At 46.1% G+C, this 57,671-nt stretch carries 53 protein-coding genes, 2 pseudogenes and 1 riboswitch (2 of these 56 running past the window's edge); of the genes and pseudogenes, 3 read left to right on the top strand and 52 right to left on the bottom strand.

All coding sequences use genetic code 11. The features are described from left to right. The 3 genes from CGC65_RS13390 to CGC65_RS13380 form a co-directional block, all read right to left on the bottom strand. Positions 1-642 carry the 5' portion of a M20 metallopeptidase family protein gene (locus CGC65_RS13390; RefSeq protein ID WP_002567389.1) on the bottom strand. It extends 555 nt beyond the left edge of the window, so only the first 642 of its 1,197 coding nucleotides appear in the window; it begins with the start codon at positions 640-642; its stop codon lies beyond the left edge, outside the window. 38 nt (positions 643-680) lie between these two features. Beyond that, a complete protein-coding gene (locus tag CGC65_RS13385; protein ID WP_002567388.1) occupies positions 681-1,838 on the bottom strand; it encodes a MalY/PatB family protein in 1,158 nt (385 codons plus the stop codon). A 107-nt stretch (positions 1,839-1,945) separates the two neighbouring features. After that, positions 1,946-3,121 carry a DUF819 family protein gene (locus CGC65_RS13380; RefSeq protein WP_002567387.1) on the bottom strand — a complete coding sequence of 392 codons (1,176 nt, stop codon included), beginning with the start codon at positions 3,119-3,121 and terminating at the stop codon, positions 1,946-1,948. A gap of 584 nt (positions 3,122-3,705) precedes the next feature. On the opposite strand from CGC65_RS13380, the gene CGC65_RS13375 reads away from it, so the two are divergent. Beyond that, positions 3,706-4,158, top strand: a complete 453-nt coding sequence (locus CGC65_RS13375; RefSeq protein ID WP_002567386.1) for a MarR family winged helix-turn-helix transcriptional regulator — start codon at positions 3,706-3,708, stop codon at positions 4,156-4,158. Positions 4,159-4,253: 95 nt separating this feature from the next. On the opposite strand, the gene CGC65_RS13370 is transcribed toward CGC65_RS13375, so the two are convergent. The 15 genes from CGC65_RS13370 to CGC65_RS13300 form a co-directional block, all read right to left on the bottom strand. Continuing rightward, complete coding sequence (locus tag CGC65_RS13370) at positions 4,254-5,531, bottom strand: adenylosuccinate synthase (protein ID WP_002567385.1); 1,278 nt, start codon at positions 5,529-5,531, stop codon at positions 4,254-4,256. Positions 5,532-5,719: 188 nt separating this feature from the next. After that, positions 5,720-6,640: a LysR family transcriptional regulator gene (locus tag CGC65_RS13365; RefSeq protein WP_002567384.1), complete on the bottom strand. Its 921-nt coding sequence runs from the start codon at positions 6,638-6,640 to the stop codon at positions 5,720-5,722. 321 nt (positions 6,641-6,961) lie between these two features. Next, complete coding sequence (locus CGC65_RS13360) at positions 6,962-7,342, bottom strand: DUF11 domain-containing protein (RefSeq protein ID WP_002567383.1); 381 nt, start codon at positions 7,340-7,342, stop codon at positions 6,962-6,964. Between the two features lie 69 nt (positions 7,343-7,411). After that, positions 7,412-8,848 carry an adenylosuccinate lyase gene (gene purB / locus CGC65_RS13355; protein WP_002567382.1) on the bottom strand — a complete coding sequence of 479 codons (1,437 nt, stop codon included), beginning with the start codon at positions 8,846-8,848 and terminating at the stop codon, positions 7,412-7,414. Positions 8,849-8,922: 74 nt separating this feature from the next. Then, positions 8,923-10,371: an amidophosphoribosyltransferase gene (gene purF / locus CGC65_RS13350; RefSeq protein WP_002567381.1), complete on the bottom strand. Its 1,449-nt coding sequence runs from the start codon at positions 10,369-10,371 to the stop codon at positions 8,923-8,925. 164 nt (positions 10,372-10,535) lie between these two features. Next, positions 10,536-11,243 (bottom strand): phosphoribosylaminoimidazolesuccinocarboxamide synthase, encoded by a 708-nt coding sequence (purC, locus tag CGC65_RS13345; protein WP_002567380.1) that lies wholly within the window; start codon positions 11,241-11,243, stop codon positions 10,536-10,538. 160 nt (positions 11,244-11,403) lie between these two features. Then, positions 11,404-11,751, bottom strand: coding sequence for a hypothetical protein (locus CGC65_RS13340; RefSeq protein WP_048928786.1), 348 nt, complete (start codon positions 11,749-11,751; stop codon positions 11,404-11,406). A 170-nt stretch (positions 11,752-11,921) separates the two neighbouring features. Continuing rightward, positions 11,922-12,254: a hypothetical protein gene (locus tag CGC65_RS13335; RefSeq protein WP_002567378.1), complete on the bottom strand. Its 333-nt coding sequence runs from the start codon at positions 12,252-12,254 to the stop codon at positions 11,922-11,924. A gap of 90 nt (positions 12,255-12,344) precedes the next feature. Then, the gene (dapB, locus tag CGC65_RS13330; protein ID WP_002567377.1) at positions 12,345-13,103 is read right to left on the bottom strand and encodes a 4-hydroxy-tetrahydrodipicolinate reductase; all 759 of its coding nucleotides are present in this window, start codon (positions 13,101-13,103) and stop codon (positions 12,345-12,347) included. A 29-nt stretch (positions 13,104-13,132) separates the two neighbouring features. After that, complete coding sequence (gene dapA / locus CGC65_RS13325) at positions 13,133-14,017, bottom strand: 4-hydroxy-tetrahydrodipicolinate synthase (RefSeq protein ID WP_002567376.1); 885 nt, start codon at positions 14,015-14,017, stop codon at positions 13,133-13,135. Between the two features lie 149 nt (positions 14,018-14,166). After that, a riboswitch (Lysine riboswitch) is annotated at positions 14,167-14,344 on the bottom strand. 47 nt (positions 14,345-14,391) lie between these two features. After that, complete coding sequence (locus tag CGC65_RS13320; RefSeq protein WP_002567375.1) at positions 14,392-14,889, bottom strand: cob(I)yrinic acid a,c-diamide adenosyltransferase; 498 nt, start codon at positions 14,887-14,889, stop codon at positions 14,392-14,394. Between the two features lie 150 nt (positions 14,890-15,039). Next, positions 15,040-15,669 carry a single-stranded DNA-binding protein gene (locus tag CGC65_RS13315; protein WP_002567374.1) on the bottom strand — a complete coding sequence of 210 codons (630 nt, stop codon included), beginning with the start codon at positions 15,667-15,669 and terminating at the stop codon, positions 15,040-15,042. Positions 15,670-15,865: 196 nt separating this feature from the next. Next, positions 15,866-17,698, bottom strand: coding sequence for a translational GTPase TypA (typA, locus tag CGC65_RS13310; protein ID WP_002567373.1), 1,833 nt, complete (start codon positions 17,696-17,698; stop codon positions 15,866-15,868). Positions 17,699-17,826: 128 nt separating this feature from the next. Beyond that, the gene (locus CGC65_RS13305; protein WP_002567372.1) at positions 17,827-18,960 is read right to left on the bottom strand and encodes an aldo/keto reductase; all 1,134 of its coding nucleotides are present in this window, start codon (positions 18,958-18,960) and stop codon (positions 17,827-17,829) included. Between the two features lie 40 nt (positions 18,961-19,000). Continuing rightward, positions 19,001-19,651 carry a YigZ family protein gene (locus CGC65_RS13300; RefSeq protein WP_002567371.1) on the bottom strand — a complete coding sequence of 217 codons (651 nt, stop codon included), beginning with the start codon at positions 19,649-19,651 and terminating at the stop codon, positions 19,001-19,003. Positions 19,652-19,862: 211 nt separating this feature from the next. Between CGC65_RS13300 and CGC65_RS13295 the strand changes: the two genes are divergently transcribed. After that, entirely contained in the window at positions 19,863-22,556 is a 2,694-nt protein-coding gene (locus tag CGC65_RS13295; protein ID WP_002567370.1) for a transglycosylase domain-containing protein, read from the top strand. Positions 22,557-22,804: 248 nt separating this feature from the next. Here CGC65_RS13295 and spoVAE read toward each other — a convergent pair whose 3' ends face one another. The 26 genes and pseudogenes from spoVAE to CGC65_RS13165 all read right to left on the bottom strand — a co-directional run bounded on the left by spoVAE (position 22,805) and on the right by CGC65_RS13165 (position 48,918). Beyond that, a complete protein-coding gene (gene spoVAE, locus CGC65_RS13285) occupies positions 22,805-23,158 on the bottom strand; it encodes a stage V sporulation protein AE (protein ID WP_002567369.1) in 354 nt (117 codons plus the stop codon). Positions 23,159-23,170: 12 nt separating this feature from the next. Then, positions 23,171-24,193, bottom strand: coding sequence for a stage V sporulation protein AD (gene spoVAD / locus CGC65_RS13280; protein ID WP_002567368.1), 1,023 nt, complete (start codon positions 24,191-24,193; stop codon positions 23,171-23,173). 112 nt (positions 24,194-24,305) lie between these two features. Further along, the gene (locus CGC65_RS13275; protein ID WP_002567367.1) at positions 24,306-24,740 is read right to left on the bottom strand and encodes an ABC transporter substrate-binding protein; all 435 of its coding nucleotides are present in this window, start codon (positions 24,738-24,740) and stop codon (positions 24,306-24,308) included. A 1,415-nt stretch (positions 24,741-26,155) separates the two neighbouring features. Then, positions 26,156-28,063: a UvrD-helicase domain-containing protein gene (locus CGC65_RS13265; RefSeq protein WP_002567365.1), complete on the bottom strand. Its 1,908-nt coding sequence runs from the start codon at positions 28,061-28,063 to the stop codon at positions 26,156-26,158. A 4-nt stretch (positions 28,064-28,067) separates the two neighbouring features. After that, on the bottom strand, positions 28,068-30,125 hold the full coding sequence (locus CGC65_RS13260; RefSeq protein WP_007037381.1) for an ATP-dependent nuclease: 2,058 nt from the start codon (positions 30,123-30,125) through the stop codon (positions 28,068-28,070). Positions 30,126-30,342: 217 nt separating this feature from the next. Continuing rightward, complete coding sequence (locus CGC65_RS13255; RefSeq protein WP_235622245.1) at positions 30,343-30,615, bottom strand: hypothetical protein; 273 nt, start codon at positions 30,613-30,615, stop codon at positions 30,343-30,345. A gap of 109 nt (positions 30,616-30,724) precedes the next feature. Continuing rightward, the gene (locus tag CGC65_RS13250; RefSeq protein WP_002567361.1) at positions 30,725-31,180 is read right to left on the bottom strand and encodes a SpoVA/SpoVAEb family sporulation membrane protein; all 456 of its coding nucleotides are present in this window, start codon (positions 31,178-31,180) and stop codon (positions 30,725-30,727) included. 69 nt (positions 31,181-31,249) lie between these two features. Beyond that, a complete protein-coding gene (locus tag CGC65_RS13245; RefSeq protein ID WP_002567360.1) occupies positions 31,250-31,693 on the bottom strand; it encodes a stage V sporulation protein AB in 444 nt (147 codons plus the stop codon). Continuing rightward, on the bottom strand, positions 31,680-32,306 hold the full coding sequence (locus CGC65_RS13240; RefSeq protein WP_002567359.1) for a stage V sporulation protein AA: 627 nt from the start codon (positions 32,304-32,306) through the stop codon (positions 31,680-31,682). Before CGC65_RS13240 ends, CGC65_RS13245 begins: the two co-directional genes overlap by 14 nt. Next, on the bottom strand, positions 32,303-32,548 hold the full coding sequence (locus CGC65_RS13235; RefSeq protein ID WP_002567358.1) for a hypothetical protein: 246 nt from the start codon (positions 32,546-32,548) through the stop codon (positions 32,303-32,305). Before CGC65_RS13235 ends, CGC65_RS13240 begins: the two co-directional genes overlap by 4 nt. An 88-nt stretch (positions 32,549-32,636) precedes the next feature. Continuing rightward, positions 32,637-33,350: an RNA polymerase sporulation sigma factor SigF gene (gene sigF / locus CGC65_RS13230; RefSeq protein WP_002567357.1), complete on the bottom strand. Its 714-nt coding sequence runs from the start codon at positions 33,348-33,350 to the stop codon at positions 32,637-32,639. Between the two features lie 5 nt (positions 33,351-33,355). Further along, a complete protein-coding gene (gene spoIIAB / locus CGC65_RS13225) occupies positions 33,356-33,790 on the bottom strand; it encodes an anti-sigma F factor (RefSeq protein ID WP_002567356.1) in 435 nt (144 codons plus the stop codon). A gap of 20 nt (positions 33,791-33,810) precedes the next feature. Beyond that, on the bottom strand, positions 33,811-34,152 hold the full coding sequence (locus CGC65_RS13220) for an STAS domain-containing protein (RefSeq protein WP_002567355.1): 342 nt from the start codon (positions 34,150-34,152) through the stop codon (positions 33,811-33,813). Positions 34,153-34,254: 102 nt separating this feature from the next. Further along, positions 34,255-35,565, bottom strand: coding sequence for a tetratricopeptide repeat protein (locus CGC65_RS13215; RefSeq protein WP_002567354.1), 1,311 nt, complete (start codon positions 35,563-35,565; stop codon positions 34,255-34,257). Then, positions 35,562-35,708 carry a hypothetical protein gene (locus CGC65_RS31310; RefSeq protein ID WP_002567353.1) on the bottom strand — a complete coding sequence of 49 codons (147 nt, stop codon included), beginning with the start codon at positions 35,706-35,708 and terminating at the stop codon, positions 35,562-35,564. The genes CGC65_RS13215 and CGC65_RS31310 overlap by 4 nt, the downstream gene beginning before the upstream one ends. Before the next feature lie 29 nt (positions 35,709-35,737). Further along, positions 35,738-37,102: a bifunctional folylpolyglutamate synthase/dihydrofolate synthase gene (locus CGC65_RS13210; protein WP_002567352.1), complete on the bottom strand. Its 1,365-nt coding sequence runs from the start codon at positions 37,100-37,102 to the stop codon at positions 35,738-35,740. Between the two features lie 65 nt (positions 37,103-37,167). Further along, a complete protein-coding gene (locus CGC65_RS30985) occupies positions 37,168-37,326 on the bottom strand; it encodes a hypothetical protein (protein ID WP_007037384.1) in 159 nt (52 codons plus the stop codon). Positions 37,327-37,369: 43 nt separating this feature from the next. Then, positions 37,370-38,287: a DMT family transporter gene (locus CGC65_RS13205; protein ID WP_002567351.1), complete on the bottom strand. Its 918-nt coding sequence runs from the start codon at positions 38,285-38,287 to the stop codon at positions 37,370-37,372. A gap of 75 nt (positions 38,288-38,362) precedes the next feature. Continuing rightward, entirely contained in the window at positions 38,363-39,574 is a 1,212-nt protein-coding gene (locus CGC65_RS13200; RefSeq protein WP_002567350.1) for a BTAD domain-containing putative transcriptional regulator, read from the bottom strand. Positions 39,575-39,698: 124 nt separating this feature from the next. Continuing rightward, positions 39,699-42,338: a valine--tRNA ligase gene (locus CGC65_RS13195; RefSeq protein ID WP_002567349.1), complete on the bottom strand. Its 2,640-nt coding sequence runs from the start codon at positions 42,336-42,338 to the stop codon at positions 39,699-39,701. An 852-nt stretch (positions 42,339-43,190) separates the two neighbouring features. Beyond that, positions 43,191-43,715 (bottom strand): VanZ family protein, encoded by a 525-nt coding sequence (locus CGC65_RS32535; RefSeq protein WP_002567348.1) that lies wholly within the window; start codon positions 43,713-43,715, stop codon positions 43,191-43,193. Between the two features lie 394 nt (positions 43,716-44,109). Further along, positions 44,110-44,523: pseudogene (locus CGC65_RS13185) on the bottom strand (IS66 family transposase); the annotation flags it as partial. Positions 44,524-44,569: 46 nt separating this feature from the next. Further along, entirely contained in the window at positions 44,570-46,114 is a 1,545-nt protein-coding gene (locus CGC65_RS13180) for an MATE family efflux transporter (protein WP_002567346.1), read from the bottom strand. A gap of 31 nt (positions 46,115-46,145) precedes the next feature. Then, complete coding sequence (locus tag CGC65_RS13175; RefSeq protein ID WP_002567345.1) at positions 46,146-46,799, bottom strand: HAD family hydrolase; 654 nt, start codon at positions 46,797-46,799, stop codon at positions 46,146-46,148. Beyond that, positions 46,796-47,251 (bottom strand): class II aldolase/adducin family protein, encoded by a 456-nt coding sequence (locus tag CGC65_RS13170; RefSeq protein ID WP_268742033.1) that lies wholly within the window; start codon positions 47,249-47,251, stop codon positions 46,796-46,798. Before CGC65_RS13170 ends, CGC65_RS13175 begins: the two co-directional genes overlap by 4 nt. A gap of 65 nt (positions 47,252-47,316) precedes the next feature. Beyond that, complete coding sequence (locus CGC65_RS13165) at positions 47,317-48,918, bottom strand: beta/alpha barrel domain-containing protein (protein WP_002567344.1); 1,602 nt, start codon at positions 48,916-48,918, stop codon at positions 47,317-47,319. Between the two features lie 301 nt (positions 48,919-49,219). On the opposite strand from CGC65_RS13165, the gene CGC65_RS13160 reads away from it, so the two are divergent. Next, the gene (locus CGC65_RS13160; RefSeq protein WP_193466550.1) at positions 49,220-50,425 is read left to right on the top strand and encodes an IS110 family RNA-guided transposase; all 1,206 of its coding nucleotides are present in this window, start codon (positions 49,220-49,222) and stop codon (positions 50,423-50,425) included. Between the two features lie 119 nt (positions 50,426-50,544). Here the strand turns inward: CGC65_RS13160 and CGC65_RS13155 are convergent, their stop codons facing one another. The 8 genes and pseudogenes from CGC65_RS13155 to CGC65_RS13120 all read right to left on the bottom strand — a co-directional run. Then, on the bottom strand, positions 50,545-51,372 hold the full coding sequence (locus CGC65_RS13155) for an acylneuraminate cytidylyltransferase family protein (protein ID WP_002567343.1): 828 nt from the start codon (positions 51,370-51,372) through the stop codon (positions 50,545-50,547). 14 nt (positions 51,373-51,386) lie between these two features. Further along, positions 51,387-51,749, bottom strand: a complete 363-nt coding sequence (locus tag CGC65_RS32095; RefSeq protein ID WP_002567342.1) for a DapH/DapD/GlmU-related protein — start codon at positions 51,747-51,749, stop codon at positions 51,387-51,389. 302 nt (positions 51,750-52,051) lie between these two features. After that, a pseudogene (locus CGC65_RS13145) lies at positions 52,052-52,453 on the bottom strand (glycosyltransferase family 2 protein); the annotation flags it as partial. Between the two features lie 32 nt (positions 52,454-52,485). After that, positions 52,486-53,580, bottom strand: coding sequence for a glycosyltransferase family 2 protein (locus CGC65_RS13140; RefSeq protein ID WP_002567340.1), 1,095 nt, complete (start codon positions 53,578-53,580; stop codon positions 52,486-52,488). Positions 53,581-53,582: 2 nt separating this feature from the next. Then, a complete protein-coding gene (locus tag CGC65_RS13135) occupies positions 53,583-54,860 on the bottom strand; it encodes a hypothetical protein (RefSeq protein ID WP_002567339.1) in 1,278 nt (425 codons plus the stop codon). Between the two features lie 236 nt (positions 54,861-55,096). After that, positions 55,097-56,146, bottom strand: a complete 1,050-nt coding sequence (locus CGC65_RS13130) for a glycosyltransferase (RefSeq protein ID WP_002567338.1) — start codon at positions 56,144-56,146, stop codon at positions 55,097-55,099. 3 nt (positions 56,147-56,149) lie between these two features. Beyond that, on the bottom strand, positions 56,150-57,373 hold the full coding sequence (locus tag CGC65_RS13125) for a hypothetical protein (protein ID WP_002567337.1): 1,224 nt from the start codon (positions 57,371-57,373) through the stop codon (positions 56,150-56,152). Next, positions 57,373-57,671 carry the final stretch of a glycosyltransferase gene (locus tag CGC65_RS13120; RefSeq protein ID WP_002567336.1) on the bottom strand. The gene runs 712 nt beyond the window's last position, so 299 of the gene's 1,011 nt are visible here — the last part of the coding sequence; its start codon lies off the right edge, out of view; the stop codon is at positions 57,373-57,375. Before CGC65_RS13120 ends, CGC65_RS13125 begins: the two co-directional genes overlap by 1 nt.

Here is a 57,671-nt window from a genome sequence, read left to right as displayed (position 1 = left end):
CATGGCAATGGATATCAGGTCCTTCCCCTTATGGGGCGAAGCCGCATGGCACCCGGTTCCCTTAAGCTTTACCTCGAAAAAATCACCGCTGGCAAAAAAGCTTCCGTACCTGCATCCCATCACACCTGCCGGATATTGAGGCTGGCAGTGGGCTCCGAATATGGCGTCCACGCCGTCCAACACCCCTGAATCCACGATGAGCTTTGCCCCGCCAGGCGCAGGACCTTCCTCGGCAGGCTGGAAAATCAGTTTGACGCATCCGCCGGGAATCTGGTCCCTGTGCTCTGAAAGATAGGATGCCAGCCCCAGCAAAAGGGCTGTATGTACGTCGTGGCCGCAGGCATGGCATACCCCATCCCTGGCAGAGCGGTAAGGCACATCCTTCTCATCCTGCATCCCCAGGGCATCCATATCCGCCCTGACCGCTATGGTATTTCCCGGCCTGCCTGTTTCCAGGATTCCCAGGACAGCGCTTTCTGCAAATCCGGTGTGCACCTGAAATCCCAGCTTCTCCAGCACTCCCGCCACCATGGCCGATGTCTTTGGCAGATGAAATCCGGTTTCAGGACAGGAATGTATATTCCTTCTCCACTCCACCATCCTGTCCCTGTATTCCTGCACCTCATTCAGTAACCCCTGCATCCTGTCACACTTCCTTTCTCAGATCCGCTCACACATCATCAGCCAAATATGGTTTTCAGCCGTTCAAGGCCTTCCTTAAGCATGGCTCTCTGTGTACCGATATTGATACGAAGGAATCCATTTCCTTCTATTCCATAGTGGGAACCGTCATTGGGCGCCACACCTGCCCCTACCACCTTTTCCATGAGTTCCTTCTGGCTTAATCCCAGTGCCGTAAAACCCAGCCACATAAGATAGGTTCCATCCTGGACATATGTCTTTGCCGCAGGCAGGTTCTCCGCCACATACTCTGCCACAAACTGCGCATTTTCATATAAGTACTGATTCAGCTCATCCACATAGGCTGCCCCATGGCGGTAGGCCACCTCAAAGGCCTTAAGTCCGAACAGATCCACTCCCACATGAAACGCGGTGACCACCTTGTTCACCCTGCTATACAGTTCCGGATTCTTGATAATCAGGACAGAGGACTTAAGACCGGCAATATTAAAGGTTTTGCTGGGAGCCATGGCAGTGACGCTGCGCCCCGCCGCATCCTGGTTCACTGTCTGGTAAGGAATATGCTTGTGTCCCGGAAAAACCAGATCCGAGTGGATCTCGTCCGAAAATACCAGAACATGGTAGCGGCTGCACAAATCATTGAGTCTGGTCAGCTCCTCCATGGTCCACACACGGCCCACCGGGTTATGGGGGCTGCAAAGGATGAAGAGCTTAACCCCCTCCTTGAATTTCTCCTCCATGTCCTCAAAATCCATTTCATACCGTCCATGTTCAAGCTTCAGGGATGAGGTCACCAGGGTCCTCTCCTGCTGCTCAATCACCTTAAAAAACGGGTCGTAAACAGGCGTGTTTACCATCACCTTGTCCCCTTTTTCCGTCAGTGCATAGATGATGAAGGAACATGCGCAGACAACGCCTGGAATAGTAATCAGCTCCTCCCTCTTTATGTCAAAGTGATTGCGCGTTCTGTTCCATTCAATAAAGCTCTCGTAGTACCCCTCCGACGGGAACGTATACCCATAGGTCGGATGCTTTGCCCTCTCCGTCATGGCCCGGGTGATCTCCGGCAGTGTCTCAAAGTCCATGTCCGCGATTCCAAAGGGAATCAGATCCTTCCGGCCAAAATCTTTTTCCAGCCGGTCCCACTTAATTACCTCCGTATTATGTCTGTCAAATGTCCTGTCGAAATCATACATGTTTCCTTACCAACCTTTCTTAGTTACTTATCATTTATTGGGACGCATACCCGCAGGATGCGTCCCGCCTGATGGTATCTATCATACCCTCAGGCCCCCTCTCTTGTCTACCCCATCATAAGCAGCAGGTTACACATGCCCAGGCCCACAAAGGTTCCAATCATGGAGCCGATAGCTGCCATGATAACGGAGATAGACTGATAGGATTTACCATAAGCAGCCGCAACCACCGGTGCCGACGACACGCCGCCGATATTGGCGATGCTTGCAATTCCCAGTGTACACAAATCTACCTTCATAAGCTTTGCCACCAGGAACATGATGATTACATGTATCAGAAGCACAGTCACGCCGGACAGGAAGAATACGCCTGCATTGGCAAAGCTCCTTAAGTCCACATTGGAGGATGATACGGAAAGGGCAAAGATAGCCAGCGTTCCTCCTATCAGCTCCAGACCGTTTATATAGCCGAATTCCGTGGTGGTGCCGATGATGACGCCGATGGCTGTCACCATAAGATACAGCCATACCTGGGCGGGCACTGCGGGTATCAGCGCTCCTAAAAAGTCGCCCATATGGAAGCCGAACGCCACAATCACAAGGCCCACACCCATAATCATGAACAGATCCAGAGAAGTAGGAATCTGCTTTTCCCTCTTTGTCTCATCAAGCCTTGAGGCAATCACATCTATTTCCTCGGGTTTTCCGCCTGTCCACTTATTAAACCTGGCGGCAAAGGGAACCATGACAATCAATATGGTCATCCAGGGACGGAATATCAGGTTAATCAGCAGCAGTACATTGGCCAGGTTCTCATCGCTCAGCCCCACTGCCCCGGCAACCGCGTACAGGTTTTCAATGCCTCCCGTAAAGCTGGCGGTCCATGTGCCGAAGGACTGGGGAATCTGCTGCAGTCCCAGAGGACCGGCAAAGCACTTATATACCACCACCATGCCAATGCAGATACTCAGGGTGGTGCACAGGAATACGGCCAGCAGCTTGGGACCTATCTTTACCATCTTCTTGAAATCACACTGCACCGCGATACAGAATACCATGAAGGGAACCATGTATTCCAGGATATTGCTCCTCATGGAGCTGACGGCCTTATTGCTGAAAGACCATACACCAAAGGTATTGCAGCACACAACGATCAGGAATACAATAATGACCGGCGGCAGGAACTTATAAATCTTTAAGGGGTACTTCTTTACAATCCAGAACACAAATGCATTAATGGCCAATAATGCTGCTACAAAACTTAATCCTGATGTTACTAACATATACTTCCCTCCTGTGATTCATAATGATGTACGGTCAAACAGCTTTCCCCTTGATTATATTTTAATATTAAAACTGTTTAACCTTTAAACTATTTACAATAAGAAGTATACTATATTTTTCGCCATATTTCAACATATTTTTATGCAAATTTATATCAACTCGCGGATATTTGTTTCCTTGATTCCGTCATATTATATATATTTGTTATGCAGGCTGTCGCATCAGACCCGTGCCGGACCTGAACCAGACAGATGCGTTCATTGATGCGGGAAATGATCCATTCATATAATGAGATAATATAATGAGAATTAAGTTATGCCAAAAAGGAAAAGCCGGCAGTTTTGTGCCGGCCTGGAGATATGTTAATTATGATTATAAAGATGCTATTTGTTCAAATACTCTATTTACATCCGGTTCTCCATACCCCCAGGTTTGGGATAAGCGTTAAAACAGAACCGTAACCCATGTAGGAGGGGTGCCATTCCAGGTGCCATGAATATGTGTCGAAATTAGGTTGAAATCTTTCCTGTTTTTCCTTATACTAATAGGAGTACAGTTTTATCATTAAATAACCGGGGGAATTATGGAAAAAAAGAATCAAATCCAGGAAACCATATCATTAATCATGAAATATAACCGTCAGATGTATGAGTACGGCAAGGACTTCCGCAGCTACGGTACCGATAAGATGCTTCGCGTGGACCAAATGTCCATCATAAACCTGATTGGTGACAATCCCAAGTGCAATCTGAAGCTCATCGCCCAGTCCACTGACTCCAACATCTCCACCGTATCCCTTCAGGTGGCGCGCCTTGTAAAGCTGGGCCTGCTGGAAAAGCACCGTTCCAGCATGAACCAGAGAGAAATCGTCCTGAGCCTCAGCGGCGAGGGCATGAAGGCCTATGAATTCCACAAGAAACTGGACCAGAACTGGTCTGACACCGTGGAGTCCCTGCTCTCAGGGTATACAAAAGAAGAACTGGCCGTCATCAACGCCTTTCTCCACCAGCTTCTGACCGAGAATCCTCCCATGTAGGGGGATGTTGACAGAATCATGAGGCCATTGACAGAATTTCAAAACAGGACCCATCAGCTGCTGCCTAAGGGTCCTGTTTTCTATATTTCCTTATTCTATTTACGCATAATGATGTCGTCTCTTCCCGGTCCGTTGGACACCATTGAGATGGGAGCCTCGATTTCCTTCTCCACAAACTCAATGTATTTACGGCAGTTCTCCGGAAGATCCCCGTACTTCCTGATGCCGCGGATATCACACTTCCAGCCCGGCAGTCTGGTAAGAACCGGTTTGGCCTTCTCAAGCTTAGCCGTGGTAGGGAATTCCCTGGTAACCTGTCCGTCAATCTCATATCCTACGCATACCGGTATCTCATCCAAATACCCCAGCACATCCAGTACAGTAAAAGCCACTTCCGTGGTGCCCTGAATCCGGCAGCCGTACCTGGTAGCCACTGCGTCAAACCAGCCCACGCGTCTGGGCCTTCCTGTGGTGGCGCCGTACTCTCCGCCGTCGCCTCCCCGGTTTCTAAGCTCATCTGCCTCGTCTCCAAATATCTCACTGACAAAGGCTCCTGCGCCAACCGCACTGGAATATGCCTTAACCACAGTGGTAATATCCTTAATCTCATAAGGAGGAATGCCTGCGCCGATGGCTCCATAGGCAGCCAGTGTGGAGGAGGATGTTACCATGGGGTAGATGCCGTGGTCCGGGTCCTTAAGGGAGCCCAGCTGGCCCTCTAACAGAATTTTCTTTCCCTCCTTAATGGCCTCATGGAGATAAGCGGAGGTATCACATACATACGGCTCAACCATATCCCGGTAACTCAGGAGCTCCTTTATGATTTCTTCAGGATCCAGAAGAGGTTTATGGTACAGATGCTCCAGAATTACATTTTTCAGTTCGCATACCCTGTATGCCTTTTCCCTCAGCAGCTCCTGGTCAAAGAGCTCGCTGACCTGGAAACCAATTTTGGCATATTTATCCGAATAAAAGGGAGCGATACCTGATTTGGTGGAACCAAAGGACTTTCCGGCCAGACGCGCTTCCTCGTAGGTGTCAAACAGCACATGGTACGGCATGAGAATCTGGGCCCTGTCCGAAACCAGAATCCTGGGCTTTGGCACGCCCCGCTCCACCAGCGACTCAATTTCCTGAACCAGATAAGGAATATTGAGAGCCACACCATTGCCGATGATGCTGGTGGTATGCTGGTAAAACACGCCGGATGGAAGAAGGTGAAGGGCAAACTTGCCGTAATCATTGATAATGGTATGGCCTGCATTACTTCCGCCCTGGAAACGGATGATAATGTCAGACTCCTTGGCAAGCATATCCGTAATCTTACCCTTTCCTTCGTCACCCCAGTTAGCACCTACAATTGCTCTAACCATACTAAAATCCTCCTTCGGGTATCTCCCGTTCAATGCTCATTTGCAGTTCATGAAAGGATGGACACGCATTCCTGTGTATCTTATCCTTACCTAATTTACTACAACCTATACCATAAGTAAAGACGTTATTTATTATGTTTTCCATAAGTATTGCTTATGTCCTTTTTCTGAAGAAGGCTCATTTTCTATTATCTGCCGCCGGCCGGCTGCTCAGCCGCCGCCTGATCGCAGGCCATCATATCTAACAGCCTGCGCCCCGGCACGGAAATCAGGCTGGACTCTCCCGTTACCACGCACATGTGCCGGAGAGGCATCTCTTGTTTGAATTTGAGCCGGAATACCTCGCCTCTCATTATGGCATCCTCCGCAAATCCCTCCATGACGCACCCGATCCCCATGTTGCGCCTGGCAAACTGCACAATCATATCGCTGATGGCCAGCTCAAATTCCGGCTTAAGCAGTGTTCCCTGCTGTGCCAGAAAGGCGTCCATAAAGGTTCTGGTGCTTGTGTTCTTTTCCAGCGCTATACACGGAAAGGCTTCCAGCTCCTTGTACTCCAGCTTGCGCCCTTCCAATTCCCGGAAGCTGCTGCCCGCTATGAAAACATTGCGTATGGCCTTGACCTGAAACTGTCTGACAGTCCCTCTGCTGGTAAAGGGGGAGGTCACGACTCCAAAATCAATTCTGCCCTCTTCCAGGCTTTTGATGGTTTCCGGGGTGGGCGCATTGGTAACATTCACCTTAATCTTGGGATATTCCCGGTGGAACTGTTCCAGATAAGGAAGAAGATAAAACTGCAGCGTCATATCGCTGGCTCCAATCCGCACTTCCCCCACATCCATATTCAGCATCCGCTCCAGCATCTTCCCGCCTTCCAGCAGCTCCTCCACTCCAGGCTTTACATAGTGGTATAGAAGCTCCCCTTCCCGGGTCAGCTGCACACCTTTGGAAGTGCGGAAGAACAGCTTTGTCCCGGCTTCCTTTTCCAACTGCCGCACAGCCTGGCTTACAGCCGGCTGGGAGATACACAGCTCCTGGGCGGCAGCTGTAAGACTGCCGTGGGCGCACACATGGTAAAATACTTTATAGTATTCAAAGTTCACATTCATCCATAAGTACTCCTTATCGAAAGATAATATATTCAGAATTAATTATTATGGATATCATAGCACAAAACAGAAGAAATGTGAATCTGAAACAGCGCCGGCAACCCCTAAAACAAATTTGCTCCCCACAGATGCAGTATCTATGGAGAGCAGTCAAACATACTATATGAACTTACGTATACCCAATCACTGAATACATCACGGCCGGACCATTTTACGAAACATCTGCTCCCGTACCCGAAAAGGCAGACCAGGAACATAACAGGCCGGTGATATGCGCAGAGAAAATCATCCAAATCAATATAATAAAGTATCTGATAACTATCAGGTGGTACCTCCCACAACCTTAACTTGAAACTGGATACTGGCTGTTCCAAGGGATGCTATATTGGGAATAGTGTATGTCAGCGTATTACTGGTAACCGTTGGTGTGGCGGCAGCGCCATTCACAGTAAATGAACCTGCCACAAAGGTGGCGCCCGCCGGAATTGTATCCGTGAACGGCAAGTTTGTCAAAGCGTTCAGTCCCACATTTGTCACTGTAACCGTATAAGTTAAGGTATCGCCAATACTGGCGGTAAGCTTGTCTACCGCTTTAAGCAGCGTTGGCGCGAGAAGCAAAACCGTTGAAACAGTATTGCTGTTGATAGGATTACCGCCATATGTTACGCTGGCAGTATTATCAAGCTTATTTATTAGAGCCACGTTTCCTCACCCCGCTTATTATGATTTTAATACATCATATGTAAGCGGGAACAGAGTGTTCCTAATATATCAGACATTAATCTGCGCTGTCAACCCAAGCTCTCCCTCATTCTCCTCAAGAAGCGGCTTAATAACCTCTTCCAGAAATTCCTCCACCTGCTTTGGTGAACGGCCCACATAACGGGACGGATCCATGGTCTTTTTCAGTTCATCCAGGGAAAGATTGAAGGCAGGGTCAGCTGCTATCAGCTCCAGGAGGTTGTTATCCAGGCCCTTTTCCTTCACATTTCTTCCCGCCTCCATGGACAGCTCGCGAATCCGCTCATGGAGTTCCTGACGGTCGCCTCCTGCCTTTACCGCGTCCATCATAATATTCTCTGTGGCCATAAAGGGAAGCTCCGCCATCAGGTGCTTTTCAATGACCTTGGGATATACCACCAGGCCGTCCACCACGTTCAGGTACAGGTCCAGGATACCGTCCACTGCCAGAAAACCTTCCGGTACGGAAAGTCTCTTGTTGGCTGAGTCGTCCAGGGTTCTCTCAAACCACTGGGTGGACGCCACCAGCATGGGATTCATCATATCGCTCATCACATAGTTGGCCAGGGAGGCAATGCGCTCGCTGCGCATGGGATTCCTCTTATATGCCATGGCGGATGAACCGATTTGCTTCTTCTCAAAGGGCTCCTCCACTTCCTTCAGGTGCTGGAGAAGACGGATGTCATTGGAAAACTTGTGGGCGCTCTGGGCAATCCCTGCCAGGACACTTATAACACGGCTGTCCACCTTCCGGGAATACGTCTGGCCTGATACAGGATAGCAGCCCTCAAATCCCATCTTCTCTGCAATCCTTGCATCCAGACGGCGGCATTTCTCATGATCTCCGTCAAAAAGCTCCAGGAAGCTGGCCTGGGTGCCGGTGGTTCCCTTGGAACCCAGAAGGCGCATGGAGCCGATAAGGTAATCCAGGTCATCCAGGTCCAGCTTAAGCTCCATCATCCACAGGGTGGCGCGTTTACCAACCGTGGTTGGCTGGGCCGGCTGGAAGTGGGTGAACGCAAGTGTGGGCAGATCCTTGTATTTTTCAGCGAACCCGGACAGCTCCGCCAGCACGTTGAGCAGTTTCTTCCTCACCAGCTTCAGGGCCTCAGTCATGATGATAATATCCGTATTATCTCCCACGTAACAGGAGGTAGCACCCAGATGAATGATTCCCTTTGCCTTAGGGCACTGTACACCGTAGGCATAGACATGGCTCATGACATCATGGCGGACTTCCTTCTCCCTGGCCTTAGCCACATCATAATTGATATCCTCTGAATGGGCCTTCAGTTCCTCTATCTGCTCGTCCGTGATGGAAAGCCCCAGCTCCTTCTCTGTCTCAGCCAGCGCAATCCAGAGCTTTCTCCAGGTACAAAACTTCATATCAGGCGAGAAGATGTACTGCATCTCCCTGCTGGCATAGCGCTCGGAAAGAGGGCTTACGTATCTGTCGTGGTCACTCATGTCATATCCTCCGTATTCATTGATTTCATGTTTTCTATCATATCATATACAATTGCTTTTTTAAATGCCCGGGCCTATTTCTCATAACTTCCCCGGATGTCCCCGGAAGGCGGCTCCATAGGGTAATCCCCTGTAAAACATGCGGTGCAGACAGGCCTTTCAGATGCCATCTGGGAAAGCCGCTCCTGTCTTAAAAAGGAAAGGGTGTCCGCCCCAATGATTTGCCTCACTTCATCCACAGTCCTTCCATGGGCAATGAGCTGGTCCTCCGACGGAATATCCGTTCCAAAATAACAGGGGTGTAAAAACGGCGGAGCACTGATCCTCACATGGACCTCCCTGGCACCCGCATCCCGCAGCATCTTCACAATCAGAGCGCTGGTGGTTCCACGGACAATGGAATCATCTATCATAATGACTCTCTTTCCGCTCACCGCCTCCTTCAGCACATTGAGTTTGATGCGTACAGCAGACTCCCTGCTGCTCTGCTTTGGCTTGATAAAAGTCCTTCCCACATAGGAATTCTTCACAAAAGCAGTTCCGTATGGAATCCCGGATTCCATGGCATAGCCCAGAGCCGCCGCGTTGCCGGATTCAGGCACTCCCACCACCAGGTCTGCCTCCACCGGTGAATCCGCTGCCAGGAACCGGCCGGCCTGAATCCTGGCCTTATAAACGCTGACTCCGTCAAAAACACTGTCCGGTCTGGCAAAATAAATATACTCAAAGATACATCTGGCTTCTCCGGAAGGGTCGGACAGGCACATCCCCTTATCGGAGGAAATGCCGTCTTTCGTGATGGTCACGATTTCCCCCGGATCCACATCCCGGACAAATTCAGCCCCAATGGTCTCCAGGGCACATGTCTCTGATGCCAGGATGTAGGCATTATCCCGTTTGCCGATACACAGGGGCTTGAACCCCATGGGATCCCTTGCTCCAATCAGCTTGCGGGGACTCATTATTACCAGGGAGTAGGCTCCCTTAAGCTTCTTCATGGCTGCGGCCACCGCGCTCTCCACATTATGGGTATGAATCCTGGCCCTGGCTATGTGGTAGGCAATAACCTCCGAGTCAATGGTAGTCTGGAAAATAGCCCCTGTGTACTCCAGCTCATGGCGCAGCTCAGGCGCATTGACCAGGTTGCCGTTGTGGGCCAGCCCCAGGATTCCTTTTACATAATTAAGCACCAACGGCTGTGCATTTTCCCTTGTGCTGCTGCCGGCCGTGGAATACCGCACATGGCCTACTCCTATATTGCCCCTTAATCCTTCCAGCACCTCCGGTGTAAATACCTCGTTGCAAAGGCCCATCCCCTTATGGACCGCCGCCTTCCCCTTGGGCCCTTCTGTGTCGCTCACCGCTATACCGCAGCTTTCCTGTCCCCGGTGCTGCAGGGCAAAAAGCCCATAGTATATGGTCCGGACCACATCGTTCCCATCAAAATCATACATCCCGAAAACCCCGCACTCCTCACGCAGTTTATCCGCCCCAATATCAAAATCCATCAGGTTCTGATTCATGAAGTCATGTCCTTTCTGTGTGTCAGGCTGCCAGTTTCATACCGCTCTGTACTGATAACAACGCGGTGCTGATTATAGCTTCCCTTCTCAAAGAAGGGAACGCCTGGGTAATCATGCCCAGGCGTTGTATCTTAATTTGTCCGCGTCAAACCTTCCGGTCCGGTTTACTGGATACCCAGTCTGCGGAATACTTCTTCGTATGCATCCTCTACATTGCCCAGGTCTCTTCTGAATCTGTCCTTGTCCAGCTTCTCATGGGTATCCTTATCCCAGAGACGGCATGTATCAGGAGAAATCTCGTCAGCCAGGATAACCTTGCCGTGATAGCGGCCAAACTCTATCTTGAAATCAATCAGGTCAATGTTCAGTCCGCCAAAATATTCCTGCAGCACTTCGTTTACTTTAAACGCATATTCGGTGATATCGTCAATCTCTTCCTGGGTGGCAAGTCCCAGAGCCAGCGCGTAATAGCTGTTGATAAACGGGTCGCCCAGGTCGTCGTTCTTATAGCTGAATTCCAGAGTCGGGCATTTGAACTTGATGCCTTCCTCCATTCCCATTTTCTTGGCAAAGCTGCCCGCAGAGTAGTTGCGGATGATTACCTCCAAAGGTACAATCTCCACTTTCTTCACAGCGGTTTCCCTGTCATTTAATTCTTCTACCAGGTGGGTAGGTACCCCCTTCTCCTCCAGCTTCTTGAAAATGAAGTTGGTCATACGGTTGTTGATGGCGCCCTTTCCAACAATGGTTCCCTTTTTAAGACCGTTGAATGCGGTTGCATCATCCTTGTAGGACACGATTAACACGTCCGGGTCCTCCGTTGTGTAAACCTTCTTAGCCTTTCCTTCGTAGAGCATCTCTTTCTTTTCCATGGGTATCCACCTGTCCTTTTCTTATATTCGTATGGTTGCGATATAGATTTATAAGCTGACGCTATAAAAGAATACCATTTCAGAAGAAATTATAATACACAATGTCCTTGAATACAAGCATGGCAATCATTAAAATTCCTAATGAATGTCCTCTGTCCCGCTAATCACTCCCTGAATCTATGGCTGTCTCACGGTCCTCATACCCTTCCTCCACCTGGAATATGTGGATTTTCTTTTCATCCAGACGAATGGTAAATCCCCGCTTCACTGATGTCATGCCATCCTGGTCCGCAGCCCTGACCGGACCGCTCTCCTCAATCCGTTCCATATACGGTATCTGCTCCCGGACCCAGGATATCATGCCCCGGCCGGTTTTAGCCCAGGCCATGGTACCGGCAGCCAGAAGGAACAGGACTCCTCTAATGAGACGCTTTCTGCGCCTGACAGACGGGCAGCTTTCCCGCCAGAATCTTACTGCCCTGCGGCGCATCTTTCTCAGGCGGCGCATACGCCTGCTTATGTACTCCAATCAATCTCCTTCCCCGTCTGTCCATGAACTGATTATAATACTTTACAGGGTGCTCTTCAAGATCCATCTCCTGGTTTTTACGCAGATGGACCCTCTCCAGCCGTCCTTGGCATAGAAAGGGTCCATATTCAGGCTTTGACAGCAATTTACTATCTGGCCTCTGTTGTATTGTTGGTGCCGCTCTCATTGACCGTGTTGGATTCGCCTGTAATATCATCCACGCCGTCCTTAACGTCATTTGCGCCCTTCTCCACGTCATTCATAAGTCCGTCAATGATGCCGTCCCCTTCCGTTTCCATGGAAGATGTCTCCATCCCTGTTGTTTCCTGGGATGAGGTACTGGTGGATGTGGCTGCTGAGGATGAATTCTGGCTGGCACCTGTTGAGGACTGTGTATTGGAGTTATTGCTTCCGCAGGCCGTAACAGACATAACCATGATGAGCAGCAGCATTGCAAAAATTGCAGGTCTGATTTTTTTCATAATAGCATTCTCCTTTCGTTTTCTACCTATATTATGTGCGTTAGGAGAATGGATTATGGTGGAACTTCCTGCCTTTTCTGGAAAAATCTGTTATAAATCCACCACGTCCGTCATGGAGTACATGCCCGGCTTCTTACCGGCCAGGAATTTGGCTGCCTCCAGGGCGCCTTTGGCGAAAATAGCCTTGGAATATGCGGTGTGGCTTAAGGTAAGCACCTCGTCCCTGCCCGCAAATATTACGTCGTGCTCGCCCACGATGGAACCGCCTCTGACAGACGAAATTCCGATTTCTTTGGGATTTCTCTTTTCCCGTCTGGTACTCCTGTCACAGGTATAGGCATACTGCCCGTCCATGGCCTGGTTCATGGAATCTGCCAGGGCCAGGGCTGTGCCGCTGGGCGCGTCCACTTTCTGGTTGTGGTGCTTTTCCACGATTTCCATGTCAAAACCGGATCCTGCCAGTATCCTGGCCGCGTCACTTACCAGTTTGAGCAGCAGGTTTACTCCCAGGGACATGTTGGCAGAACGCAGGATTGCCGTCACCTGGCTGGCCTTTTCCACTGCCGCAAGCTGCTCCCCGGAGAGCCCGGTGGTACAGAGGACCACGGGAACCTGCTCTCTGCAGCTGTAAGCCAGAAGCCCGTCCACTGCCTTTGGAGACGCAAAATCTACAATCACGTCCGCCTCCACACTGCACTGGTCCAGGGACGGGAACACGGGATATCCTAAATCCGTTCCCTCCCGTACATCAATACCTGCCACAATCCGGATCTCCCCGTCTTCTGCCGCCAGTCCCGTAATTACATGTCCCATGGCCCCGCAGCAGCCGTGCATTATCATCTTTACCATTGGTATACCGTCCTTTCCCGGAATCTTCCCTACAGGATGCCGTAAGCTGTCATGGCCTTCTTAAGCTTCTCCTGATTCTGGGGCTCCATCTCAGTCAAAGGCATGCGCAGAGGTCCCACTCCCTTGCCCATCATGTTCATAGCCGCCTTTACAGGAATGGGGTTTACCTCGCTAAAAAGCTCTGTAATCAGCGGAATGGCCTTTAACTGAAGGGCGGCGCTGGTCTTAACATCCCCCGCAAAGTAGGAAGCGCAGATGTCGTGGGTCTGGCGTGGAGCCACATTGGACAGCACGGAGATAACACCCTTGCCTCCCAGAGAGAGAAGGGGCACAATCTGGTCATCGTTGCCTGAGTACAAATCCACCTTGCCGTCAGACAGGCTCATAAGAGTGGCAATGGCTGAAAAGTTGCCGCTGGCCTCCTTTACACCCACAATATTATCCACGTCCCTGCACAGGGCCGCAATGGTCTCAGGCTTAATGGTGACGCCTGTCCTGCCCGGTATATTATAGAGGATAACGGGAATCTTTACAGCGTCCGCAACAGCCGTAAAATGGGCCATAAGTCCCTTCTGGGTAGCCTTGTTATAATATGGAGACACCAGAAGAAGCCCGTCCGCCCCTCTTTTTTCTGCCTCTGCAGAGAGATAGACAGCTGTCTCCGTACAGTTTGAGCCGGTTCCTGCAACCACAGGAATCCGTTTCTTTGTCACCCTGCAGATGTACTCAATCACATCCAGATGTTCTTCATGGGTCATGGTGGAGGCTTCGCCTGTGGTACCGCAGGCAATGATGGCGTCTGTGCCTCCTGCAATCTGCTCTTCTACGATCTCCTCCAGTTTTTCGTAATTCACTTCACCGTTTTCCTTAAACGGGGTCACCAGTGCTACACCTGCTCCTTCAAAAAGTGCCATACTATATTCTCTCCTTTTTTCCTGATTCAATCACAGTGTGCTTTTCCCCATAGAAAATGAAACCCGGACGTACTTTCCCTGGAAACAAAAAAGGGCTGAGGTAAATGTCAGCCCTTCCATATACGTATGATTCCAGTGTCTAATCCACGTTCTTTGGTAGCTCTCCATCCACCCGGATGACAGTCATACGGCTCTTAACCATATGCCCAGAGGGGGCGTGAACACGGAACGCTTCCTCTTCGGCGTTTCTCCCTTTCCCTAAGCCATCACCTGTGCCTGCCACATCCGGCTTATCTACTCATGATCAACGCAACCTCTACTCTATGATTGTTGGTATTATATTATCACCCTGCCAACAGTCTGTCAACAGGAAATCACTCATATCTTGTCTGAATCCTTGTGACCTCATCCACATGGCCGTTCAGGCAATCCGGATATATGGTCCCTGTGAGGATCAGCTGTATCTGCGCGTTCCTGGCCTGGGCTATGATGGCGCACAGCTCCTCGCCTGATATCACTCCCTCGTCCAGGATTCCCAGAATCTCATCCAGGATAAGCACATCACACTCCCCTGTCACCAGAACCTTCCTGGCAAAATTCAGGCCGTTCAGGATACAGATTCTTGCCTCTGCCTTCTCCTCTTCCGTCAGCCGGTCAAAGAAAACAGGTGTCTTCTCAAATCTGAAAATTTTAAATTCCGGTTCCAGACGCTGTATGATTTCCATGTTATCTACATCCAGGGCGCCCTTAAGGAACTGTACCATATAGACACACTTTCCCTTGGTCAGCGCGGTTAATCCCCTTCCAATGGCACTGGTGGTCTTACCGCGTCCCGGTCCACAGATAACCTGTATCATGCTCTCTTTCATCATCTTGCACCTCATGCTTTACTTGCTTTTTCTTAAGAACAATTGGACTTGCTCATAATAGCATAGTTTAGCCAATATTGCAAATATTTCTTACATTTTTCGAAAGATATTCAAAAGGAATCGTTAGATGACAGCGTCTGAAGCTTCTTCTGTTCAAGCCTCGTCACATTCCAGCTTGCTGATGGAGACCTCATATGCAATGCGCTTCTCGCACTCTGTCTCACTGAGCTTCTTGGTGTACTCGCGGCTCTGCACACGGCCCCAAACCCTTACCCTGGTGCCTACCTCGAAGCTGGAAGCAAAACGCGCGTTGCGTCCCCAGCTGATGCAGGGTATGTAATCGGATTTGCCGTAGGGGCGGTTCACAGCCAGAAGAATATCTGCGATTTCCCGTCCGAGAGGAGTCTTTCTGTATATTGGCGGCTTGCAGATATAACCGTCCAGGAATATCTGATTGGTCTTGGTGTAATCCGTGAATTCCTCGATAAAATGGATTTCCCTTACAAAGATGGACAGCATCAGCCGGTTTTTGATTCCCTCATGCCGGTTGTAGGAGCGGAACTGGCCTATGCACTCCACGGTGCTGCCTGAATAGTCTTTATGTACGTCTATAAGGCGCTCGGATATCATCAGGGGAATGATGTCCGCCTGCTCGCTGAGTCTGTTGACAGCCACATCCACCATATAAAATCCTTCTCCGAAGACTTCATGGCTGAAGGTAAATCCCGACACGATTTCTCCGATAACGCTTACCCTGTTGTTTTCAATCATTTTTTCTGACATAGTACATCTCCTCTTCGCTTCTAAAATATTTCTCATTCTGCCGTTTTACTTGTTTCATCCTTTTATTCTCTTGCTTTTGTACGGCACATTGATAGTTTATGAGGGGAAATGCCATAATAGAACAAAAAATAAGGCGAATCCCGCCAGAATCGTTCGACAGGATTCGCCATTTCGCTTACAAAATGTCGTTTTTTGTTTATTTATTCTTAAATGAGGCCCTTTTTCTCAGGGTTGGATCCAGAATCTTTTTGCGGATGCGCAGGCTCTCCGGAGTCACCTCCAAAAGCTCATCCGTATCAATGAAGTCCAGTGCCTGCTCCAGGCTCATGATTTTAGGCGGCGTCAGCTTAAGTGCCTCGTCAGCGCTGGAGGAACGGGTGTTGGTCAGCTTCTTTGTCTTGCAGACATTGATTTCAATGTCCTCTGCCTTAGGACTCTGGCCCACTACCATGCCGGAATACACCTTGACGCCCGGTCCGATAAACAGGGTGCCTCTTTCCTGGGCATTGAAAAGGCCGTAGGTAATGGCCTCGCCCGCCTCAAAGGCAATGAGGGAGCCGGTCTGGCGGTAGAACAGATCGCCCTTGTACTCTGAGTAGCCGTCAAAAATGGTGTTCAGGATACCATTTCCCTTTGTATCCGTCATAAAGTCGCCGCGGTAACCGATCAGTCCTCTGGAGGGGATGGAAAATTCCAGCCTGGAATAACCGCCGGCTGCCTGGCTCATGCCCTGAAGGGCGCCCTTACGGCTGGTCAGCTTCTGGATAACAACGCCTGTGTATTCCTCAGGCACATCCACATAGGCCAGCTCCATGGGCTCAAGCTTGCGGTTTCTCTCATCGTACTTATAGAGTACCTCTGCCTTGCTGACAGCAAACTCAAAGCCCTCACGGCGCATGTTTTCAATCAGAACCGACAGGTGAAGCTCACCGCGGCCCGACACCTTGAAGCAGTCCGCGGAATCTGTCTCCTCCACCCGCAGGCTCACGTCCGTGTTCAGCTCCCTGAACAGGCGGTCACGCAGATGGCGGGAGGTGATATATTTGCCCTCCTGGCCTGCCAGCGGGCTGTCATTGACCATAAAATACATGGCAATGGTGGGTTCGGATATCTTCTGGAACGGAATAGATTCCGGGTTATTAGGGGTACAGATGGTATCGCCGATATGGATGTCTGCAATACCGGAGATGGCAACGATGGAACCAATTCCCGCCTCCTGCACCTCCACTCTCTTAAGACCGTCAAACTCATAGAGCTTTCCTATCTTGATTTTCTTAAACTTATCCGGCTCATGATGGTTTACCAGAACACATTCCTGGTTCACCTTAAGTCCCCCGTTGTCCACACGTCCGATGCCGATACGGCCAACGAACTCGTTGTAGTCAATGGTGCTTATGAGCACCTGGGTCTCCGCGTCCGGATCTCCCTCCGGTGCCGGGATATGGTTTATAATGGTTTCAAACAGGGGACTCATGTCCGCTTCCGGATCCTCAATCTTGTATTTTGCGAATCCGCCCCTGGCAGATGCGTAGATAAAGGGGCAGTCCAACTGCTCATCCGTTGCGTCCAGGTCCATCATAAGCTCCAGCGTCTCGTCTATGACATCCCCCGGTCTGGCCTCAGGCCTGTCAATCTTGTTGATGCATACGATGACGGACAGGTTCAGATCCAGCGCCTTCTGAAGCACGAACTTAGTCTGGGGCATGGGGCCCTCATAGGCGTCCACTACCAGTACAACGCCGTCCACCATCTTGAGCACACGCTCCACCTCGCCGCCGAAATCAGCGTGTCCTGGTGTGTCGATGATGTTAATTTTTGTGTCTTTATAAAATACAGCCGTGTTCTTGGACAGGATGGTGATTCCTCTCTCACGCTCCAGGTCATTGGAGTCCATAACACGCTCCTGTACCTCCTGGTTTACGCGGAACACGCCGCTCTGCCTCAATAGCTGGTCTACTAATGTGGTCTTACCATGGTCTACATGGGCAATGATAGCGATATTTCTTACATCTTCTCTTTTCATCTTCATAGTGATTACTCTTCCTTATTATATACGTCTACAGCCACGGTTTTATAGTATAGCATTGGTGTGTTGAGATTGCAAGGTATTTTACACCATTTCCGCTGATTCCCGCTGTTTTTCCCTGTCACGGCGCCTTATTTGGCCGGCTCAAACACCTCTGCTATTTCCTTCATGTGCTGTACAATGGGCAGATGCTGGGGGCATATGGCCTCACATCTGCGGCAGCCGATGCAGTCCCCGGCTTTCCCGTATCTGCCCCCATAATTCTGGTAGTAGCCCCTGGAATTGGATTTTTCCCCAAAGAGGCTGTACTGGTTGTAAAGAGAGAAATACTTTGGTATGGGAATCTGCTTCGGACATCCCTCCACACAGTACTGGCATGATGTACAGGCAATGGCTGTGGCGGACTGGATGATTTCTGCCGCTCTGGCCACAATGCCTTCCTCCTCCTCGGTCAGGGGAACAAAGTCCTGCATATAGGCTGTGTTGTCCAGAAGCTGGCTGTAATCAGACATGCCTGACAGCACCATGATGACGCCCTCGCGGCTGGCGGCAAAACGGACGGCCCAGGATGCAGGCGTCATGCCGGGAGCATGTGCCTCCATCAGCTTTTCGGCCTCCAGGGGCACATCCGCCAGGGTTCCGCCCTTGACCGGCTCCATGACAATGACATCCTTCCCGTATCTGCGGCACACCTCGTAGCACTGGCGGGACTGGATATTGGGGCTGTCCCAGTCTATGTAATTTAACTGCAGCTGCACAAAATCCAGCTCAGGGTGTTTTGAAAGAATCTCCTCCAGAAGCTCAGCATCCGCATGGAAGGAAAATCCGATTCTGCGGGCCTTTCCCTCCTCCTTTTTCCTGCGGACAAAGGCAAACGCCCCCAGACGCTCAGCTGTTTCATAATATGACCTGGACATATTGTGGAGCATGTAGTAGTCAAAATAGGAAACACCGCACTTTTCAAGCTGTTCCTGGAAAAACCGCTCCATGTCCGCCTCCTCTTTCAGGTGGCTGAGGGGCAGCTTATCCGCCAAAACATATCTGTCTCTGGGCCAGCGATCCACCAGGGCCTTTTTTACCGCTCTCTCGCTCTCGTATTTGTGGTACATGTAGGCAGTGTCAAAATAGGTAAATCCCCTTTCCATAAAGGTATCCACCATCTTGCAGACCTGCTCCAGGTCCACTGACGCCGGATCCTCCTGATTTAACACGGGCAGCCTCATGGTTCCAAATCCCAGCTTTTTCATTTTAATCTCCATCTCCATTATCACATTCCTCCTGTTTTTTTACTAAACACAATTCCTCTTAAAACACCACCAGGCCGCTGTCGCCAAGACCGTAGTATACCTCGCCCTCTCTCCGGATAACAGCCTTTCCTGCGGTCCCTTCTATAATCTGGGCCGTGAATCTTCCCTCCTCTGCCATGGGAACCAGGAAGGTGAACACGGCTTTATCCGTATACTGGGTGTCCAGGGTGTCGATCCCGCCCTGGGCCGCAATGTACTGAATCTTTCCCACGCCGTTGTAATCCGTGGTGATGTTCAGACGGACAGCCAGTCTTTTCTCCAGGATAACGCAGTTTTTCAATCCTTCCTTGACAGCCCCGGAATATGCCCGCACCAGTCCCCCTGTGCCCAGCAGGGTACCTCCGAAGTACCGGGTTACAACGGCACACACATCGTGGAGCTCCGCCCCTGCCAGCACATCCATCATGGGTTTTCCGGCTGTCTGGGACGGCTCCCCGTCGTCGCTGCACCGGGCGGTCTGCCCCCTGTCCCCGATGATATAAGCAAAACAGTGGTGCCTTGCATCCCAGTATTTCTTTCTGATTTCCTCTATAAAATCCAGGGCCTCCTCCTCTGAGGATACCGGGCACAGGTCCGCTATGAAGCGCGACTTCTTCTCCACCAGCTCTCCTGAGCCTCCCTTGTACAGAATTTTATAACTATCTACCACTTTTACGGCTCCTTTACGGTTATTTGTGGGTTACCATCCCCACCTTTCGACATTTTTTACCTATTTTTTATCATAATATAGATATCAGGCGATGGCAAGGGCATATTTAAACCTTTTCAATTTTACAAAACTGGTGTATAATCTACAGGATAGGTATGAGGGTCCGCAGGGGGGCGGATTTCATTCAGATTATGTACGAAAAGGAGAATCTATGAACTATGGAAAGTACGAGGCTGAGCGCAGGCTTAAGTCTCTCCACTCTAAATCGGGCAAATACGCTTCACGGCTGCTCCTTAATATATTTAAGGCGCTATTTGTCCTGTTTTTATTTCTGGCAGTAGTGGGTGCATCCATCGGTTTCGGTATGGTTAAAGGCATTATAGATAATGCCCCTTCCGTTGATATTCTAAATATTCAGCCCAGCCGTTTTGCCACTGCGGTATACGACTCTGCCGGAAACCTGACAGATACCCTGGTCACCAGCGGCTCCAACCGTGAGGAAGCCACCTACGAGGAACTTCCAAAGGATTTGATCAACGCATTCGTATCCATTGAGGATTCCCGTTTCTGGAGCCACAACGGAATCGACATCCGTTCCATTGCCAGGGCCGTAAAGGGCATTGTCAGCGATGACTATGCGGGCGGCGGAAGCACCATAACACAGCAGCTCATCAAGAACAACGTGTTCTCCGGAGGTATGGAATCCGGCTGGGGGGCCAGGATTGAGCGAAAACTGCAGGAGCAGTACCTTGCCGTTCAGCTGGAAAAGAATTCAGGCATGAGCAAGGAAGATACAAAGAAGCTGATTATCACCAACTATCTCAATACCATCAACCTGGGCAACAACACCCTGGGAGTAAAGGTGGCGGCCAAACGCTATTTCAATAAGGACGTTTCCGACCTGACCCTCTCCGAGTGTACTGTGCTTGCATCCATCACCAAGAATCCCTCCAGACTCAATCCCATATCAGGACGCGAAAACAATGCGGAACGCAGGAGAATCGTACTCCAGTATATGTATGAGCAGGGTTATATCACCAAGGCCCAGCAGGAGGAAGCCCTGGCCGATGATGTATACGACAGGATACAGAACGTGGATACAGCCGCCAAGGGGACTAACAGCCATTACAGCTATTTTACGGACGAACTCATTGAGCAGGTCATCAGTGCCCTGATGGAAAAGCTGGATTACACGGAAAGTCAGGCCAGCAATCTTCTTTACTCCGGCGGGCTTCAGATTTATACCACCCAGGATCCGGCCCTGCAGGCCATTGTGGACGAGGAGATCAATAACCCGGACAACTATTCTGTTGCCAAGTATTCTGTGGAGTACAGGCTTTCCATCACTCACGCAGACGGCACCACGGAGCATTATTCAGAAGAAAACCTGCGCACCTTCCGCAAGAGCGTGCTGGGAGATTCCTCCTTTGAGGGACTCTACGCCTCCAAGGAAGCGGTCCAGGACGACATTGACCAGTATAAGGCATGGCTTTTAAAGGATGGCGATGAAATCATCGGAGAGCGCCAGAACCTGATTTTACAGCCCCAGGCTTCCTTTGTTCTCTTAGACCAGCACACAGGCGAGGTCAAGGCACTGTGCGGCGGCCGCGGTGAAAAGACGGCCAGCCTTACCTTAAACCGCGCCAGCAACGTATACCGCCAGCCGGGCTCCGCCTTTAAGGTAATCACTGCTTTTGCCCCTGCCCTGGACGCATGCGGCGCTACCCTGGGCACGGTTTACTACGACGCGCCTTATACCATAGGAACGAAAACCTTCAGGAACTGGTGGAATTCCGGCTATGGCTTTACCGGTTACTCCAGCATCCGGGACGGCATCATCTACTCCATGAACATTGTGGCTGTGCGCTGCCTTATGGAGACAGTCACGCCTCAGCTGGGCGTGGAGTACGCAGAAAACATGGGCATTACCTCCCTTACAAAGGACGACCTGGGAGCAGCCACTGCCCTGGGCGGCATCACAAAGGGCGTTTCCAACCTGGAGCTGACCACGGCCTACGCCTCCATTGCCAACGGCGGCGTTTACACAAAGCCACGATTCTTCACCAAGATACTGGACCACAACGGAAAGGTACTCATAGACAATGAACCGGAGACAAAGCAGGTGTTAAAGGATTCCACTGCCTTCCTTTTGACGGACGCCATGTCCGAATCCATGAAGAGCAACCGCAAATTCACCCGCCCGGGCGTGTCCATCAACTCCACCAGCACCCGGGCTGCCCTGACAGGCATGACTGCGGCCGGCAAGAGCGGCACCACCACCTCCAACAACGATGTATGGTTCGTGGGCTACACGCCTTATTATACCGCCGGCATATGGGGCGGATGTGACAACAACCAGAAGCTTAAGCACGGAGGCGTGAATAACGGCGGCACCACCTTCCACAAGGACATCTGGCGCAACATCATGAACCGGGTCCATGAGGGCTTGTCAGACCCGGGATTTGCAGTGCCGGACAGCATTGAGACCGCGGAAATCTGCCGCAAATCCGGCAAGAGAGCTGTCTCCGGTGTCTGCAACCACGACCCCAGAGGGAATGCGGTCTATACCGAATATTTTGCAAAGGGAACCGCTCCCACGGAAGTCTGCGACAAGCATGTGGAGGTTACCGTATGCGCGGAGTCAGGCATGCGCCCCACTCCCTACTGCCCCACTAAGACTACCAGGGTATGCATGACGCTGCCGGAGGGCGAGGAGGGAGCCACGGACGATTCCGTATTTGCCATCCCGGGCTACTGCACCATCCACTCCGACGTTTCCACTATCATTCCGCCAAACACCGGCGATTCCGATAATACAGGGCCTACCGTGACACCTATCGGTCCGGGATACCAGTCCCCGCAGGAATCCACGGAAGGGTTTGGTCCGGGGAACCGGCCTTACTAGAAATAGATTTAACTGATTTCAAAAACCAGTATTAGCAGAAATAACAGACAGAATTAGCAGGCGGATATAAAGGAATGAAAAAACCGGAATCCACGTTGTCATATGACAGGTGTGTTCCGGTTTTTTGTTGTTTTGTTGCTGCTTTTTATTTTGCTGACGCCCTTATTCTGCTGACGCCCTTTATTCTGCTGACGCCCTTTATACCGCCGTTACCTTCATTTCATTCATGCTTACCAGATTCATTTTCATCACTTCATCTTCGGCTTAAACACAAGGGATGCCAGATAACCGAATACCAATGCGCCGCATATTCCCGCGGAACTGGCCGTTAATCCGCCCTTAAAGATACCCAGAAGCCCGTCCTCTCCGATTCCCTCCTTTACGCCTTTCCAGAGGGTGTTTCCAAAGCCCAGAAGAGGCACGGTGGCTCCTGCCCCTGCCCATTTGGCAAAGGGCTCATAGAGCCCTATGGCTCCCAGTATGGCACCGCTGACCACCAGGGTGACCATGACCCGCCCCGGCATCATCTTTGTTTTTTCCAGCAGTATCTGCACCAGGGCGCAGATGATTCCTCCCACGATAAACGCTTTTAAATAGTCCATGTCATTTCCTCCTTAACTGTCTATATGTTCAATGACGACTGCATGGGCAATGCCCGGTATGCTCTGTCCTTCATTGAAGCTGACCGAGGACAGCAGGGCACCTGTGGGGACAAATAAAACCCGCTTCCATGTGCCGTCCTGTACCTTGGGGAGGATGTAGGAGCAAAGGGTGACAGCGGAACAGCCGCATCCGCTTCCGCCTGAATGGGTGTCCTGCTGTTCCTTATCGTATATCTCCATACCGCAGTCCATGTGAAGCTGGCTTAAGTCCCTTCCTTTATTCTTCATAAACTCCAGCAAAATGGTCCTTCCCACCTCTCCCAGATCCCCGGTAATGATTTTATCATACCAGGTCTCATTGACCTGAAAATCCTCCAGGTTCTGCTCAATGGTGTGGAATGCTGCCGGAGCCATGGCTGCTCCCATATTCATGGAATCCTTGGCGCCCATGTCCACCATGCGTCCCGTTGTAATGCCTGCGATGCGGGCCATACCATCTTTCCGGTTTCCAGCCAGGACCACGGCGCCGCAGCCCGTTACCGTCCATGTGGCAGAGGGCGGCCGCTGGTTCCCATAGGCCAGCGGAAAACGGAACTGTTTTTCCGCAGTGGCAAAATGGCTGGACGCCATGGACATAACCTGGTCCGCATATCCTGCGTTGACCGCCATTGCCCCTAATCCCAATGCCTCTCCCATGGTGGAGCAGGCCCCGTATAACCCGAAAAGAGGGATCTCCAAATCCACAGTGCCAAAGGATGTGGCTATGAGCTGCCCCAGCAGATCGCCTGCAAACAGATAGCGCAGGTCACCCTTTCGTATGCCGCCCTTTTCAATGACCAGATCTGCGGTTTTCTTCTGCATGGTGCTCTCTGCCTGCTCCCAATTATCCATACCAAACATATCGTCCAGTTCCACCTCGTCAAACAGGCTTCCCAGAGGGCCTTCCCCCTCCTTTTTCCCAACGACAGAGCCAGCGCTTATGATGACCGGGGGATGTTCAAATTCAATACTTGCCTTGCCTTTCATTTGTCCCATTTCATGTACTCTCCTTCCTGTGACAGGATGTAATAATTACAGTATCCCTCGTTTCCGGAAAAATACTCAGAAATAAAAGAACCTAAAAAGGCAGCCTGCTTATCAGGGATATTTACAAAAACAAACTGTTTACATCCATTTCTTCCTCTATCATGCCTGATTTAAACATGAAATCAGCTGTTTTCTGGAAGCCCGCCTTATCCTCATCGGTAACATCCATGGAAAAATCATAGCAGGCATACATTTCCCTTACCGCCTCTTCATCCAAATCCAGCTCCTCTGCCACAATCTGCAGGACCTCATCCTGATTATCCTTCATAAATGCGGCAACACGCTTCTGGGCTTCCATGAAACGGTCAATCACATCCCGGTTTTTTTCATAAAAATCTTCCCTGACAGCCACGGCAATAATGGCTTTTATGAGTCCTTCTCCGTCAGCCACCATATGATATCCCTGCTGCTTGGCCTGATAAGCGGCTGCACCTGCAATGAGGGCCGCGTCCACGCTGCCGCCGTCCAGGGCTGCCTTTGCGTCCGCAATGGACATATTCACATATTATTCCCTTATGTTTTCTTCCCCTGTCAAACCGACTGTGTCCATCCCCAGATAACCGTAAAAATTTTAGGGGACAGGGCTGGATTTCAAACATGTTATAACCTCTGCCTGTACCGCACACTCCGCACAGACGCCCTCCACCGTGCCCTCCAGCTCCTGCAAAAGTCCGTTCCTTATCAGGAACCAGTGTTCTTAAGTTTAAGGCATGACCTGCATCTGCCAGGGCCTTGCATGGCATGCTGATCAGTTTCTGTCCGTCACATAAGTCAATTCTTTCTCAGATTTCCCTGGCTCAATGAATCAGAATCGGCTCAATGTCCGGTATTACAGTGAGCCCCTGTCCCCCTAGGCTTCGCTCTCCAGGGCCATGTTTTTCATGTCTATGTGGTATTCCGCTGTCATCCTGCCTGCCGCAAGGCATCGCATAACAGCCACTGTATCCAAGCTCGCACCGACAGAACTTTGTCCTTCTCCTCAACAACAACTGCCTAGCCCTTATTGCACCGCACCTATATGAGTCCATACTTTTTCAGGAAACACGTCAATACCTCCCAGGTACATGTCCTCTGCCACCGGATTAATCCATATGTACTTCAACGCGAATTTTCCTTTATCTCATGTTAGTTACAGTTAACCAACATGAGATATTAAAGAAACTAAAATATCAACTGCATGTTTCTGAAAAGAAAAATATGGAACAGGAAATCTTTCCCAGTCCCTAACTGCGGTTGTACCGCCTGATAAATCTTTTTCACTTACTGCGAATTAAAATCTCCCTAAATAAGTCAATATGGGACCGCGAAATTTATCAAAATCTGAGCTGCTTTCAATATTTTTTCAACCTATTTATTCTGTTTCTATTGACTCTCAATGTTTCAGCATTATTCATCTCAGAGAGCATAGTTCTTGCCACACCCATCCAAGCAGTTCCGCAATATACCTTAGTTTTACAGATATAACTGGATTTTCTCCATATTTTTGCCTGTTTTATTTGCTTGCTTTTTTAATCTTAATATCAACGAGTTTCTGTCAGGTTCAAAACTTTCTTCTATTACTGGTTCCTCCTAGTCATCATCCTCCCATACATTACAAATATTAGGCACACCGCTTCCTGCATGTCACCAATATTGATCAAATTAAATATTTTCATCAAAGACTTATTTCTTGGATCAGATTTCCCTCTTCTACGAATCTGTTCCTGTCCCAACCTGATGTATACAGGACTTTCAAAGGTAAGTTTATCTTCTTTTATTGTTGTAACACCGAATTTGCCATAAAAATCTATATTGATAATACATTTGGCCAAAGTTTCCCTCAATGCTTTATGAACCGGTGTATCATTCCAAGCCAGCTACGCTGTTTCTATGATAATCAATTTTCTTACTAATAAGATTTATATTTATCATTTAAATATGACATATTTGAAGTTTTCTAGATTGTTCCAATTCCTCTATTTCCTTTTCATACATTTTAAAGGTATCTTCTCCTATTGCAATACAAAGCATGTCTGTTGCACGACTCATACCTACATACCCTACTTTTAATGCCTTTTTCTCATCTGCTCCCATCTTCTTAATATTGCTGCCACTCATGAACTTCAAAATCCGTTGCATATCCGTTTTTTTATTAAAATACGTTTCCACATATAGAGTTCCCGTGTGAGTCTCCCCCTTAACTCCATGAACCGTATCAAATAGTACAGATACACCGTCCCTTGTATAACAATTATACAAGACATCTTTTTTAGAATTAGTTTGTCTTTCAAACAGTTTTAAAAACTGTTTTTCATTACACTCCTCAAAAAAATGAAATACTATATGCAAGGCTTCTGTTCCAATTATTTTAAATGCTGTTTCATCGTAATTCTTAATTTTTGTTGCCTCTCTTACAATAAGACTTCGTAAATTTATCCATTCTATTGTCATATTGTTTTTTATATACTTTTCTAATATGGAATACGTAATCTGCTTTTCCTCAAATGTAATATCATTCATATTCAAATATCTTACAATACATACTATCACAGATTTATAAATTAATCCTACTGTTACATTATGCTTTGCATTTTCTTCCAAAATGGATTGAAAACTCATGCCTACCTGTTTAATAGTAACATCCTTATTGGATATATACATAGGATAATAACTTTTAACTGATAACTGTTCTTCTTTTTCTTTATAGCCAACCCATCCACAACACTTAAATACTGATTTTTCTTTTTTAAGATTATGTTCCAGAATCAAATCTACAAATTTATCTTTTACATTACAGATTTTATCATGCTCAAAAACTAATATGTAAATGAATGCATCTGCATTTCCATTTCCTATTAAAGTTTTTTTATGTGGCTCAACTCGTAAATTTTCAATAATATCTGCAATATTTTGTGGAAATCTCATACTTTTTGAGATCTCATATCTATCCTCCAGAACATTACGCTCCACCTCTTCTTTATCATCATAAATAGCCTGATCCATATCTCCAAATTTTTGAATAACCACTCGCTCCGGCAAAAAAATTTTATCTAATATCTCATTCTGTACTCCCCTATTGTCCTGTACCTCATCCATAAAAACATATTGAAATCTAGAGCAAAAATAGTATGACAATTCTGGATGTTCTTCAAGATACATCTGTGCTAACAAGTATGTATCATCATATCGTAATATTCCTTGACTAAATAAACTGTCTACCAATAGCGAATATAATGCCTTATATGTGTCTGATGACTTGTTTTTTAAATTTAAAGATTTGTCTCCAGTACAGAAATCAAATTCTCCATCTTTTCTCCGCAATACAATACTTTTTATATAGTTATCTATTTTTGAGTAGTCTCTACCGCATTTTCCATATGCATACTTCTTTAGAATAGTAATCTCTTTTTTTCTCTGAAACATTTTTTGATAATAATACTCATCATTTATAGCAGTAATTCCTTGTCTGTATGCCTGTTTTAAAAAAGGAATCGACAAAAATTTATCTGTAAATGCCTGTATTGTCCCAATAAAATTAGGATATTGAAATAATATATCTCCTCTGCTTCCTAGTCTACTTTTAATTTCATTAATTGCTACATTTGTATGTGTAATTATACAAATTCCCTTTCCATCATTAAGTGGTAAATGATTGACAAGTGCTATAATCTTTCCCATAAGCGCAGTTGTCTTTCCACTTCCAGGACAAGCCATAACAGAAATAGACTTATCCATTCTTTTGATAATAGGAAGTTTTTCATTTATATCAAAAGTTTTATTTCCCAATAATATCTTTTCTGCGTAATGGATATCCTCGTCTATAAAGTTCACAATACTCATGTAATTAGTATTCCTTTCCACAAGCATACATTATAGCTTGTTTTATATAAGAAAGACTTTCATCCTTCGCTATTATAGCATTAACGGTGATAACATTCTGCTCAAGTATCTCTGAAAAATATTGAGCAGTTACTGCCTTTGACGCATTTTTCAACAGCAGATCTTCATAAATCTTATACGCTATTATTTCCTGAGAGTCTCCCGTAGCGGACCACTCATCTATTATCCTTTTGGCCTCTAAAAATTCTTCTGATATATTAATTTCTATGGAATCCTGCTTTTTTACTTTCTTTGCAGCCATCACCGATGCATATAAGTAAACTCGCAAAGTGCTAAATGCAATATCATATTCCAATGTCCAATTGTTGGTAAATAATCTCGCTTTATCCGTACAATATTTATCCTTTTTCTTCTCCAAGATAAAACTTCTATATAGTTCTGTACTTACTTCTTTCTTAATATAAATTTCAATACTATCCTTTACTTTTTTGCTAAGTTTTTTCACCTTATTTTGTTCTTTTATTTTTTCATAAATGTCTTCTTTCTTTATATAATACTTTCCTTCAATATCTGAACATTTTAATTCACATATCTCCTCTGCACCCTTCAAATCTTCTATAGAATAAACAATATTTTTATTCTCCTCTTTTTTTATTTCATAATAGTAATCCGGTCGTACATCCAAATCTGTAACTATTGCTATTGGTATATCTATACACTCTCCATTTTTTCTTTTGAAAATATTTGCATATCTAAGAAATGCCAGACTTCCTACATTAACAATTGAGACCCCATATTTTTCTAATGGCATACCAATTATTTTTGCGATAACGGGCATTAGAATATTTTCTGCATCACCTTCAACAAAAATGACTCCCTTAGCAAAAAACAAGTTAGCTTTTGTAGAATCCAAAAATCTTTCTAAATATTTATAATCTCCACTTTCTAAAGCAGTATGGGCAGAATCTAGCATATAAGCTTTATTATTTTTACAATATATCAGATTAGATATTTTTATTTTTGATGCTAATGTTATGCTATGTGTCGTGATAATGCACTGTAACTTTTTATTACTATTATCATTATCATTTTTATTTTGTAAATAAGCAATTAGTCTTAACTGCGCCTGAGGATGTAAATGAGCTTCGATTTCCTCGATTAAAGCAATATTAAAGCGATTTTCTATGTCAAATAATAATAATTCTAATGCTATAAATAACTGATTTAAAGAACCTAATCCAACTTGATTTTGAGCAATAATTAGGCTTAGCCTGCGCAGAATACTAGTCAATTCATTTCTACTTGCTGAAATTATCGGTTCATAACCATGCGAATCATAATTATTACCCATAAATTCTCGTAAAGTTGCTTCTAATTTCCCTGTGATTTCTTTCGCACCTTTCTCCCCATCCTCAATTCCAAAAATTTCATCTTTTTCCAGTTTTTCTTTCTTAAAATATTCCTCGATTTTTTGATTAGCTATACCAAAGTATCTTTCTAATACATGAAGATCTTTTTCTTTAGTAAAAAGTGGATGATTTAGCAAAATTTGCGCCAACCTTGAATGGTAACCATGTTTCAATTCATTTTCTGCATCTCTTAGCGGCTTAAGATACGTCACTCTCAATAATTCAATTGCATCAAAGCGGGTATCTAATTCTGGCATGCCTGCAGTAATCGAATTCATAATTCTGTTATCTCTACGTCTTGCTATCATCCGAACACTGAGCTCTGCCTTATCCCCATCAAATGTAAGCCATTCCAGAAAATTGCCTGCCTCATCATCACTTAATTCTTGAAAAACACATTCTATCTTCAATAATTCACTTCGTTCACCTTTTAAATCCTCATAAAAATCACATTCTTTTATTTGTAAAGTATCATGGCTTCTAGTTCCAAGAACAAATTTAATTGCATCAATAATTGCTGTCTTTCCCGTATCATTTTCTCCAATAAGAACATTTAATCCTCCCTTTAAATAAACCTCTAATGCAGGAGTCGCATCTAAATTGGCATAACCATATTTTCTAAAATTCCATATTCTTACACACGATAAATACATTTTTCATATCCCCTTTTTTACATATATTAATGTGACTGTACACAATTATACCAAATATATGGATAAATTCCCATCATTTTATACACATACTGCTATTTACACTATAAATTTACTGCTATTTCTATATTCCCTACACAATCCACGCTTTCATACCTTATATCTCACAACCATTTCTCTTGTTCATTAGCTTTGCAATTTCTCCTCTCCAAATACAATTCTATATCCTTTCATCTCCGAAAATAGAATCAGATAATATCTTTCTTATCTCTGTTAATGACCAACCTACAATCTTAGTTTTCTTATATTTTGCCAGAGCTTCACCCCCTTGAGACTCTATAACACTCTCTATCTTTCCCAGATTCAGTTCATCAAAACATAAACAAAACATTAATCTCACTATATCCATTTTTTCATTATCTTCTATCAACACATCACTCTTTTCATATTTCTTAAATTCATATGGAATTTTCTCTGGAATTTTTTCGTCCATATATACTTTCTTCGTCTTCAGACAAAAAAGCAGGCTAATGAATACTTTCATCCATCACCCTGCTTATAAAGCCTATTTCCAAATTATTTTTTACTTTCCTATCCACCCACTAAAAAATCCCCATCATCGTCCCAACCCAGTAAATCAGCCCCAAGACCCAGCTGGTCAAAACCCCGTACAAAATCACCGGCCCGGCAATGGTAAATATCTTACAGCCAACACCGAACACCTCGCCCTCCGCGTGAAACTCGATGGCCGGCGCCACCACGGAATTGGCAAATCCTGTTATCGGCACCAGGGCGCCTGCTCCCCCGAACTTCACAATCTTTGGATAGATATTGAATCCGGTCAGCAGGATACTTAAAAGAATCAGCTCCAGCAAAGTCCAGGCCGCTGCTGTTTCCTGGTCCATACCCATGCTGTTCATCATGAAATTCAGGGCAAACTGTCCCAGCACGCAGATGATTCCGCCTACCAGAAAGGCCGCCGCCATGTTCTTTGCCAGGCTGTGGGTGGGAGTCACCTGTTTCACGTACTCCTCATACTTTTTCTTATCAATCTCCATTCGTTTACTCCTCTCAAAATCCGGCTGCGGACAGCCCTAAACCTTTTTGGCTCATCCTCTTTGGCCACATCATCCCAGGGAGGCCATATGATTCCAGAAATATACCAGGGACCCCGCCATTTTCCCTGCCGCCAGGGCAAATATCAGATACTGAAGTCCCACGGCCAGGTGAATCCTCCGGCTGATGACCGGAAGTGCCTTTAGCGTCTCTGCCAGGGACATGACCAGACAGCCCACAAAAATCCCAACCGACAGTCCGAATACACATATGAAAAGGGTGCCGATATAGGGCCCCATATAGATGGGAAACTCATAAATATCCAGTATATTTCCCAGGACCCCGCCCAGAATAATCACTGTCTCATACAGAAAAATATGCTTCCTGGTACCTGTCTTTCCCATGAGGCGCACAAACACGCCGATAATGGCCAGGAACGCATATACGCCGGCTGCAATGATGCCGCCGGCGCACAGACCGAAGAACGCCAGCAGACATTTTTTAAGTAATATCAATTTTGGACTCCTTTCTGCCGTCATTGGCAATCAGGGTCTTACTGATATTGTCCTCATAAAGGCGCATTTCCACCTCTAACGGCGTGGGGTCCGTATTCAGTTTTATGGCTGCGAAATGATTGAAGAAACCGATGATGCCCACGGCCAGACCAACCGAATAGCTAATCTCCAGCACAGTAAAACCTCCGGATTCATAGCCCATGACCAGGCTGAACACCTCGCTGAACACATCGGTGACGCTGACGTCATTGTTAAAGGTCATAATGGCAAATGCAGCGCCGAAAAAACACACCAGGCAGACAAATACAGTCTTGGTCCACTGCCAGATGTAAGCAGGCGGGGAAGGCGGTTTGTAGGCTATAATAAAATCCGTCTCCCCCACGTTGTTTACATCAATGGTGGAGTCCAGCTGTTTTAACTTGTTGATTACATCCAGGGCACTCATGATATAGCGCCGCTTGGCGTCCACCTTCACGGTCATGACCTTCATGGAGTTGCATTTATTCATCACATTCTGGTCGTCGCAGTAAACCTGGGCCACGTCCTTTAGGACAACGTCCTTGTGGGTCAGCTCCGTGATTTGACTTAGTTTTAAATAGACTGTATGGTTCATAGACCTCTTCCGCTCCTTTGGATTTCCTGCTGTCCGTACATCATGGACACAGGGTCAGTCACAAAGGCCGGACATACTTCCTCTTCCACGGAAGGCCCGTCCATCTCCTCCCATACCAGCGTCCCTTCCTTTTCATATCCCCTGTCTCCGAAACCTGAGGACAGATACCATACCAGGGCCCCTATCAGGAGAAGGGAAGCTATGACTGCAAGCAGTTCACATACTCGTTTACCAAAACCCATAAGAATCACATCCTTTTCAAGAAAAGTTAATTGGTTTCTGGTATCTAGTATGACTTCCATGGAACTTTTTATACCATAAGGCTTTTGTTTACAGTTTTTTCCTCATTTCTTTCAATATACGTTTTTCCAGCCTCGACACCTGTACCTGGGAAATGCCCAGCTCTCCGGCAATCTGGGTCTGAGTCTCATTGTAAAAATATCTGCGCAGAATGATTTCTCTCTGCTCTTCCTCAAGTCCCTCCATCAAATCCTTTAAAACCATTCGGTTTAACAAATCCTCATGGTCATTGTTGTCCTGGGCCAGGCGGTCCATGAGATAGGTGGAATTTTCATCCCCGCTGTCCGCCGGACGGTATAACGACTCCACCTCTGCCGCTGCTTCCAGGGACGCCGCCACTTCCTCACGGCTGGTTCCTAACCTGCCTGCAATCTCCTCAATGGTAGGTTCCCTTCCCAGAGCGTATGTCATTTCCTCCCTGGCGGCCCTGACCTTAACCCCCAGTTCCTTGATGGAGCGGCTGACCTTGATCATACCGTCATCCCTGAGAAATCGTTTAATCTCCCCTGTAATCATGGGCACTGCATAGGTAGAAAATTTCACGTCAAACCCAGTGTCAAATTTGTCAATGGCCTTAATCAGTCCGATGCTTCCAATCTGGAACAGATCCTCCATCTCATATCCCCGGCCTGAGAACCGCCTTACAATGCTCCATATAAGTCCCACATTGTCCATGACCAGCTGGTCTCTTGCCGCTTTATCCCCTTCGTGAGCCATATTGATTAATTTCATGGTCTCATCCATCGCCGTCACCTGCCGATGGATTTCTTCATTGTCACCAATGTGCCATGATTTGGTTCGGACTCCACCTCTACCTGGTCCATAAAGGCCTCCATGAAGGAAAAGCCCATGCCGGAGCGCTCACCTTCGGGATCCGTGGTAAACATAGGCTCCATGGCCTGTTTCACATCCGCTATACCCACACCGCAGTCCTTCACCGCCACGGTCAGGGTCCGTTCCTCCATATCTGCGGTCAGGTCCAGATATATGGTTCCCCTGTCTCCCCTGTAGCCATGTATGACTGCATTGGTCACTGCCTCGGATACGGCTGTCTTCACATCGTCCACCTCCTCCAGGGTGGGGTCCAGCCTGCTCATGAACACGGCGGTCACCACCCTGGCAAACTCCTCATTCCGGGAAAGGCTCTCCATTTCCAGCCTCATGTGTTCTCTGTTTGTCTCCATCTTCTTATCCTCCATCTTTTTCATCCCTTTATTGCTGATTCCCTGTCTTCATATCCTTTGATAAGGCGGCTTACACCGCCCATCTCCAGTATCCGCCTGACCTGGGGTCCTGCCCCGTAATAGGCCACGGTTCCCCGGCTGGCTGCCATCTGCTTATAACGGTTTAAAAGTACCCCGATGCCGGATGAATCCATAAATGATGTGTGTGTAAAATCAAATACAATCCGATTGATGTAATTCTCCGCCAAAAGCAGGTCCGTATCCCGTTTCAGGTTCCTGCAGTTATGGTGGTCCAGCTCTCCCGGAAGGTGAATCACCAGCATCTGCTCCCTGGCCTCATACGTAAACGTTGTCTGTTCCATCCCTCCATACTCCTTTCTCAGTGCCTATAAAATACAAAAAAAGATACCACAAAAGACATGTTTCTTATCTTCTGTAGTATCTTTCCTGAAAAACCGTTTAAATTAATAACCTCTGGCATTCTTTGCCCGGTCCACATATTCGGAATCCGGGAATTCATTGACCACTTTGTCAAACATGGAATTGGCATTGTCCGTGTCGCCGGCATCCTGGTACAGACGCCCCACATAGAACAAGGCTTCCGGATTATCCGGCTTTATGGTCAGACTGGCCTGGAAATAGTCCATGGCCTCTGTCTTATTGCCTGCGTTCCACAGCTGAAGTCCCCGGTCCACCAGACTCTGGTAGATATTCGCCGTCATATCCTGACGGATATTTTCCACAATAGCCTGTATGTTTTCGTCCTCAATCAAATCAAAGCCTGCTCCTGCAAATGCCTTGGCCGCTGCCACCAAATCACCGCTCCTGTAATCCTGGAGAATCCAAATCAGTCCCTGGTACTGGGCAATGACGCTGGTGTTGCCTGTGGTCAGCTCGTCCAGACGGGCCTGAATCTCCTTTGTGTGGGCATCCAGCTCATCGTAATCCGCTTTCAGAATATCGTACTGCTGATTTGCATTGTTAAGCTTCTGCATGTAGGATTTCAGGTTGTTATCGTGAATGCTGTTAAGGTCCCTTGTCCTGGCCGGCAGAATGAGAAAATAAAATGCCATAATGCCCAGAACCAGTCCTATAATGATGTGAAGCACAGTGGAAATACCTGTATTTTCCTTATAAGTATTAGGGATGATGACATCGTCATCCTCCATCTTCCGATGGGAAAATGCCTTCACCATCTTGCGCTTCTCCGCATCAGCCCTGCCTGTATTCTGTTTTACAATGGACATATAGTACAGGGCCTTCTGGTTGCTCTTGTCAATCTGGAGAATCTTGTACAGGCAGCGCCCGGCCTTATTAAAGTCCTCTCTGGCCATATATAACAGGGCCAGGAGCAGATGGGCCTTCACAAAATGAGGGTTTGACTCCACCACCCTGGCCAGCTGGAGAATGGCCAAATCATCGCTTCCGTTTTGGGCGTGCCAGAGCGCCTGGTTAAATGTTTTCACATTCTGGCTCTCTATCTCCAGCTGTCCCGGCTTCCTCTGAATCTCATCCAGATAATGGTCCGCCAGATTATCCTCCGGCTGCAGATTCAGGCTGATGACCCACTGTACCAGGGCATCTGCCACTTCACCGTTCTCATAGTATATCAGTCCCAGCAGATTCCTGGCATCTGTCTGATACTTATTAAAATGCAGGCTCTTCTTCAGGCACTGGGCCGCGCCGGACAGATCCCGTATCCTGGCCTTTTCCAGGCCCAGGTTGTAGAAGCTGTTGGCTATCTGCTGGTTCTTTCTTGCATAGTCTGTATTCACAGGTCCCGCTCGCCTCTTTCTTTTATCAGTTCCATCATGATGTCCGTCATATCCGTCAAATCGCTCTTAACAATGGCGTCCTCCACCTCTTCCACATCCAGGCTTGGTTTAAAACGCTCAATCTCCTCTTCAAAATCAATCATGTATATCACTCCTATCTTATCAGGTCTGCTCAGGGCTTCTGCTCCAGTACCGCCTTAATCTCACCGATGAGATACAGGGATCCGGCGCAGAACAGCAGTCCCTCCCGGCTCTTTTCAGCCATATCCTCAACCGCGCTCTTTGTGTCCCCATATGAATAAACAGGTCTGGACGTATAGGTTCTGAATACCCTGGCCAGCTCTTCAGCCGCCAGTCCTCTGTCACTGTTCATATGAACCACGCCCACTGCTTCCCATATCATCTCTTTGCACAGCTGCTCTGCCATACGCTCATAGTCCTTATCTGAAACAGCTGCAAACAGCAGCCATGGCTTCTTTCCCTGTCTGTCCGAAATTTCCCCGGCTGTCTGTATGAACGCCTCAATACCGCCGGGATTATGGGCACCGTCCAGGTAGATTCCCGGCCTCACCTGCTCCATACGGCCGGGCCAGAATGTATTCTTCAGGCCCTTTATAATATGCTGGTCCGATATTCCCCATTCCTTTCCGTCCGGGCAGATGCAGGGACCGTGTCCCGGCATCCGGCATCCTGTCCTGGGACATTCTCCGGGGTAGCGCAGGACGTCCAGGGTGCGCACAGCCAGCATGGCGTTCTCCGCCTGGTAAAAAGCTTCAAAGGGAATCTCCAGCTCCAGGCATCTGCCGTCCTTCATCCTGGCGTTAATGGACAGGCCTTTTTCGCCTATCTCCTCCACATAAAAATCATCCCGGCCTACCGGATATCTGGCAGCACCCTTGCGGAAAGCAAATCCTTCCAGTATGGTGGAGACCTCCGGCTGCCCATCGTCAAAAACAAGAGGAACACCGGTCTTTATAATGCCGGCCTTTTCCCCTGCAATCTTGGCCAGGGTATCGCCCAGATACCTGGTATGGTCCATGCTGATGGAGGTAATCACACAGGCTGCCGGCCGTTCCAGCACATTGGTGGTATCCAGCCTGCCGCCCATGCCTGTTTCCAGAATCATCACATCCACATCATGCATTCTGAACAGGACCATGGCCATATAAAACAGGAATTCAAAAAAAGTGGGATGGCAGAGTCCCTGGTCCGCAAGCTTTCTGCTGGCCTCAAGGACAGTCTCAAAAGCCCCTTCAAAGCTTTCCTGATCCACCATTTCCCCATTAATCAGAAAACGTTCACGCACCTCCACCAGATGTGGTGAGATAAAGGTGCCGGTGCTGTAACCGGCCTCACCTAAAATAGAGGTGAGAAATGCGCACACAGAACCCTTTCCATTGGTCCCTGCCACATGAATCGCCGGTCTGTCCCGGTCAGGGTTTCCCAGATAATCCAGAAACCGCCTGACGTCCTCCAATGAATTCTTTTTCCTGGTCCACATGGGAATGCGGTCCAAATACTCCTCTGCTTGTCCCATAACTAAAATCCATTCTTTCTTAAAAGCCTGTCTGCCGGACAGGCTTTTATAATCTTAACCTAATTTTATTCAATTGGCAACCGGATATTCTCGCCGCCCTTCGTCAGGATGCGACAGGAATCCTCTTTGCCGGTTTCTGTATTATTGGCTGGTTTCTGGTTGACTGGTTTCTGGTTGACTGGTTTCTGGTTGACTGGTTTCTGATTGACTGCATTCTGTAACACCGGCTGCCTTCTGTAACACCGGTTTCCTTCTGCACCGGGCCCTCTAGTTTCCCTCCGTATTCAGAGAGGCTTGCCTGCGGCGTCCCACCGGAATCTGCGCCAGTATGATGGCGCCAAACATAAGGGCGCAGCCCAGTACTTCCTTGGAAGAAAGCCTTTGCCCTAAAATCACCCATCCGGCCAGAACTGAAATACTGGATTCCAGGCTCAGAATCAGGGAAGCCACCGTTGGATTCATCCCCTTCTGTCCCACAATCTGCAGGGTATAAGCCACTCCGCAGGACATGATGCCTGCATAGAGAACCGGCGCCCATGCGGCTATAATCTGGCTCCATTCAGGCGTTTCATAAATCAGCATGGCTGCTCCTGAGAGGATGCCGCTGACAAAAAACTGGATACAGGACATCTTTACTCCGTCCACAACAGGGGAAAAGAAATCAATAATCATGATATGCACAGCAAAAAGAAATGCGCATACCAGCATGAGAAGATCCCCTTTGTTCACCGACAGTTCCCCGCCCTTCATGCACAGCATGTAAAGACCCGCCAGTGACAGAACTACTGCCCCGGCAACCACCGGACTGCATTTCTTACCTAATAAAAGACCAAGTACAGGGACAATGACAATGTAGCAGGCGGTTATGAACCCTGCCTTTCCCACTGTGGTGTACTGGATTCCAAACTGCTGGAAATTGCTGGCCAGGCAAAGGGCCACGCCGCAGCAGATTCCTCCTATAATCAGGGTCTTCCTGGCTCCTGGTATAACAGGAACCTGCTCCTTCCTTTTATTCTTCCTGTCAAAAAACCATATGCAGGGAAGAAGGACGACACCACCCATAAGGCATCTGACGCAGTTAAATGTAAGTGGGCCCACATAATCCATTCCAACGCTCTGCGCCACAAAGGCCACCCCCCATATGGAGGCTGTCAGCAGCAGCAAAAGCGCATTTTTTATCTTCATAGTCTGACCTCGCTGTATGTAATGAATATGAAGCAGTTAAAAACAACTGCCTAGCTGTCATAAAAGTTCTGATAATCAGGGTTTCAGCACGTCAAGGCTGTAATTCACCGCCACATCCTTGCGCACATACGATTTATTGAAAGCGGACAGAATCCGGTCCATGACCATCTCGCTGTTCTCAAAGGTGGCGGAGGACAGAAGCAGAATGAACTGGCTGACACTGTAACGCGCGTAAACGTCGCTGGAACGAAGGGATTTCTGAATAGACGCCCTCAGGCGCTCCATGGCCCTCGCCTGGATCTCCGGCTTCAGGGTGCGTCCCTTCCTGTCTCCCACAGTCAAAAGACAAAGGTACACGGAATCACCGCTGCGCTCCACACCTCTGCGTTCCAGCTGTACCAGACGCTTGAACACCGCATATTCACACTGGTACGCGCCATGACCTTCTCCGGCGCTACCCGTGCCCAGATTCTCCTGAATCACATCCAGGTCAGTCACTACCTCCTGCTCGCTGTTGCTGATAACCTTGTATAATTCCTTAAAATGCTCTGAGGGCGTCATCAGACGTTCCCGGTAGAACATATCCGTGGTATCCTTATACCGCTTCAGGGCAGTCTCCTGTTCCCCCTGTCCATACGCAGCATAAATCCAGTAATAGTGGAAATCCTCGGCAAACCGGTCAATGCCGATGGCCCTCTGGCAGATTTCTTCCACCTGGGCATACTCCTTATCCCGGATCAGTTCTTCCGCCATATAAACAACCAGCTTCTGGTATAATGTGTGATAATAGGCAGCCATGGGACCTACCCAGCTCTCCTCAGCTGACCTGGGCAGAAAAATACCCCTGTAGAGTTCAAATGCCTCCAGGCAGGCCTCCCACATATTCTTCCCATCCAATTCCGGGTCCAGGATTCTCCGGCACAGACTCTCAAACCGGTCCGTGTCCACCTCTGTTTCCCAGGCCGGGTTCCACATGTAGGCCCCCTTCTGGCTCAGAATCAAATCCTGAGATGGGAAACCGGCGGCCTCCAGCATCTTCCTAACCCGAAAAACCAGGGTTTTAAGGGCGCCGTAAGGATTATCCTGAACACCGTCCTGCCAGATGGCATGGAACAGCTCATTGATGCTCACATCTCCCCTGCGCTTGATTATCAGATAGCTCAGCAGGCTCCAGGCTTTCCTGGACCGGTTATCGCTGTCGCACATGGCCTTTTCATCCATTGTGATGGTGAAACCGCCGAACATCCTGACATGGATAACCGGCTTATTTCCTGATGATTGATTCATGCTATGCTCTCCCTCTCTATCCCTGTATCTGGTCTGCCGCGGTGTATACGGCCTGGCGCGGTGTAGCTGGTCTGCCGCGGTGTATACGGCCTGCCCCCACCGCCCTAATTTTTCTCCGGGTTCATCACTGAAGCTGTGCCAGACGTATCTTCACCTGCTCCATCATCTGCTCATATTTTTCAAGCTTTGCGCGCTCCTCGGCAATCTTTGCTTCGGGCGCCCTGTTTACAAACTTCTCATTGCCCAGCATACCTCTGGAACGGGCCAGCTCTCCTGCCAGACGTTTTTCTTCGCCTCTTAACCGCTCTATCTCCTTCTCGATATCCACCAAATCTGCAAATGGCATATAAATCACTGCCTTGTGAATCACTGCTGATACAGCATCATCTGCAATTCCTTCCTTATTCTCCTGGAGAATCACCTCGCCCGCATAGCCCAAAGCGGCAAAGAAGCTTTTACTGTGCTCAAATATCTGCAGCAGCCCTGCGTCCTCCGATACCACATAAACAGTTGCCTTCTTACTGGGAGGAACGTTCATGGATGAACGCACGCCACGGATAGCTCTTACAGCCTCCTTGATGGTCTCTGTGGACTGTTCTTCCTTTGCAAAATTCCAGTCATCCCTGTAAACCGGCCACTGGGAAATCATGATGGTCTCCTCTTCCTCCTGGAGATTGCAGAAAATTTCTTCTGATATAAACGGCATAAAGGGATGAAGCAGTTTCAGCGCCTGAATCAGCACATGCTTAAGCGTCCAGATGGCAGCCGCCTTTGTATCGTCCTCTTCATTGTACAGCCTTGGCTTCACCATTTCAATATACCAATCGCAAAATTCTTCCCAAATAAAATCATAAACCTTCTGAAGGGCGATTCCCAGCTCGTATTTATCCAGGTTCTCCGTCACTTCCCTGGTAAGGGTATTAACCTTGGACACAATCCATTTGTCAGCCATGGTAAGGCGGTCCAAAGCCACCTCGCCGGACTGAGCAGCCTTCTCAATGTTCATCATAATGAATCGGGACGCATTCCAGACCTTATTGGCAAAGTTACGGCTGTTCTCCACACGCTCCCAATAGAAGCGCATATCATTGCCGGGCGCATTGCCCGTAATCAGGGTCATGCGCAGGGCATCTGCGCCGTACTTGTCGATGACCTCCAGGGGATCGATGCCGTTGCCCAGGGACTTGCTCATTTTCCGTCCTTCGGAGTCTCTTACCAGGCCGTGAATCAGCACGGTGTGGAACGGAAGCTTTCCGGTTTGCTCCAGGCCGGAGAACACCATACGGATAACCCAGAAGAAAATAATATCATATCCTGTTACCAGAACATCTGTGGGATAGAAATAATCCAGATCCTCTGTCTTTTCAGGCCAGCCCAGGGTAGAGAAGGGCCAGAGGGCGGATGAGAACCAGGTATCCAGGGTATCCTCATCCTGTTTTAATGAAGTGCAGCCGCACTTAGGGCAGGCGTGGGGAGCTTCCTTGGAAACCACGATTTCTCCGCATTCCTGACAGTAATAGGCAGGTATCCTGTGTCCCCACCACAGCTGTCTGGAGATACACCAGTCGCGGATACCTTCCAGCCAGTGGAGATATGTCTTTCCAAAGCTCTCAGGAACAAAAGTAAGGCTGCCGTTCTTAAGGGCCTCAATGGCCGGCTTAGCCATCTCCTCCATCTTTACAAACCACTGCTGCTTCACCATTGGCTCTACCGTGGTCTTGCAGCGGTCATGGGTTCCTACGTTATGGGAGTGGGGAACCACCTTGACCAACAGGCCCTGGGCCTCCAAATCAGCCACAATGGCCTTCCTGGCCTCGTAGCGGTCCATACCAAAATACGGTCCCGGAACATTTACTGTGGCATCGTCGTTTAAGATAATGATTTCTTCCAGGTTGTGGCGCTTGCCCACCTCAAAGTCGTTGGGGTCGTGGGCCGGGGTAATTTTCACGCAGCCTGTTCCAAATTCCTTGTCCACATACGGGTCGGCGATAACAGGAATCTCCCTGTCTGTCAGAGGCAGCTTAAGCATCTTGCCCACGATGTCCTGATAGCGCTCGTCCTCCGGGTTCACCGCAACCGCGGTGTCTCCCAGCATGGTTTCCGGCCTTGTGGTGGCTATCTCCACAAAACGGCCAGGCTCTCCCACTACAGGATAATTGATGTGCCAGAAAAAGCCGTTCTGCTCCACATGCTCCACCTCTGCATCAGAGATAGAGGTCTGGCATACAGGGCACCAGTTGATGATTCTGGACCCCTTATAGATGTAGCCTTTTTCGTACAGCTTGACAAAGACCTCCAGAACTGCGTCAGAGCAGCCATGGTCCATGGTAAAACGCTCCCTGTCCCAGTCAGCAGATGAACCCAGTTTATGAAGCTGATTCACAATTCTGGTGCCGTACTCGTCTCTCCACTTCCAGCACTCCTTAAGGAAACCGTCCCGTCCCAGGTCTGCCTTGTCAACGCCTTCCTTCTTAAGCTTGTCAATAACCTTGACCTCGGTGGCAATGGCAGCATGGTCCGTACCCGGCTGCCACAGCGCCTCGTAGCCCTGCATTCTCTTATAGCGGATCAGAATATCCTGCATGGTATTGTCCAGGGCATGGCCCATGTGCAGCTGGCCTGTGATGTTTGGCGGCGGCATCACGATGGTAAATGGTTTCTTACTGCGGTTTACCTCTGCGTGGAAATACTTTCCGTCCAGCCACTTCTGGTACAGGCGGTCTTCGATGTCCGCCGGGTTGTAGGTTTTCTCCAGTTCCTTCATGGTTTGTTCTCCTTTTTTGTAGATGGTTTTTGTAATGGGTCTTTGTAATGGCTCTTTGTAATTGGTCTAAATAATGGGTTTTAATAATGAGTCTTGATAATTAATTTTTGTAATTAGTTTTGATAATTAGTTTTGATAATTAGTTTTTGTAATTAGTTTTTGTAATTTTTGTAATTATAGTAACTAATTTGTTTGGGTTAGTGGTTTTGTTAATGGGTCTGTTAATGTTTTTGTTGATGGACTCATTAACGGTTTGGTTAATTACAGAAAAATGGCTGCCGGCAGACAGACCCTGTTTGCCTGAAAATAAAAAGCCCTTCGCCAATCCCGGTTAAGGGAAGGCAAAGGGCGGAGTGTCCGCGGTACCACCTTTGTTTTGCCGGATGTCCGGCAGTCTCATTAGGCCTTTAACGCAGGCCGGTCGGAAGCAGCTACACAGAAGGAAACTTTTCATAGAGGCAATACGGGAATATCCGCCTGCCAGTCACTCAGTTTTATCCTTCACCGCTCCAGTTCAGAAGCTACCTTCTATCATACTCTGCCCGGGCCGCCTTTCAGCCAGTGGACCGCCCTCTCTGATGGTTTATATGATGTACTCCTCTTCTTCGTAACCGTTGTGTTTAATTGGATTGCTTTGTTTGCATGATTTGCTTGTTTGGTTTATTTGCTTTGATTTATAATTATCAAGCATAATAATTATTGGGGGATTTGTCAAGTGTTTTTTGGTGAAGCTTGCGCTGGTGGAAGCTTGCGCTGGTACTCTGGCAGAGTTTTGGCAGGTATTTGTGTACAGCTTATCCTGTCATCCCCGCTCCCCAAGCCGGAAAACCGTATTCTTAAGCACTGCTAATGCTATCTCCGCAAACGTACATTCCAGTCCGGCTGGTTATAAAATATTAATATTGCAAACGCCAATATTGTTATTCCGAAAAACAGACTTGCCCCTTTCACTTTTCCTTTATACCTGTTACTATGCCGTCCGAACAAATACCCCAGTATCACTGCTGCACAATATCCCATCAGGCTCCCCCAGGTATTGTGGAGTACATCATCCAGCTCTCCTAGTCCCCTATCCGTCAGAACCTGAGTAACCTCTATAACAGACGAAAAAACAAATCCTATGATGGCTGCCTTCTTCCAGTCCGGCTTTCGGAGAATGATAGTAAAGAAAAATCCGAATGGCATGAATAGGGCGATATTACCAAGAATCAGATACCAATGATTGCCAGAATGTTCTCTCCAGGCCCTTTTTATGGTCCAGAAAAGCTGGAGCTGTATGTCTCCTTGTCCTGTTTCACGGTATAATGTGGCATACAGGATGACCGCTATGGAAAAAAGAAATAGGAAACGAAACAGATATTTGCGTGGATGGAACATGGCACCTCCTAGGGGAAATTTCTTTGTAAGTGATTCAAAAACTCTACCATTAGTACTTTATAATACTATTCAATATCTGAGATAATCTCCCCACCCACCCTCCATGAGTGTGAAGTTTAGAAAATGCCTCAAACAAGTTAAGTTGCAAAAAAGTTCCACCTGAAGGTATGGTAGTTATTGAATGGAGCCGGCAGAAAAATATTACAAGAGATACCTACTACTATCGTCTTTGAAAGGCTTGAACTTGTGTCAAGAATCCTCGGTCATGCTTCTACGCAGACAACTAGAATATATTATGCTAAGCCATCCCTTGAAATCATAAAACAAGCGATGGATAAAAGTAATCCAGAGCTAAATGCAGCAGAGCAGTTGTGGCCATCTCTTTTTCGAGTCAGGCCTGCCGGATGGCTTCATAATTCCCGGCGTACTTCCGGCGGATTTTATCCTCCAGTTCAAAGAGCCGGTTGACATACATGACCCCCTGGACAGATGCCTGCGTGTAGTCGAGCTGCTTTCCCTTGGGGATCGCGTCGATCAGATATCTGCGTATATGGGCCCAGCAGGCAGTCCGTTTTGCATTCGGTACTTTGTTGTAGCCACTGGACCCGTCGCACATCAGATATCCAAGGAACCCTTCCAGGAATTCCTTCGCATTGTCCCCGGCCCGCGTTGACGAATACTTGTAGATGATGATCGGCGGTTCTCCGTCTTCGCCGCTGCGAAACAGTCACATGTAGGAATTCGTCTGCGCCCGCCGTCCTGGGAACGTGGTGCGGCTGATATCTACGCCACACTGTTTCCAGTCCTGCTATTACCAAATAATCGTATTTCAAAACAAATCTTCTCCTCATTCATTATTGTATACTAACCTTAAATATTCTTTTTCCTGTTATTCTGTTGATAAGCAGAAGAATTTTTGCAAAAGTCTCAAATTTCTTAAATAGCAAATAGTATAGAGTATTGCTAACTATTATGCATGTAAGCAATCGAACAAACAATCCAATGTTTCCGCTTAACGGAATAAATCTAGTAAGTAATGCAACACCAGTAGTTACAAATATCATGATTGCAGTTCCACCTAAAAGTATCTTCGTATATTCGGAAACAGATCTGTCAAAAACATATTTAAACAAATTCCTATACAGCCACGGAATACTTATGCAACACATACTGATTATCGTCGAGATTAGAATTCCATATAAGCCCATAGGCTTTACTAATATAAGATTTACTACCAAATTTGCCCCTGCTTCAATCAAAGGTCTAAATCGATCCTGATGCCAAATTCCTGCCGCGTCTTTGTATAAGCTAAACAAGCTCATAATTTCACATAAATAGAAATAAATGCAAAACAGAATCACCATCAAATAGCTCAGCATCAAATCTTTCCCTACCCAAATTTCCATAAATGGTTGAAAAAGGCATGCAAAGCAGGTTGTACAAAACCCAATTAGCCACATAAACAACATTGATATCATCTTGAAATCACAGTAATTCTTTTCTTTACTTTCAAGCACCATGCTGTTTCCTATACTAGCCAAGCACGCTTTATATATCACTTGATTGATCCCCATTACTGCTGAAAGAATATAATAGTAGTTTTGATATACGGCTAACGCAGTCAAACCCAAAAACGCGGATATAACAATTGTATCTGCCGAGTTAACAACAACTCCTCCAATCTTCGCGGTAAAAAGATCTTTTACTTTCTGATTAATATTTTTAACTACCTCTGTATCTAATTTCCCTTTAGGTTGTAAATCCGGATACAAACGATTTGCCATAAATGCAGTTAAAACATTATTAAGCAATACTGCGGAAAGAGCAAGAAGCAAAAATAGATAATAGTTTTTCCACACTACCAAAACCACAATCTGTGTAGCATATTGAATTGTGCTGACCACAAGAAGTGATCTACTAATAATATCATTTCGTTGGAATGCTGTTAATAGACAACTTTTATACGCAAATAGCCAATATGAGAAAACCGTAGCCAATAAATTCAAGATATATAAGGTATATACATTCAGTCCACCTGGAACTTCACCGCTAATTAAATGTGGGATAAATGGCAAAACGATAATACCCGCACCTAAAATAATGATCCCAATAATACGATAATATATTTTATACAACTTCATTAAAGCACATATTGTAATATGATCATTTTGGGCAATGGGTTCGTACATACTAAATACCATAGCAGAGCCAACCCCTAACTCTGCCAAGTTCAACACTTGAAGTACCGATGCAAATAAGCTATTTAACCCGACATATTCTATGCCCAAGGAATATATCATTATTGTTCTGATAATAAAAGGAGTTATTATCTGATATACTTTTAATATTCCTCCGAAAATCATATTTCTGGAAACATTTTTCACTCTGCCTTTTTGCATTTTATTCTCCCATATTTTTCAGAATTGCTCATTACGTATTCGCTGTAAAGGACGCTATTTCATCAATAGTTGCCCACATTTCTTCTACCGTCTCAGAATAATAGTCTGCTACTTTTGGAACTCCGGCATCTCCATACCACAAAGTTAATATTGATTTTACTCCGGCATTTTTTGCACTTTTTATATCATTATAGCCGTCACCTATCATGACGGTATTCTCCAGGTCTGCCCCCAAAGCTTCCATTGCTTTCAGAATTGGCATCGCCGAGGGTTTGGGTTCTGGAACATCATCACCGCAAATCAATACATCAAACAGATCATCACATTGAAAGTATTTTAATATTTCCACCGTGCGGTAATGATCCTTTCCCGTACATAATGCAGTTTTGTAGCCATATTTCTTAAGTTTACGAACCAGCTTCATGGCTTCCCAGTTGACCAAAATCTTATCAACAGATTCGCTACTGATTCTCCGAAACGATGCTGCCATCGCAGCTGGAAGCCCCATTTTTTTTAGCATCCCATTAACAGAATCACCAGTATGCTTGATATACTCTTCATAAGACGGACAATGGTCATCTCCGACTACTTCTTTATAGCTGCCAAAAAAAGCAGCTTTCTGGACTTCGCTAGAATCAATCAGGCAACCGTCCAAATCAAAAATCAGATATAAACTTTTATTCACAATTTCCCCTCCATCCCATAATCATTTTTTTGTTCATAGTAAGCATTGGCTCCATGCTTACGCATAAAATGCTTGTCCAGAATATGGTGAGGAGCTGGCTTCGCATTTGGCGAAATCATGCAGATACAAATTGCCATCTTTGCAACTTTCTCAAGAACAACAGCATGGTATACAACCTGTGCTGCATCCTTTCCCCACGCAAACGGACCATGGCTACGGCAGAGCACTCTGGAAACAAACAGCGAATTCAGGCTGCGATTCTGGAATGTTCGGTAAGTAAGATTTCGTGTACAGGGAATTGCACCAATTTCTCCAAATGCTTTAAAAAACTCAATATGCGTTTTGGTGTCGGAAGACAGATTTAAGCTACCATCCACAATATGACCATCCACATCAACAACGACCATGTCCTTTGCAGACAAATCCTCATACGCCACACCAGATGGTTTAATCGCGGCAAGACCTCTTTAAACTTTTTCCTTTAATTCTTCCAACATCACTATGCCATCTCCTATGTTTATTCTAAAGCCTTACTATATTCGCTTTGAGTAATAAAATGAATCTCAAACTCCGGATTTGTCTGCACAATATCCGCAATCATTTCTGTATTTTCTCTTGTCAGTTCTTGTCTGTCCTTATCCTCAACGCCTGTTTCCAAATCGTTTTTATAGAACGTGTCACCTGCTGAACGGTACCCATCCAGTCCAGCTACATATACCCCTTCCACGCCGCAACGTATCAGAAGTCTAAGCAGCAGGATGGCGGAGCTATCCAGATTTACCCATCCGAATTTAATCAGAGAGCTATAGTTTACAACCGTGGTATCTTCTTCAATTGCGCCCTGAATATTCGATGTAACAATAACCTTCGTCTCAGGGGCACACTCCTGAAATTTTCTAAGATTATATCGGTTTGTGCTGCTATAGAATATGTAATCCAACTGATATCCGCTGATCACATTATTGACTGCGATGACCATCGTCTTCTTCTCATCGATAAATTTTTGAATGTGCTCCTTTTCTGCTGCCACCGATTTACCTGGTGCAAGCAGCAGAATATTGCGGTTCTTGAATGTATTGCTCAGCTTTTCTAATGCCAGGGCATCAGCCACGGGATTGTCAAAATACTCTACATAGAGCTTTTCCAGCAGAGCGTAATCATACTTTTTCTTCTGAACATCGTCCAACAGTTCAATAATGCCACGCAAATCCTTTGACTTAATATTGTGACGCTTTAGAAGCTGCTTCACATTGAAGGTATGGGCATTATAAATTCCGGCAATAAAGTAAGGAATGCTGTATCCCCAGGAGGTCACCTCCTGTGCTGATGCAATAACAGTATCAATTAAATCCAACAATTCGTCAATATTGTACTTTTCCTCATGCTTCTTATTGATAAACTGTGCAATCAATTCCGTATGGGCATTTCCCGCACTGCGACCACAGCCAAACAAAGAAGCATCCACCACAACATCCCGGTGGGCGCTCATCTTGTTGATATAACTCTGGGCATTTGCATCTGCCAGCATCAGGTTATTATGGGCATGGAAGCCCAGCAAAATATCCTTGGAGAGGTATTGGTCCGCAAGACCGGTATAGTGAAGCATATCTTCTTCATACATTGCGCCAAAGGTATCCACAACAGAATACGCCAAAGGTTTGAACTCATTAACTTTTTCTATAAAGTCAATAATCTCCTCATCGAAAAAACCCATTGTATCTACATGCTGAACGCATACTTGATACCCCTTGGCACGAATCTGTGCTGCGTAATCCAATACCAACCCAATCTCATTCTTCTTAAAACACACCCGGATTGCATCTATGGATCTTCTATCATACTCAGAAAGATACTTCAGGTCATACCGGCCATAGTCTACCAAAGCTACATATGTTTTTCCTTTCTTCTTATTCTTCAGGAAAGGAATGATATCTTCTACTCTCTGGAAAGATGTACTTCCTTTGATATAGTCTGCATTCTTCAAAAAGCCACATTCTATAATATCCACATTTGCCATCTCAAGACCATGAATCATCTTGTGGATGTTCATCTCTCCCCACATCAAATTATCAATAGGGGCTTCCCTCAAGGTACAATCCAATAACTGCAATCTGCCCATAAATCGTACTCCTTTCTACTACAATATATTTATGGTTAATATCCCTTACAGCCAGTAAGGAATTATCCATCTTGTTGCTTAAGCTGTTACAATGTTGGAGCAATCGGTATATCGGCCTCCTTTCTTGGACTTCGCGTCCGTAATTAAGACTGATAACCAGCTCCTCATTTGCAGCGTTCGTTTTATGCAGGTTGAACTGCCTTTGGTACGTTCGTGTCACACCACAGTAGATTGAATAGGCAATGAGTAAAACTGGTACTTATCTATTGCAATAATCTTTAGGAGTGACAAATTTATGAACATGAACGCTGTTGGTATTGATGTTTCCAAAGGCAAAAGTATGATCGCCATTCTACGACCTTATGGAGAAATCGTTTCTTCTCCCTTTGAAATCAAGCACACCTCCAGTAACATCCAATCCTTAATTGAGCAGATCCGATCAATCGAAGGTGAATCACGCATCGTTATGGAACATACTGGCCGTTACTACGAACCACTGGCTCGTGAGCTTTCTCTGGCAGGTCTTTTTGTAACTGCCGTAAATCCTAAGCTCATTAAAGATTTTGGAGCTCATTCTCTCCGCAAAGTAAAATCTGATAAAGCTGACGCTGTAAAAATAGCTCGTTACACCCTTGACAGTTGGACGGAATTGAAACAGTATAGTCTTATGGACGAACTACGCAATCAACTAAAGACCATGAACCGTCAGTTTGGCTTCTACATGAAACACAAAACAGCTATGAAGAATAACCTCATCGGTATCCTCGATCAGACTTACCCTGGTGTTAATACTTACTTTGATAGCCCTGCCCGTGAGGACGGCAGCCAGAAGTGGGTTGATTTTGCTACTACATACTGGCATGTGGACTATGTTCGTAAATTCTCATTAAATGCATTTGTCGACCATTATCAGAAGTGGTGCAAACGTAGGAAGTATAACTTTAGCAAAGACAAGGCTGAAGAAATCTATGGAGCTGCAAAGGAGCTTGTTCCTATACTTCCAAAAGATGATCTAACCAAGCTGATCGTGAAACAGTCCATAGAACAATTAAACACTGCTTCCAAGACCGTGGAAGAGCTCCGTACCCTGATGAATGACACAGCCGCCAAGCTGCCGGAATATCCCGTTGTTATGGGTATGAAGGGTGTTGGCCCGTCTCTTGGCCCTCAGCTTATGGCTGAAATCGGAGATGTCACACGCTTTACCCACAAAGGGGCTATCACTGCATTTGCTGGTGTAGACCCAGGTGTCAACGAATCCGGAACCTATGAACAAAAAAGCGTTCCAACCTCCAAACGCGGCTCATCTTCCCTCCGAAAAACCTTATTTCAGGTCATGGACTGTCTCATCAAAACAAAACCGCAGGACGACCCTGTATATGCGTTTATTGATAAGAAACGTGCTCAAGGAAAGCCTTACTATGTCTACATGACTGCAGGCGCTAATAAGTTTCTGCGTATCTATTACGGAAGAGTAAAAGAATATCTAATGTCTCTTCCAGAATAGAGAATACCACATCCTTTCAGACCAGCAGATAATGGTGGTCTATTTGTTGTACCTGAAATTTAATCAACAATAAATCTTGAAAATTTCTCATTTTCCTATTGACTTTTTATTTGCAGGCTTTATTTGATTAAGCCAAGTACATTCGCTCTCTTGCCGTCCGGCATTTCCATAAGAGCCTTAGCCAGTTTCTCATCGCTTAACTGTGAAATCATCTTTCCGAGAACATAGTGGTATACTGCCTCACCATCCTTCGAATTGATACCCTTTGCCATCATCGCATCATCATCCATGTGATACTGCATTCTGGCAAGCAGATAATCAAAGATGGTATCAATATCGGTAGATGTCTTCAAATCTACCTCCATGCCATAGGGATTATGACCGAAATAGTAATACCACTCTCTCATACTTGCTTTAGGTGCAAGTTGAATACCGTCAGTGAAGAAATACAGCTTGTCCAGATCCTGCGAATTTCTATGTTCTGGCCCCCACTTAAAGGTGTATGGCTTCATGTCCTTATCCAGAAGGTAATGGTGATACTCCATCACAGTGATTAGGGAATCATAGCCCTCTTTGAGCTTCTCAAAATAGGTCTTGCAGCCCTTTCTGTAGACATCTGCGCCTACCATTGGTGAAGTGCAGCAAGCCCACATAACATGATCCTCTCTGGCTTCACCAGTGATGTAGTACAGGAAATCCTGGAAAGGAAGTGTCTCTGCAGAATATTCATAAGGACGCTTAATTGCTCTGGCACCTTCCTTATCTGCCATTGTAAGGATGTCATCATCCTCAGAGGATACGATTACCTCAGTGATCGCATCCACCTGCTTCAGCTGACGGATTTTGTGGACAAGGAGGTTGGATTCACCAAACTCCAGCGTATTTTTGCTTGGCAGACGATTGCTCATGCCTTTTGCCGGGATAATTGCAGTAACTTTCTCGCTCATAAACTTCTCTCCTATTATTCTTTATTTTTGAAGAAATCACGCTTTTGGCGCAACTCATCATCGCTCATATTCCACCATTGCATCTGCTCCAACGATGCAATTTTCTCATCATCAAAACGGTATTTGATGATTTTTGCAGGAACACCGACTACAACTGCATAAGGTGGCACATCCTTGGTAACCACAGCACCGGCTCCAACTACCGCACCGTTTCCAATGGTTACTCCACCCAGAACCGTGCTATTACTACCGACCCAATCATCATGTCCAATGTTGACTGGGTTGGGAATATCGTTGTAAAAATCCCCAGCATCCGGTGCAATTTCAGATGTTGGGGTGAGTTTTGCCTTAAATGACACATTTGTAGAATATATCACCCGCCCCCCGAAATGTTTTTTTTAGTTTTTTCAGGCGTAGTGTCCTGATCAGTCTCGACGGAATCAGACTCGTTACGATTTCCAACATTTTACTACCTTCCTTTTATTGTTTTGTATTATGCTTCATCTCGCATTACTTCTAATGCGTTTTTTCAAAACCTATAGCTTTCGTATTCTTATATACAAAACAGGGCATCTGGCAATCAGCCAAAGCTCCAGTTTGAATTTTGGGGAAAACTCTGGAACCCTTTTTATCCTGCGAATATTCCCTTTATGATCCCAGAGCGCATACATATTTCTGTTCATTTACAGCGGCGGGTTGAAGTCCACTTGTAGTTTTTCTGGAAGCAGAGGAAGGCATCCAGTATATCATGATGATCTGTCAGCTCTACGCCCTGAAAAACATCCACATTACCACTCCCCTCTGCATTGTCAACTTTTCTTCTGCACTGGACAACATCCGCCGTATGTTCAACAGCTGTAGTCAGCATGAATGTAATCGTGTTTTTTAGTGCAGCATTACGGGCAGCGGATACGCCTTTGGAGGACTGCAAACAGTTGATCCGATGATCATTTTCCTTCCACGCAAGGCATTTCGCCCAAGAAGCATCCTCTGAGCCGTTTTCAACCAGCAAAAGTTCTAAGTTCTTATAGGTATTCCCAAGGATGCTCTGTACACATCGATCTATTATATTTTCATTGTTATGAACCGGTAAATAGCACTTACTAACTCCATTTACTTTATTACCTCCCTGCCGTTATATAATGCAACCAGGAATTTCAGGTTTAGATTGGCAATCCGATACTTGATACCTTTGACTTCTCTTTTCGCCTGACTTCTATACACTTCCCTATACTGTTTCTGAAGTATTTTGTATTCCTCTTCTTTTAAGATTTTCTGATATTGGTTGGCAACATATATAATACGGTCAAGCGGCTGTTCCATCTTCTTATATATTTGTTCCATGCCACCGACCTGGGATAATGCATAGACAAGTATGTCGTTATATTTTTTCTTCTCTTCCTTAGCAAATTCGGACACAGAATAAAACTCATGGAGCAAGGCACATAGCCATCTGAATGCCCATTCTTCCTCACAGCGAAAATCCCGTCTGCATATATCCAGTGCTTCACTGATCGCCTGTATATTATCAACTCTATATTTAGGTTTAATATCATGCGAATCAGAATCGTTGCGCACTAAATAATCGTACAAATTTCGGTTACAGAAGGCGATTATCTTTGCTTTTTTTAATGCAGCAAGCTGAACAATATACTCTTCTGCCTTCCGTCCCACAGGGAAACGAATATCCTGCAATATATCTGCACGATACAGCTTGCCCATGACAGCAACCGCTTGCTCCATAAAATACGTTACGGCATCCTCTGCACTCAAACAATACACGTCACCTTTGTCTTTTAAGAAAAATGGTTTTGGAATAACCATATTTCCTTTATGATTCTGTGGATAAATCACAGATATATCCGCATTATTAACCAACGAAATCTCTACTAGAACAGAAATACATTCCGGCTCTATCCAGTCATCACTATCTACGAAAAAAATCCATTCTCCTTTTGCCGTATCAAGCCCAATATTCCTTGCCGAAGACTGCCCACCATTCTCTTTATGGAGTACCTGAATGCGACAGTCTCGCGTAGCCCACGCATCACAAATTTCAGGGCAGCGATCAGAACTACCATCGTCAATCAGAATCAATTCAATATTCTGATATGTTTGTTCTACAATACTGTTGATACATTGATCCAGATAAGCCTCTACTCCATATACCGGAACAATGATACTGACCAATGGATTTCCCTTTATCATCCTTACGATTCTCCCCACACTTTAAAAAACTTCTGATACTGATTTACGCCCTCATCTGCTCCAAATATCTCCTGCTTAGTAGCTTTCTGCCATTCAAGACACGCCGCATAATTTTCTCTCGCATTAATTACCACTGCTTCCAGTTCATCGGCATTAGAGAAGGTCGTATCCGTCAAACTCGTGAACATATTGGGCTCCTGCGTTGCATACCGAAAGGAGATTCTTTTCTTGAACAGCATATCCGTATACATTGTCGAGATATAAGTAATATAAAAATCTGGAATCATTTCAAACTCCTTCAAATCATCGCAAATAACATCCGTATCAGATAAATATTTAGCATACTCTTCCCGTTTATTGCTGGGATGAAAACGGATGTAACATTTTAACTCCAGATGTTCAGCCACTTGGTGTGCTGACTTGAGCATAGCTAGGTTATTCTTGAAATTATCCAGCCCGTCAAACACAATTCCGATCTTACTGAGAACATTCGTCTTTTCATATTCAAATTGGAATCCAGCATACTTCATAGGACCAACTACAACAATCTGCTTTTCCGAAATACCACATTGGATAGCATTTATCTTACTCAGCATACTGTTTGCCAAGTAATAATTACTACAAAAACCGGCAAAAATCTCATTTCCATTACCATGTTGTAATGTTGCAGTAGGATAATTTTGTGTTATTGCAAGCTGAGTGAGGGCGTTATCAATACTCCACTGATCGCAAAAAGTCACGACTTTCTCACACCTAAACTTCTTTATAGCATTGATAAAGAAGTTTGCTTGATTGACAGATCTAAATACAGATACAGCCATGTCCAAGCTAATCCATCTATCACGGACAATCGCATTCAGCCTGTTGGCCCAGATAAAGATAAAAGGCAATTTAATGATATTTCTAATGGATAACTTTGTGCTTTTTCGATCAATCAAAAACAGAGTAGAATTCCTTGCTTGGGTTGCAGTATTTTCAACACACTGCAAATAATCTGGCCGCATATACTGATTTCCAGTAAATATGAAAGCTATTTTTCCAGTTCCAATTACAGAACTTCGGACTTGAAAATCAAAAACAGATGCTGCCAGGCGCTTGAGAATACTTCTCTTATCTATAGAAATCCGTCTCATAGCCAAGCAAAAGATATAGTCCGTCAACAATAAATCTGACTTCATCTTGCTATGCAACTTTACCTTTTTAAAGGAATTGCACATATCTTTGAATTCTTCATAATCGAATCCATTTTGAAAAGAAAAACATTTTTTCATTTCCGCCATCTTACCTCTCCTTCAAAATCTTTTTGCCAGTACGGATTATAAATCCTTTCGACATGAACGCCATCAAAAATTATGTATATTTATAGCATCAACATAACGAGAGCGCATATAGCTGTCATCTTTTCTCATGATGTCAAATTCGTTATTCAAACATATAGATAAAAACTCTCTACATTGTAAACGGAAACAACTATACCTAACATCTTCCTACAATAATACTAACTTTCATAAATTATCTACTCCATTCTATCTATTTGCACCAGAACGTATTTCAAAAAACCGCCACTGCAAACCTTTTCTTTCATATTCAACACATTATTACGATAGCTCTGGTACAAGTGTTCATGGCTTTTTAGTGCTTCTTCCAATTCATCTAAAGATGATATACCAAACCCAAGAGCATTTTCTTCGATGAGTGAGCATAATGCTGCTTCCTTCCAAATTACAACAGGAATTCCCGCAGCAATATAAAGTGACACTTTATGTGGGTTATTGATTCGCAAATATTTACCATAGCTGCCTGAGCATGTCTCAGTTGAACTTCCATCCCACACAAGACCATATGCACCATATAAATTAGCAATCAATTCATCCGGCTTAAAACTGCCGTGATAAGTCGCATTGTCCATTTGCATTTTATCAACAGCATAATTCGAGCCGTAGAGAGAAAGCGCAAATTTATGTTTATCCTTCTTTATCTGATATAAGTATCCGGCTTTGCTCTCCAACAGATTCCCAGCAACAATTACAGTTGATTTATCTTCAGAAATGGTGGCCGGAGTACCATCATAAAGATAGTCGAATAAATCCAGCGAAATATATTCCACTGAAAGTTTCTCCTTTTGTAACGTCCTAATCATGAACGGATTATGGCAAATCAGGTAGTCAGAACTGCCAAGCAATGACAGTTCCAGTACTTTCATACCATCTACGCCCTTATCCCCCAATGGGATGTCTCTCAAGTAATCAATGTCGTGAATCAAGGTAGCAATTCTAATCTTTGATTTGCACCGCTTCAGAATGCGGAATATGTTTTTCATCAAAAGCCGGTTGAGCGGATATTGCATTAAGACAATGTCTCCATCCACCAGCTTATTCCGAAGGCTATATGTTGCAATAACACCGGAAATGATATCCTGTACTCTTGTTCTTACTTGATTGCTTTCATAAAGAGGGATTAGTTTATAACCACACTCCTGAGAAACACGAAGAACGTCATTCCCTGCCTTTGATCCTGCATTATTTTGACCGTTTGCACCCACTACTGATAGTATATATTTTCCCATGTCTCAAGCCTCGATTCCTTCTCTGTTGTTAGCCAGCATCGGCAAAAACATCAGCATATAAATAGCAAAGATTCTCAAATTAAAGTAGGTTCCGGCGGTCAGGCCAAACACAATCATAATAACAACCAACATCCTCGGCAGCCTATGATCAGTTGTTCCATCCATAAACTCATAATGGAGGAGAGAGCGTAACATCGCCACATAAAGACCAATTCCAATCAGTCCATAGTAAACAATGAAATAACCCAAGTCAAAATCCACAAGAAAGCTGGAAGACAAAGAGTAATCAAACGGACCATAGCCAATCAGATAATTCCACGGCTGCATTTGTTTTATCAAATTGGTAAATATACTGATCTTGCCGCCAAAGGAATTACTCATGCCCTCATTTACTTTAAACAGTCTCAGATCATCCAAAATACCAGAACCTATATTTCCAGTTAGATTCATGAATAAGACGAAGATCAGAAAGAAGAACAGCATTGTTCCCAGAAAACGCATTGCATATCCTTGATTTGCTCTTCCTTCTGTAAACAAATGATAAATAAGAATCACCACACCTAAAACAAAACCTGTGCGTGATCCTGCCAACACGAACCCAATAATGCAAAGTAGATAAACTACAATATTTCTCATAAAGCCACAGCCATATTTTCGGGATACAACCAAGTGACTGCCCAGACACGCAACAAGGAAACACGCAAATACATTTGGATTCACAAAAATTGAACCACAACGAAAACTGGATAATACAGTAAATTGTGTGTTGTAAAATTGAATACTATCGCCATAGAAGTTCTTCAGTATTGTATTCATATCAATAACTTTGGTAAACTGCAGTATGGCAACAACTACAGACAATGTTAAGAGCATATTCCAGATAGATATATATTTTCTAATATCTACCTTGGAACGCATTATTATCTGAGCAATCAAAATATATATAATGCCTCTCTCAATCTCTTTTACTGCATAACGACTGCTCCCCAATGCAGAGAATCCGCCAAATATGGAAAGTACCATGTATACAATACCCATTCCAGCAATTACAACGAACAACTTTGTAATTTGATTCATGTATAGGGCTACTTTTCCCTCATGTGCCATCATGTACAGCAGAACAATTGCAAGCACCATAGTAATGGGCATGAGAAATCTGTTAACCAGGAAAAGCACCACAACAATTGATAGAAATGTATATATAAAATTATTATTGTTTCTTACCATTATCGTGCCCCTCCATTATCCTGTCTCTTCACTATACATACTTCCATCAACTGCGCCAGTGCCGCAGCATTGTCCTTAACAAAATATCTTGCATTTGCATATTCCTTTGCCACATCCCTTGCATACAAGCAATCGGACAATAATACCGGTGCACCGACTGACATAGCTTCACATATCGGCAAACCAACCGTTTCAAGGTAAGACGGGAATAGCAATATCGACTGTGCAAACCAGTCGCTCATCTGCTCCCGATTTTGCTGTCCTACCCACAAGAAATCCATACCACAATCCACTGCTT

The organism is Enterocloster bolteae (assembly GCF_002234575.2).
Classification (GTDB): domain Bacteria; phylum Bacillota; class Clostridia; order Lachnospirales; family Lachnospiraceae; genus Enterocloster; species Enterocloster bolteae.
This window is presented reverse-complemented; position numbering and strand designations above follow the sequence as displayed.

Bases quoted from the DNA above. Each gene is read 5' to 3' on its own strand.
- CGC65_RS13205 (WP_002567351.1), bottom strand. From the start codon at position 38,287: ATGAAGATAAAAAATGCGCTTTTGCTGCTGCTGACAGCCTCCATATGG.
- CGC65_RS13295 (WP_002567370.1), top strand. From the start codon at position 19,863: ATGAACTATGGAAAGTACGAGGCTGAGCGCAGGCTTAAGTCTCTCCAC.
- CGC65_RS31310 (WP_002567353.1), bottom strand. From the start codon at position 35,708: ATGATTGATTTTGAAGAGGAGATTGAGCGTTTTAAACCAAGCCTGGAT.
- CGC65_RS13235 (WP_002567358.1), bottom strand. From the start codon at position 32,548: ATGGGTTTTGGTAAACGAGTATGTGAACTGCTTGCAGTCATAGCTTCC.
- purF (WP_002567381.1), bottom strand. From the start codon at position 10,371: ATGAATCAGAACCTGATGGATTTTGATATTGGGGCGGATAAACTGCGT.
- CGC65_RS13315 (WP_002567374.1), bottom strand. From the start codon at position 15,669: ATGTCAGAAAAAATGATTGAAAACAACAGGGTAAGCGTTATCGGAGAA.
- CGC65_RS13210 (WP_002567352.1), bottom strand. From the start codon at position 37,102: ATGGGACAAGCAGAGGAGTATTTGGACCGCATTCCCATGTGGACCAGG.
- CGC65_RS13255 (WP_235622245.1), bottom strand. From the start codon at position 30,615: ATGGACGAAAAAATTCCAGAGAAAATTCCATATGAATTTAAGAAATAT.
- CGC65_RS13335 (WP_002567378.1), bottom strand. From the start codon at position 12,254: ATGAAAAAAATCAGACCTGCAATTTTTGCAATGCTGCTGCTCATCATG.
- CGC65_RS13140 (WP_002567340.1), bottom strand. From the start codon at position 53,580: ATGATAAAGGGAAATCCATTGGTCAGTATCATTGTTCCGGTATATGGA.
- dapA (WP_002567376.1), bottom strand. From the start codon at position 14,017: ATGGCACTTTTTGAAGGAGCAGGTGTAGCACTGGTGACCCCGTTTAAG.
- CGC65_RS13240 (WP_002567359.1), bottom strand. From the start codon at position 32,306: ATGAACCATACAGTCTATTTAAAACTAAGTCAAATCACGGAGCTGACC.
- typA (WP_002567373.1), bottom strand. From the start codon at position 17,698: ATGAAGATGAAAAGAGAAGATGTAAGAAATATCGCTATCATTGCCCAT.
- spoVAE (WP_002567369.1), bottom strand. From the start codon at position 23,158: ATGGACTATTTAAAAGCGTTTATCGTGGGAGGAATCATCTGCGCCCTG.
- CGC65_RS13220 (WP_002567355.1), bottom strand. From the start codon at position 34,152: ATGGAACAGACAACGTTTACGTATGAGGCCAGGGAGCAGATGCTGGTG.
- CGC65_RS13180 (WP_002567346.1), bottom strand. From the start codon at position 46,114: ATGCAAAAAGGCAGAGTGAAAAATGTTTCCAGAAATATGATTTTCGGA.
- dapB (WP_002567377.1), bottom strand. From the start codon at position 13,103: ATGGTAAAGATGATAATGCACGGCTGCTGCGGGGCCATGGGACATGTA.
- CGC65_RS13125 (WP_002567337.1), bottom strand. From the start codon at position 57,373: ATGGTAAGAAACAATAATAATTTTATATATACATTTCTATCAATTGTT.
- spoVAD (WP_002567368.1), bottom strand. From the start codon at position 24,193: ATGGGACAAATGAAAGGCAAGGCAAGTATTGAATTTGAACATCCCCCG.
- CGC65_RS13340 (WP_048928786.1), bottom strand. From the start codon at position 11,751: ATGCGCCGCCTGAGAAAGATGCGCCGCAGGGCAGTAAGATTCTGGCGG.
- purC (WP_002567380.1), bottom strand. From the start codon at position 11,243: ATGGAAAAGAAAGAGATGCTCTACGAAGGAAAGGCTAAGAAGGTTTAC.
- CGC65_RS13260 (WP_007037381.1), bottom strand. From the start codon at position 30,125: ATGTATTTATCGTGTGTAAGAATATGGAATTTTAGAAAATATGGTTAT.
- CGC65_RS13385 (WP_002567388.1), bottom strand. From the start codon at position 1,838: ATGTATGATTTCGACAGGACATTTGACAGACATAATACGGAGGTAATT.
- CGC65_RS13155 (WP_002567343.1), bottom strand. From the start codon at position 51,372: ATGAGCGAGAAAGTTACTGCAATTATCCCGGCAAAAGGCATGAGCAAT.
- CGC65_RS13160 (WP_193466550.1), top strand. From the start codon at position 49,220: ATGAACGCTGTTGGTATTGATGTTTCCAAAGGCAAAAGTATGATCGCC.
- purB (WP_002567382.1), bottom strand. From the start codon at position 8,848: ATGAGTGACCACGACAGATACGTAAGCCCTCTTTCCGAGCGCTATGCC.
- CGC65_RS13275 (WP_002567367.1), bottom strand. From the start codon at position 24,740: ATGTCCATTGCGGACGCAAAGGCAGCCCTGGACGGCGGCAGCGTGGAC.
- CGC65_RS32535 (WP_002567348.1), bottom strand. From the start codon at position 43,715: ATGTTCCATCCACGCAAATATCTGTTTCGTTTCCTATTTCTTTTTTCC.
- spoIIAB (WP_002567356.1), bottom strand. From the start codon at position 33,790: ATGGAGACAAACAGAGAACACATGAGGCTGGAAATGGAGAGCCTTTCC.
- CGC65_RS13200 (WP_002567350.1), bottom strand. From the start codon at position 39,574: ATGAATCAATCATCAGGAAATAAGCCGGTTATCCATGTCAGGATGTTC.
- CGC65_RS13305 (WP_002567372.1), bottom strand. From the start codon at position 18,960: ATGGAGATGGAGATTAAAATGAAAAAGCTGGGATTTGGAACCATGAGG.
- CGC65_RS13320 (WP_002567375.1), bottom strand. From the start codon at position 14,889: ATGATGAAAGAGAGCATGATACAGGTTATCTGTGGACCGGGACGCGGT.
- CGC65_RS13380 (WP_002567387.1), bottom strand. From the start codon at position 3,121: ATGTTAGTAACATCAGGATTAAGTTTTGTAGCAGCATTATTGGCCATT.
- CGC65_RS13135 (WP_002567339.1), bottom strand. From the start codon at position 54,860: ATGGCGGAAATGAAAAAATGTTTTTCTTTTCAAAATGGATTCGATTAT.
- CGC65_RS13375 (WP_002567386.1), top strand. From the start codon at position 3,706: ATGGAAAAAAAGAATCAAATCCAGGAAACCATATCATTAATCATGAAA.
- sigF (WP_002567357.1), bottom strand. From the start codon at position 33,350: ATGGATGAGACCATGAAATTAATCAATATGGCTCACGAAGGGGATAAA.
- CGC65_RS13265 (WP_002567365.1), bottom strand. From the start codon at position 28,063: ATGAGTATTGTGAACTTTATAGACGAGGATATCCATTACGCAGAAAAG.
- CGC65_RS13195 (WP_002567349.1), bottom strand. From the start codon at position 42,338: ATGAAGGAACTGGAGAAAACCTACAACCCGGCGGACATCGAAGACCGC.
- CGC65_RS13370 (WP_002567385.1), bottom strand. From the start codon at position 5,531: ATGGTTAGAGCAATTGTAGGTGCTAACTGGGGTGACGAAGGAAAGGGT.
- CGC65_RS13365 (WP_002567384.1), bottom strand. From the start codon at position 6,640: ATGAATGTGAACTTTGAATACTATAAAGTATTTTACCATGTGTGCGCC.
- CGC65_RS13165 (WP_002567344.1), bottom strand. From the start codon at position 48,918: ATGGGCAGATTGCAGTTATTGGATTGTACCTTGAGGGAAGCCCCTATT.
- CGC65_RS13250 (WP_002567361.1), bottom strand. From the start codon at position 31,180: ATGGAGATTGATAAGAAAAAGTATGAGGAGTACGTGAAACAGGTGACT.
- CGC65_RS13130 (WP_002567338.1), bottom strand. From the start codon at position 56,146: ATGGGAAAATATATACTATCAGTAGTGGGTGCAAACGGTCAAAATAAT.